We start from the raw sequence: 50255 nt of genomic DNA, 5'->3' as shown, positions 1-50255 counted from the left end.
CGGCGGCCTGATCGTCGCGATCCCCGCCGGGGTCTCCGAGCAGCTGCGCGACGCCGCCGAGGCACGCGGAGTGCGGGCCGGCGCCTTCCTGGTCGAACCCGATGGCACGGCCCTGACCCGGATCGCCGGACTCATCGACGCCGGATCGGTGGCGGTCGAGGTTCAGGAGGCATTCCCGCTCGAGCAGGCCGCCCGAGCCCACAGCCTCGGCGAGACCGGCCGTACCCGGGGCAAGCTCGTCCTGAGCGTTGCCTCCTGAGCCCTTTGCCCATCCGGCAACGCCGATCCCGCGACGAGGAGAGCCTGTCGTGTTCTACGAGATCCGCCGCTACCAGACCCGGCCCGGTCGCCGGGATGAATGGGTCCGTTACATGGAAGGGGTCGTCATCCCCTTTCAGACATCGAAGGGGATGACGGTCACCGCGTCCTTCATCGACGAGGAGGATCCGGACGGCTACGTCTGGATCCGGCGGTTCGACGACGAAGCGCAGCGCGTCGAACTGTATGCCGCCGTCTACGAGAGCGACCGCTGGAACAACGAGATCAGCCCGGCCGTGAAGGAGCTGCTGATCCCGGAGAAGTCCGTGGTCACCCGGGCCGTCCCGACACCCGGGTCCGCTCTGCGCTGACGCACCCCGCTCGCTCGGAGACCGCTGCCGGGCGACCGCACCCAACCGATCTGAGAAGAAGCCCTGATGAGCACCCAGCTGCAGACGAAGTCACTGTCCGCATCCACCATCACCAGCTCCGCCGCCTCGGCCCTGATCGACGCGGTACTCGCTGCCGCTGCCGAGACCGGCTTCGACGTCGCGGTGGCCGTCACCGACGCCGGTGGCCATCTCAAGGCGTTCCAGCGCACCGACGACACGCCCTTCCTCGCCGCGGAGGTGGCCGTCGACAAGGCCTGGACAGCCGTGTCCTACCGCGTCGCCACTCACGTGTGGAACTCCTACGTCGCCAACCCGAGCGTCGCCCCGCTCGCGCACCACCCCCGGCTGATGGCCGTGGGCGGCGGCTTCCCGATCACCGACAACGGCACCGTCATCGGCGGCCTGGGGATCTCCGGCGGCACCTACGAGCAGGACCAGCAGGCCGCAGAAGCCGCGCTCGGCGCGCTCGGCTTCGACATCCCCGCGTAAGAACCCGCATTCGCACGGGCTCAACGCGTCGATCGGACCGACTCGATCTCCTCAAGAGCTGATCTCGTCGCCTCCGGCGCCACCGGGGACCATGGCACGACGAAGGCCCCGGCCGCATTGGGGTCGGGGCCTTCGAGTTGCCCTGGCGGGCAGAGGCGGAGGGTACGAGATTCGAACCCGTGAGGGGTTGCCCCCAACACGCTTTCCAATTCTGCTCAGCACTGTCCGGCGGCGTTCACATGCATTCTGGCCTGGGGTTGCTGGCCGCTGGGGCGGTGACTGAACCCATCTGGACGGCGATGAATGAGACCGAAACTGAGACCAGGCCGGGGCTGTTGTTCGACACGCGTGGGCGACGCTGCCACCGAAACGGCCCGAGGAACGGCCCTTCCCGCAGAGTCCGACTTGGTACCCGGCGGGGAGCCGCTGTCGGTCCGGGCCGTCGCATCAAGCCGTCGGCCGTCAGCCGGAGCGGGTCACGACATGGGATGCCCCGATGACCTCCCCCTTCGCGTTCAGCGCCCTCACCTGGAAGTACGGTCCCGGGTTGTCCGTCGTGACGGCCGTCTCGAAGCCGGTGCGGTCGGCGTGGTCGACGACCACCGACAGGGAACGGGCGTCCGGTCCGGCAAGGCCGGCGTCCTCGGTACCTGTCGTCTGAGGGCGGGCGAACGAACTGCGGTGGTGGACCGGAGCGTGCCCGTGCTGCCCCAGGCAGGCCAGAGCTGGTTCCCGGGGCCGCCGTCATCACTGCCACCAACGGCGATGACTTTTCGAGCGACACAGGCTACCCCCGTTGTAACGCGCCGTGTTCAACCCGGTATTTCCGAATTTGACAGATTGCCGCTTGATGAGGATGGCCAAGCGCTACCAGCACGTCACCGACCCGATGCTGCACGATGTCGGCAAGAAGATCGGCGGCCTGCTCTGGGGCGGGGCTGCCAGCAAGCCAGAGGCTTCCGGTGAAGACGCCGCCTGAGCCCGAGAGTCCCCGCGGACCGACGGTGCCATGGAGGCCCCGATCGCCGAGGAGCGTTCGGGGCCTCCCGCTTGCCGGAACTTCCCTTGCCGGAACTTCAAGAGGCCAGCCGAGCCGGCTGCTCGACGGGCGGGCGCCACAGGCGGCTTCTAGCTTGGAGTAAGGAAGCTCAGGTGACAGGAGGGAGGGCAGGTTGATGGCGCAGGTCGATCACGGAGCGCGGTTCGCCGCTACTCCGAGCCCGTACCGGGTGATCGTGGACGGCGTCGACCGCAATGTCGGCGGGCGAGGGTGATCTCGCTACAGGTTCGGCGGTTGCCGCCGGACCCGCGCCCGTTGTCGGGCCTGTCCATGTGAGACAGGCTCCTGCGCCGGTGACGTCCGCGACGACAAAGACGGAGGACACGGGCGTGTGAACCTCGCTAGAACTGCCGACGAGGCGCTCCTGGAGCATCTGGTGGCGCCCTCGCGACGGATGCCGCTGCCAGAAGCTGAGCCGGAAGACGCGATCACTGACGAGGCATGCCGGGAGCCGAAGCTGCCGACCATCCGCGCCAGGTTCAGCAATTGGGACAAGACCTTCGCCGACCCTCGTCTGTGCGCGGTGATCGCCGACCGGCTCACCTTCAAAGGCACCTTGATCCAGACTGGCACCAGCTCCTGCCGGTTGAATGCCACCGAGAACGAGTACCGGTCCAGCAGGTGGTCGTGATGGCGGGCGGCAAGGAGGGGGAAGGAGCGGGCCAGCCGTGGCGCTCTGACGTGTTGGCGCGTTTGGACGCCGAGCTGGGCCGGATCGACGAGCGGCTGCGGTCCTTGGCGGCCGCCAAGGACCGGATTCAGGGCCTGTTGGACGCGGTATTGGCCATCACGCGGGAGCTGGAGTTGCCCGCAGTTTTGCACCGCATCGTGACCACCGCCATGGAGCTGGTCGGCGCCCGCTATGGGGCACTGGGAGTACTTGACGAGTCCGGCGAGTTCCTGGAGCAGTTCATCGCCGTCGGCCTGTCCGAGCAGGAACGCGCGGCCTTGGCGGGGGCGGGGTTTCCTCGCGGCCTGGGCGTGCTCGGGCACCTGATCCGCCACCCGGAGCCGCTGCGGGTCGAGAATATTTCCTTCCATCCGTCCTCGGTCGGCTTCCCGCCCGGCCACCCGCACATGTGCACCCTGCTGGGCGTCGCCGTCAGCGTCCGCGGTGAAATCTACGGCGACCTCTACCTCTCCGAGCGACGCGACGGACAGCCCTTCGACGTGCGCGATGAGAACATCGTCGTTGCCCTGGCCAGTGCCGCCGGTATCGCGATCGAAAACGTCCGCCTCTTCGAACAGGTTCGTGCCGGATCCGAACAGTTCCAGCGGCTCTTGCTGCCGACGCTGCCCGACCTGCGGCCCTTCGCCGCCGCCGCCATCTACCGGCCCGCCGCCGAGCCCAACCCTGTTGGCGGGGACTGGTACGACGCCATTCTGCTGCCCGACGGCGCGGTGGCGGTGGTCATCGGCGACGTAGTCGGCCACGATCTGCATGCCGCCGCCGCCATGGCCTCCACTCGCAACATGCTGCGCGCTCTGCTGTTCCACCTGCGTACTCCGCCCAGCGCGGTCCTCGCCCAGCTCGACCGCACTCTGGAGGCCATCACCGACGACCCCGTCACCACCACCTGCCTGGCGCGTATCGAACCCGCGGGGGCTGCCTGGAGGCTGCACTGGAGCATCGCAGGCCACGTCCCCCCTCTGCTGATCACCCCCAGCGGCCGGGCCGAGTACCTGTTCGCGGAGCCCGGACTACCACTGAACGTCGACAGCGGGCTGCCCCGTGCCGACCACACCCACCCCCTGCCCCCGAACGCCACCGTCGTCTTTTTCACCGACGGCCTCATCGAACACCCCGACCACCCCATCGACGAGAGCCTGAACGAACTCGCCGAACTCGCCACCACGCACGCAGCCCTGCCCCTGCAGGACTTCGTGCAGGCCCTGGCCGACCACCACCCCAGCGACGGGCACGACGACATGGCCATCCTCGCCCTGCGCACCCCGTGCTGAAGCCGCACAAGCACACCGCGATACGCCTGAGGTGGAACCGTCAGGAACATGGCGCGACACCGCCCCCGGGCGGTCACCTGAAGCAAGCGCGACGGAGCGCATTGCGAAAGGTCACACGGATGAGCGGCGGTGTGGTGGATCCGGCGAGGTCAGCGGACGATGGACGACGGGGCAAGGCTGAGCGGAAGACTTCCCGATGACTGCTGTGAGCCGCGGCAGGCTCCGGCGCGGTGGCATGACTGCCCTGCAGATCGGTGCCGTCGCCGCGCTGTATTACGCCACGGGCAAGCTAGGGCTGCTCCAGCAGCTCGTGCGCGGTCAAGTCACGCCGCTGTGGCCCTCGACCGGCATCGCCCTGGCCAGCCTGCTCCTCATCGGCCTGCGGACCTGGCCCGGGATCGCACTCGGCGCCTTCCTGATCAACATCTCACTCGGGCCATCGACCACCGCCGTGATCGCGATCACGGCAGGCAACACACTCGCGCCTCTCTGTTCCTACGCGCTCCTCCGCCGCACCGGGTTCCGTACCCAGATGAACCGTTTCCAGGACGCACTCGCACTGGTCTTCCTCGGCGCGTTCGCCGGCATGCTCGTCAGTGCGACGGTGGGCAGTTTCACCCTGCACCTCGCTCGTGCACTGCCCGCCGGCGGGTTCTGGCCCACGTGGTGGGTCTGGTGGACCGGCGACGCCATGGGCGTCCTGCTGGTCGCGCCAGTGCCGCTCGCCCTGTGCTCGGCGCACTGGCCGAAGGACGCGCCACCATCCCGATGGGCGGAGGGAGCGCTGCTGGTGGCTGCCACCATCGGCGTCGGTTTCCTCGAGACCACGCCCACACCGCTGATCTTCCTTGGCCTTCCGCTGCTGACCTGGGCGGCCTTCCGCTTCCAGCGCGCCGCAGCAGCACCCTGCGCGCTGGCCGTAACCATCTTTGCGATCCTCGCCGCCACCCGCAGATCAGGCCCGTTCGCCGGTCACAGCCTGCTCACCAACATGATTGCCCTGCAGGCGTTCAACGGCGCCGCCGCGCTGACCGCGCTTCTGCTCTCGGCGGCCATCACCGAGCGAAACCAGACCCAGGAAGAGATCGAACAGGCATGCCAGCGACTCTCCGAGATGGTCATGAGAGTCGCGCCGGACACCGGCGACGAACCAACGCCTCCTGAAGGCCGTGCCGACGAGGAGGACAACGGCGGGCAGACCCGACCATGATGGTCGGCAAGTGCAGGAGGGGCCGGGTCCGCCGAACCACGCCTGTCAGGGACGCCAAAAGTCGCAACTGAGACCAAAACTGAGACCACGAGACGACGAAGGCCCGGGCCGCTGAGCGGTCCGGGCCTTCGTTTGCCCTGGCAGGCGGAGGCGGAGGATACGAGAACCGGGACAAGGAGAGCGGCCGCAGGGCTCTGTCGCCAGGATGTCGGCTACTGATGACGAGGCTGTGGCTTGGGTGAACTCATTGTTCTGCTCCGCTCTCCAGATTGTGGGTCATCCGCTCCAGGACGGTGACGGCGATCCGGTACTCCTCGCCGGTGATTCCGGCCGTCGACAGCTCGCGGAAGGCGCCGACGCGTTCGGCAGCCTCGGCGAGGCGGGCGCGGCCGTCGTCGGTCAGGGCGAGGCGGCCCGGCTCCGGCCGGGCGACCCAGCCGTCAGCGACGATTGTCTCGATGGCGCCGGTCAGGGCGGCGGCATCGGCGTTGGCGGCCAGGACGGCCAGCACGTCGCTGTCGGTGGCCTGCGGATCGTCCTCGACGACGTTGAGGATCTGCCAGGCGATCCGCGTGAGACCGAACTCGGCCAGCATGGAGTTCATGTAGTCGGTGAGGGCCTGGTCGGTGCGGTTGAGCCAGTAACCGATGGGTTTCATGTCGCGCTCCTGGGTGGGTCAGTGATGCCGGGGCCGGGCGTTGCGGGGCAGCAGCCAGACGAGGGCGCAGCAGGCAAGGGTGGCCACGGCGACCACGGCGAGGCTGTGGACGGCTGCGGTCGCGGAGCCGCCGGGGTGCGGAAGTAGACAGTGGTGATGCCCGCGGCGCCGATGCTGTTGGCGAGTTGCGCGACGGCGGAGAGCGAACCGCTGGCGCTGCCCGACTCCTTCGCGCCGACACCGCCGAGGGTGACCTCGTAGACGGTGCCGAAGCAGGTACCGAGGCCGAGGCCGAGGCCGGTGACGAGGACCGGGGCGATGAGGGTCCATGATGTCGGGCTGCCGGCACGGACCAGGACAAGCAGCGACAGCGTGCCGGCCAGCGTGAGCAGCAGCCCGACGAGGATGAGCGTGCGGCCGAGGCGGGCCATCAGGTGGTGCGCGGCGATATGAGGACCCCGGCGAGGACCGGGCCGCTGATACCAGGACGGGCTGCACCGCACCCCGACTCAGGCCTCGCTCGGCCTCGCCCCGATCGCCGACAGGCCGAGACAGGGGGCGAAGACGCCGAACGCCTTGCCGAGCTCGTGCGGGGGGAAGACCTCGCCGAGGATGCCGAACCCCTGCGGGATCACGAGGGCACCGAAGGCTCCCTGGAGCAGGCGGAACCCGATGACGGAGGCGGGGCCGAAGGCCAGGCCGCAGGCGACGGACGCAAGCGTGAAGCCGGTGAGGCCGATCAGGAACAGGCGGCGCCGTCCGAACTTGTCGCCGAGCCTGCCACCGACCACCAGCAGGACGCCCATGGCCAGGGCGTAACCGGCGCCCAGCCACTGGACGAGGGCGTCGCCGCCGTTCAGGTCGGTGGCGATGGCCGGGGCGGCGATGTTGGTGATCGTCGCGTCGAGGAGGTCGAGGAGGTCGAAGACTGCGGCGAGGAGGACGACGGCGAGGACGGCCCATCGGCGGCGGTCGGTCGTGGTCTGCTGGGTGGCGGGGCCCGGGTCAAGGCCGTGGACATGGAATCCCTGGGTGGCGGGGCGGGCCTCTGTGGTGTGGGCCCGTGCGGATCAGTGCTGGGTGAAGGCGGAGGCGTTTTCGGCGGCCCACTGGCGGTAGGTGCGGGCGGGGCGGCCGAGGAGGGTCTGGGTGGTGTCGGCGATGGCCGCCGGACCGTGGTCGGCGGCCTCCCACAGGTCGAGCAGCGAGGAGACCATCGGCGCGGGCATGTAGTTGCCCATCTGCTGCTCGGCCTCGGCACGGGTGATCTGCTCGACCGGGATGTCACGGCCGAGGGTGTCGGCGAGGAGGGCGAGCTGCTCGCGGAAGGTGAGCGACTCGGGGCCGGTCAGGGTGACCGAGCGGCCGGTGAGGGAGGTGCCGGTCAGGGCTTCGACGGCGATGTCGGCGATGTCCTCGGGGTGGATCGGCGCGATGTGCGCGTCCGGGTAGGCCAGCTGGATCGGCATCGACCGGCCGATGAAGTAGGCCCAGCCGAGGGAGTTGCTGGCGAAGGCGTCCGGGCGCAGGAACGTGCAGGTGAGGCCGGAGTCGGTGAGGGCTCGCTCGACCTGGAGGCTGTGGCTCGCGAGCGGGTCGTGCTCGGCGTCGGGGCCGAGGACGGAGGACGAGGAGAGCAGGACGACGTGCTCGACGCCCGCGGCCTCGGCGGCCTTGACCAGCTCGTGGATGCCGGCGGGCTGGGGGTAGAGGAAGACCTGGCGGACGCCGCGCAGAGCGGCGTCGAAGGTCTCGGGCCGGTCGAGGGCGAGCTCGGCGACCTCGACGCCTGCGGGGGCGGTCAGTTCGGCGGGGTTGGCGCTGGCGGCGCGGACGGTGAGGCCGGCGGAGTGCAGGCGGCCGATGACGGCCTGGCCGACCTTGCCGCGGGCGCCGGTGATGAGGATGGTCATGGAATGCTCCGTTCGCTGTTCGACGACATATGCATGCTGTCATGCATCTAATTGGGGGTCAACACATTCCTTCGCAGTGTCATCCATGTCTGTACGATGGCGGGCATGACGAAGCGCGAGCCGAAGACGGCGGACGAGCTGCTGGACGCCGTGGGCCCGGCCTTCGGGAGGCTGCGGCGCTCCTCGCTCCTGGAGGTTGAGGACCCGATCTCCCAGAAGGACCTGAGCCGCACGCTGGTGCTCAGGATCGTCCTGGAGGCTGAGCAGGACGCGCCGGAGAACGAGCCAGCCGGGCAGTCCGGTACCGGCGAGATCACTGTCGGCGCGGTCGCCCAGCACCTGGGCGTGGACCCGTCGGTGGCCAGCCGCATGGTCTCCGACTGCATCTCGGCCGGCTATCTGATCCGTGCCGCCTCCCAGCAGGACGGCCGCCGCACCGTCCTCCACCTCAGCCCCGACGGCCGCGAGCTGATGGCCCGCTTCAGCCGCCACCAGCGCTCGGCCTTCGAGTACATCACCGCCGACTGGACCGAGCGCGAGCGCCTGGAGTTCGCCCGCCTCATGCTCAAGTACGTCGACTCCCAAGACTCCCTCCGCCACCGGCTCCCGGGTAAGGACGCTCCGCGCTGAGCCGCCCCGACGGGTTGTCCCGGACGGTGAAATCGCGGACATGACGAAGGTCCCGGCCGCGTGTTGCAGCGACCCCTGGAAACCGCCCTTGGGTGGTCGGGGCCCTCGCGAAGGCGGAGGACACGAGATTCGAACTCGCGAGGGTTTCATCCCAACACGCTTTCCAATTCTGCACGGGGGTCCGGAACTGTCCTGACCTGCGGCGGAGAGGTCGGTGGAGGGGCCTGTGGACGTCGCTGAACGTTGATGAATGAGCCCAAAACTGAGACCGAAACCGAGGCCGGGACGGGGTCAGGCCACGTGTGGTCCGAAGGCGACGGTGGAGGTGTCGCCGTCCAGGCCGATGTTCAGTGATGCGTCCAGTGCCTTGGCGAGGCGGGTCGGCAGGGGCAGTGTGGGGACGGTTGCGCCAACGGGCCGGCCGGCTGGACTCGCGGAGCCGACGGGAGCTTCTCGCCGTCGGAGCCGCAGGGATCCCCATCTTCAGGGCGGGTCGAATCCGGGGCCTGGAATCCGCGTAGCGGTGTGTCATCGTGGGGGTAGGGCGCGACGGCGCGGTCGGCTGATGCAGGAGAGGGCAGCTGTCATGTCCCTACAGCCTGATCACCTTGGCCCTGCCACGACACATCTCAGGTCCCCGCAGTGGCGGAGCAGGGAGTACGCGGACCTGTTCGGGCAGGCTCCGGTGATTTTCGCTGCGCTGAGCGGCCCGAGGCATGTGCTGGAGGCAGCGAATTCGGCGTTCTTCGAGGCCTGTGGAGGCGACCGCAGGCGCACCGGCGTGCCGATCGGAGAACTGATTCCGGAACTGGCTTCGCAGGGCGTCCTCGACCGGCTCGATGCGGTGTACCACACCGGCACCGCGTACCGGGCCCAAGGCAGGCGGCTCGTGCTCGGTGAGCCGGGGGCGGAGCGGGAGGGGTTCTTCGACTTCACCTACGAGCCCCGCCGAGACCTGGTCGGCCAGGTCGACGGAGTGGTGGTGATCGCGGTGGAGACCACCGCGTACCACCATGCCCAGCTCCTGGCCGCCGAGCAGCGCATCCTGCTGGAGCAGATCGCGCGCGACGCCCCGCTGGACGAGATCCTGAGCGGCATGGCCAGGGCCATCGAGGACCTGTCCCCGGAAATGATCGTCTCGGTGCTGCTTGTCGATGCCGACGGCCGACACCTGCGGCACGGCACCGGCCCGACCCTGCCCGCCTTCTACAACGAGGCGGTCGACGGGATCGCCATCGGCGACGGCGTCGGCTCGTGCGGCACGGCCGCCTTCCTGCGCGCGCCAGTGATCGTCACCGACATCGCCACCGATCCCCGGTGGGAGGGCTATCGCGACCTGGCAAAGCGGGCTGAGGTCGCGGCATGCTGGTCCACCCCGATCGAAGGACTGGACGGTCGGCTGCTGGGCACCTTCGCGATATACCACCGCACTCCCAAGGCCCCCGAGGACAAGGACGTGGCGCTCAGCGCCGCGTTCACCCGCATTGCCGCCCTGGCCATCGAACGCCACCGCGCGGTGGAGGCAGGCCATGCCGCCCAGCAGCGTGAGAAAGCGGCCCGTGAGGACTTGGCTTTCGTGTTGGACGCCAGCACCGCCATCACGCGCGAGCTGCACTATTTCGACTGCCTGCAGTGCCTGGCCCGGCTGACCGTGCCGACCTTGGCGCCACTGTGTGCCGTCCACGTGGTCGAGGGTGGCCAGACCCGGCGGATCGCCGTGGCCGCCTCCACCCGGGTCGAGGAAGGCCTCCTCGCCTCCCCCGAACTGAGCGACGAGGTCGACAACGCGGTTGCTCGTGTACTGGCCTCCGGCACCACCGAGACTGACCACTTCGGCGCCCGTACGGGCGGTCTCTTCGCGCAGCTCGGCGTCACCGGTTACGTGTGCGCGCCGCTGGCCACTCGCGGCGGCACCTTCGGCGTACTGACCCTGCTGGCTACTGACCAGCCGATGGACAGCCACATCGTCGCCCTAGCCGAGGAGCTCGCCCGCCGGGCCGCATCCAGCGCTGACAACGCCCACCAGTTCACCGACCGAGTCCAACTGGCCCGCGACCTGCAGGCAGGCCTGCTGCCTCCCGAGCTGCCCAGGATTCCCGGCACCACTCTGGCGGCCTCGTACCATCCCGCCGGCGAAGGACTCGACGTTGGTGGAGACTTCTACGATGTCTTCCCGCTGTCCGACGACTGCTGGGCGCTGATGATAGGTGACGTGTGCGGGCGCGGTGCTCTGGCCGCCACCACCACCGGCATGGTCCGCCACACCGCACGCGCCGCCGCCCGTCTCCTGAACGACCCGGCGGCGGTGGTCGCCGCCATCAACGACGCTCTGGCGGATAGCACCGCCGACGAGGACCGCTTCGTTTCACTCGTCTACGCCGAACTGCGGCAGACCGTATCCCACCTCGCACTGAACCTGATTCGTGCCGGCCACGTACCCCCACTCGTACGCCGCGCCGACGGTACGGTCGAAGAACTCGCCCAACCAGGCATGCTCCTGGGTATCGGCCCCGACCCCGACGGGTCTGCTTGCAGCATCGACCTGTATCCGGGCGACGCTCTGATCCTGGTCACCGACGGCATCACCGAGGCACGCTCAGCGGACGGCGAGTTCTTCGGTGAGGACCGCTTGGCTGAGGCCCTCGTCACGCTTGGGACCACGTCCCCCACCGCCACCGCCCTCATTGAGACCGTCACCGCCGCAGTCGCCGCCTTCGCAGCTGATTCCACCATCGACGACCAGGCCGTGCTGGTTCTCACCGCCACTTGACAGTGGCCGGCGCCGCAGAGGCCGTGAAAGAAGCGCTGTGAGCGGTCCGGGCCTTCGTCTTGCCTGCTCAGGCACTGCGGAGGATACGAGATTCGAACTCGTGAGGGTTGCCCCCCAACGCGCTTTCCAACTGTTCGTCCGGCTGTTCAGGGACGGGTGCGGGCGTCCCGACCTGCGATTGGGCGCTCTTGCTGCCCGAGCGCGATCGCCGCTCGGGGCCGGCCGTGCACAAGCCCGCCGGGTTGCTGAACTGAGGACCCAGAGAGCTTCCCCGTGACACCGGCGGAGATCACCCGCTACGCGGCGGCGGCTCGGGAACGGGAGGCTTCGATCTCGGCGTAGGCGCCGGCCTTGTTCTCCCAGTGGGAGCCTTCGACGGATTTTCCGGGTTCGAGGTCCTTGTAGACCTCGAAGAAGTGGGTGATCTCCTGCAGGTCGAACGGAGGCATGTCGTCGATGTCCTGCAGCCGTGCGAAGCGCGGGTCGTGAGCGGGCACGCAGAGCACTTTCTCGTCCGGCCCTTTCTCGTCGGACATGACGAACATGCCGATGGCGCGACATGTGATGCCGCATCCCGGAAAGGTGGGCTCGCCGACGAGGACGAGGGCGTCGAGAGGGTCTCCATCCCCACCGAGGGTGTCTTCGATGAACCCGTAGTCCGCTGGGTAGCGGGTGGCCGTGAACAGCATCCGGTCCAGGCGGATCCGCCCGGCTGCATGGTCCATCTCGTACTTGTTGCGCGAGCCTTGGGGGATCTCGACGATCACCTCGAAGTCCATGTCGGCCTCCTTCCGCGATCCCGGGCGTCCGGTGCCGCGACGACTCCAGGTCTTCATTCTCCGGCGGATCAGCCGAGGCCGCATCGCGGGCCACCCGGTTGCACTCTCTGGCTCTGCAGACCTTCAACGCCCCGGGTTAGCCTCGGTCTGAACAGGGCTTCGTCCGCTTTGTCCCCGGGCGGCGCGTTCGACAGAGCCACTCCGCAGGAGTCGACGCAGAGGGATTCTCCGGCAGCGATCCGGTCGAAGTAAGCCAGGCTATTCGCAGATCGCGCGACTCGCCCGCGCAGCCGAGCGGTTCAGTGCGCCCGGCGCACCAGCACGACGTCGAGGAGGACGGAATGGCTGGGTTCGTTCTCGCCGGCGCATCCGCTGTGCAGTACACCGCCGCGCTTGTCCCTGGGCGGAGCCGGCTCGGTGCTCCAGCCGCAGTGGCACCTGTGCTGACCGGGTCGGGCCGAACCCTGGTGGTGGTGGTCGCGCTGATCGCGGCCGGTGCACTGGTGGTGGCCTGGGTGTTTGTGAGGCAGGTGCTGGCCGCGGACGAGGGCACGCCGGCGATGCGGCGGATCGCCGCAGCGATCCAGGAGGGCGCGAACGCGTATCTGGCGCGCCAGTTCCGCACCCTGGGGGTGTTCGCCGGGGTGGTGCCTTTCGTGCTGCTGCTGCTCCCGGCGGACAACTGGGGGCAGCGGGTGGGGCGTTCGGTGTTCTTCCTGGTCGGGGCGGCGTTCTCGGCGACGACCGGGTACGTGGGGATGCAGTTGGCCGTACGCAGCAATGTGCGGGTAGCGGCAGCGGCGCGGGCGGCAACACCGCCGGTTCCTGCGGCAGGCGACCGGGAGGGGCCGACGGCGGCACCGCTGGTGCGTACGGTCTCGCATCGCGCGATGCGGATCGGCTTCCGCACCGGCGGGGTGGTGGGCATGTTCACCGTGGGGCTGGGATTGCTGGGGGCGGCCGCGGTGGTGCTGATTTACCAGACGAACGCGCCGAAGGTGCTGGAGGGGTTCGGTTTCGGTGCGGCGTTGCTGGCGATGTTCATGCGGGTGGGCGGAGGGATCTTCACCAAGGCCGCAGACGTCGGCGCGGACCTGGTGGGCAAGGTGGAGCAGGGAATCCCGGAGGACGATCCGCGCAACGCGGCGACGATCGCCGACAACGTGGGCGACAACGTGGGGGACTGCGCGGGGATGGCGGCCGACCTGTTCGAGTCCTACGCGGTGACCCTGGTCGCCGCGCTGATCCTGGGCAGGGCCGCCTTCGGTGACCTCGGACTGGCCTTCCCGCTGGTAGTACCCGGGATCGGGGTGCTCACCGCAGTGCTGGGCATCGTGGCGGTCTCCCCACGGCCCGGGGACCGCAGCGGTATGACCGCCATCAACCGTGGGTTCTTCGCCTCCGCGCTGGTCTCGCTCGCCCTGGTGGCCGGCGCGGTTTTCGCGTTCCTACCGGCCCACTTCTCCGGTCTGCACGGGGTACCGGCCGAGATCACCCGGCACGCGGGCAGCCCACGAATTTTCGCCCTGGCCGCAGTGGCCATCGGGATCGTGCTCGCCTCCGCCATCCAGCAACTGACGGGCTACTTCACCGAAACCACCCGCCGGCCGGTGCGGGACGTGGCTAAGACCTCACTCACCGGGCCGGCCACCGTGGTGCTCTCCGGTATCGCGCTCGGCCTGGAAGCGGCCGTGTACTCCGCCGTGGCCATCGGCGCCGCGGTCTACGGCGCCTACCTCCTCGGCGGCGGCTCCCTGATCCTGTCCCTGTTCGCGGTCGCGCTGGCCGGCACCGGGCTGCTGACCACCGTGGGCGTGATTGTGGCCATGGACACGTTCGGCCCCGTCTCCGACAACGCCCAGGGCATCGCCGAGATGTCCGGCGACGTCACCGGCGCCGGCGCGCAGGTGCTTACCGAGCTGGACGCGGTCGGCAACACCACCAAGGCGATCACCAAGGGCATCGCCATTGCCACGGCAGTGCTTGCCGCCACCGCGCTGTTCGGCTCCTACACCGACGCCATCAACACCACCGAGGCGCAGATCGGCCCGGCCGCCCACGGCTCGAGCCTGAGCCTGGCCATCGACCAGCCCAACGACCTGGTCGGCCTGCTGCTCGGCGCTGCCGTCGTCTTCCTCTTCTCCGGCCTGGCCATCAACGCCGTCTCACGCTCCGCCGGTGCAGTGGTCTATGAGGTCCGTCGACAGTTCCGCACCCGCCCCGGCATCATGGACGGCACCGAGCGGCCCGAGTACGGCCGGGTGGTGGACATCTGCACCCGCGATGCACTGCGCGAACTGGCCACCCCGGGTCTGCTCGCCGTGCTGGCCCCGATCGCCGTGGGCTTCCTCCTCGGCGTCGGCTCGCTTGGCTCCTACCTGGCCGGCGCCATCGGCACCGGCACCCTGATGGCCGTCTTCCTGGCCACCTCCGGTGGCGCCTGGGACAACGCCAAGAAACTGGTCGAGGACGGCCACCACGGAGGCAAGGGCAGCCCCGCCCACGCCGCCACCGTCATCGGTGACACCGTAGGGGATCCCTTCAAGGACACCGCAGGACCCGCCATCAACCCGCTGCTGAAGGTGATGAACCTGGTCTCCCTTCTGGTCGCCCCAGCCATCGTCAAACTCGGCTTCGGCTCGCACGCCAACCTCGGCCTCCGGCTGACTATCGCCCTGGTGGCCCTGGCCGTCGTCATCACCGCAGTGTGGATCTCCAAACGCCGCAGCATCACCGTCGGCCCCGACGAAACACCCACCGACACCCGAGCGCCGGAGGAGCCCGCCCCCGTCCCGTAGTCCGCATCCTGAGTGCGGGGAGCAAGCCTGCGGACTACTGAGACCAGGAAACGGCGAAGACCCCGGCCGCATCGCGATCGGGGTCTTCGTTTCGGCTGGTCAGCCGTGGCGGAGGATACGAGATTCGAACTCGTGAGGGGTTGCCCCCAACACGCTTTCCAACTGTTCGTCCAGTCGTTCGGGGGTGCTCGCAGGCGTCCCGACCTGTGGCGGGGCGGCTCGCTCACTGGGCTTCGGACGGCACTGGACGGGGGTGAATGCAACCAAGACTGCAACCGGGACAAGTGCGTATCGAGAACCAGAGGCCCGCATTCCTACTTCTTTGATAATCTGGACCCATGGCTGAGATGCCCTACAGCATCGGTGAGGGCCCGGCCACCAGGGTCAGCCTCTCCCTGCCTGAAGGTACGGCCGAGGCAATCCGCCAGCGAGTAGGCAAGCGCGAGTTCTCGGCCTTCATCGCCGCGGCGGTCGAGCGGGAGCTGCGTGGTCAGATCCTCGACGAGTACCTGGCTGACTATGAGCGTCGGAAGGGACCGGTCTCGTCGGCAGAGCAGGATCGGGCCCGCCAGGTCTTCGACGAGGTGTTCGCCGAGGAGGGCGGATGGCCCGTCGCAAGCTGAGCCACGAGGGCACCCTGGTGCTCGACTCAGAGGGTCTGTCCAAGCTGCTCAATGACCACGAGCCAGCCGTCGCGCTGGTCGCGGAGGCGCGCAAGCGGGGTATGGAGGTGGTGATCAGCGCTTTGACCATCATCGAAACCGCGCAAAGCCGGACCGACCAGGTCCGCCTCCGGTGGCTTCTGTCCGGGCTGCGGATCGTGCAGGTGGGGGACGAGGAGGCCCGTGCGGCTTCCGCGATGCTGATCGCCGCTGGGCTTCACGGTCACAAGTACGCGCTCGATGCGGCGGTGGCCGAGATGGCGCTGCGACAGCAGCGGCCGGTCGTTCTGCTGACGTCGGACATCGACGACATGACCAAGCTCTGCGGCGATCGCGTGCGGCTAGTGGCTGTCTGACCTCGCCGTGCGAAGGCCCCGATGCGTTTCCCGGCGGCGCCGCCGGTAGTAGGCGACCGTGACGATGGCGAGCAGGGGGCCCCAGAGCAGCAGGGGGGCGTAGCAGGCGGTCATCACCCGGGCGGCGGTGCCGGTGGGGGCGGTGGGGCTGCCCATGGTGGTCGGGCTGTTCCAGTGGAAGGCACCCGCCACGGCCAGGACGGTGACCGTCGCGGCGCCCAGGGCTGCCGGGATGACAGCGGCGAGGATGGGGACCCGTCGGCCGCCGAGCAGCGGGACCCAGCGCGGCACCACCTCGCCCCAGGGCTGGGCCAGTCCGAGGGTGAGCAGCCCCAGCCCCTCGGCGAAGAGGCTGAGCGCGATCATGTAGACGGAGAGCCCGAGCGGGACGTCGCCCTCGTGGAGCAGGTCCCCCGGGCCGAAGCCGGACGGGACGCCGAGGGCCACGGCGGTCCGCCACAGGCCGCTGGGCAGCAGCGTGAGGGTCGTGGCGACGGCCACCCGGCGGATGGCGGGCGAGGCGGGTGGGCCGGGCTGCGCGGCGCTCATCGGGCCTGCGGGGCGGCAGGGACCGCCGGGAGGGGCGCGAGGTCGGCCGAGTGGACGTGGAAGCCGCCCTCGCGAACGGTGGTGAACGGTGCGGGGGCCATGCAGGTGCCGACGTCGCCCTTGGCGGGGTCGGAGCTGCCGTGCTGGTCGTTGACCACCGCCCAGGAGAACCCCAGGCGGTCCGGACCGTCGCCGTGGCCGTCCAGCACGCTCAGGCCCACCCGCTTGCCGACCCACCCCGCGACCTGCGGATCGGCCCGGGTGATCACCGCCGTCAGGGAGGCGGTCGGGCCGCCGGTCACCAGGCAGTCCACCGCTCCCTCGGCCGTGACGGTGATGCCGAGGGCCTTGACGTGGTGCGAGATCTTGATCGTCCCGTTCGCATCGGTGGGCATGCCCCCGAAAGGCGAGTCGGGCACCGGCCGGGTCCAGGGCGCGGAGTGCGCGTCGATGGTGAAGTGGATGTCGTCGTCCGGCGAGTAGGCGAAGAAGATCCGCGCCGTGCCGGTCACGCTCGCGAGCCCGGGCTTGGCCTTCGCCTGCGCCTGGCCGGTCAGGCCGGCTCCGCAGAGGCCGGTCAGGGCGAGCGTGGCGGCGAGGGCTGTGGCGATCCTGCGGGCCATGGTGAACTCCTTTACCCGGCGGCCCCGGTGGCTGCCGTTCTGCTGCTCTCAGCCTGGTCTGCGGGCACCGGCCGGGCCCATCTGCTGTTCGGTAGAAACGTCGGCGGTCCGCCTCTGCCGTTCGGCGGAGCAGGGCAGTCCACGGCTCTTTCGTAGACTCCCCGCCATGGGGGTACTGACTAGTCGTCAAGGATCGATCGTGGCGGCCGCGCTGGGTGCGACCGTGGTCGGGCTGGCCGCTGTCGGACGGGCCGGTGGGCCGTTCGCCGTGGTCTCGGCGGCCGGCGCGGTCGGCGTGCTGCTGTGGGGGCTGCTGCGCTTGCCGCACTCGCGACGGCTGATCGGGCCGCCGACGGCGGTGGCCGGCGCGGTGTCGCTGGTGGCCACCGCGCTCTCCCCACGGCACCTGACCCCGCAGGCCGGCGGGGCCTGGAAGCTGCTGGAGATCGGCATCCTGCTCGTGCTGCTGGCCGCCGCCGTCCGCTGGGCGCCGCGCCGCCAGGCGGTGGCCGCCGTGGCGACGGCGGGCGCCGCAGGCGCGCTGTGGACGCTGCCGTACCTGGACGGTGGCCTGGTGATGCGGGTCGGCGCCTTCCTGTCCTGGCTCTTTATCGTCGCGATAGCGGCCGGCCTCGGGGGCTACCCGCGCTGGACGGCACAGCGCCAGCGCGAGGCGGTCGCGGCCGCGCGGCGCGAGCAGCAGTTGGCGCTCGCCCGCGACCTGCACGACTTCGTGGCCCATGACATCAGCGGCATCGTGGTGCAGGCACAGGCCGCCCGCTTCGTCGCCGCCGCGAACCCCGCGCAGGCGCTGGCCGCGCTGGAGCGGATCGAGGCGGCCGGGCTGCACGCGCTGGCCGCGATGGACCGCACGGTGCAGATGCTGCACGAGCCGGAGGAACAGCCTGCCCCGAACGGGCCGTTGGGGGCGGGCCGGTCCGCACCGCGTGCCCCGCTGGCCGGGGTCGCGCAGCTCGCCGAGCTGGTCGAGCGGTTCACCGCCGCCGGGGCCACCGTGGCCCGGCTGAGCCTCGACCCGGGCGTGGCCGAGGCGCTGCCCCGGGAGACCGGGGCGACGGCTTACCGGGTGGTGGTGGAGGCGCTGACCAACGTCCGGCGGCACGCGCCTGCAGCGGAGCAGGTGGAGGTCGAGCTGCGGGGGGTGAGTGGGGCGGCAGTGCGGGTGCGGGTCGTCAACGGCGCCGGTCCCGGGCCGGGCCTCGGCCATCGTGAGCGCGGCCGAGGCGGTCGCGGGCTGCGCGAACTGGGCGAGATGGTGCGGGCGAGCGGCGGGGTGTTCAGCGCCGGGCCCTGCGAGCAGGGGTGGCAGGTCGTCGCCGAGCTGAGAGGGCATCATGACTGAAATGACGACCCGCATCCTGCTTGCCGACGACCAGGACGACATCCGCAGCGGCTTCCGGCTGATCCTCGACTCGCAGCCGGACATGACGGTGGTCGGCGAGGCCGCCGACGGCGTCGAGGCCGTCGAGCAGACCCGGCTGCTGCGCCCGGACGTGCTGCTGGCAGACATCCGGATGCCGAGGATGGACGGGCTGGAGGTCACCCGGCTGCTGGCGGGCGGGTCGACCCGGGTGATCGTGGTGACCACTTTCGACGACGACGCGTACGTGCAGGCGGCCCTTCAGGGCGGCGCCTGCGGGTTCCTGCTGAAGCGCTCCGGGCCGAACCTGCTGATCGAGGCGGTCCGGGCGGCGATGGTCGGGGACACCCTGATCAGCCCTCAGATCACCGTCCGGCTGCTGCGAGGCCTGGGCCAGGGCCTCGCCGTCCCCGCGCCCCGGGCCGCCGCTCCCGACCCGCTGACCGAGCGCGAGTGGGAGATCGTCGAACTGGTCGCCCAGGGGCGGACCAACGCGGAGATCGGCGCCGAGCTGTTCATCTCGGCGGGGACGGCCAAGACACACGTCGCCAACGTCCAGGCCAAGCTGGGCGTGCGCAACCGGGTCGCGATCGCCGCCTGGGCTTGGCAGACCGGGAGGATCACCCCGGAGCCGTAGTTCTCATCTGTCCGCTCCAGGCGGACTGTGCCCGGTTCGGGCCACTCACGTGAGTGATTGCGAATCCGGGTTCGGGCTGCAGTGTCCATCACCCGCTGTCTGAGGATGGCGTCGAGTACGGCCATTGCCCGACAGCGGTCGCGGACGGTTGCCAGCTCGGGAGGCGGGGGAGCAGCCCGACCCGTCGACCTTGAACGCGATGGCACCGACAGCCGGTCGACTGGGCCGCGCCAACCGGTGCGATGGGCAACTGCAACCACGGAACGACGAAGGACCCGGCCGCAGTGCGGTCGGGTCCTTCGTCTGCCCTGGCGGGCGGGTGCGGAGGATACGAGATTCGAACTCGTGAGGGGTTGCCCCCAACACGCTTTCCAATTCTGCACGGGGCTGTTCGGCGAGGTCCGCACACGCCTTGACCTGCGGCGGAGCGATTTTCCACAGCGCCGGTTGAACGGTCCTGAACCCTGATGAATGAGACCAAAACTGAGACCGGGATGTGCTCAGGCAGCGTGCGGCGTGCCATATCGGGGCCGGTGGCGGTCAGGTTGAGCACTGCGCCGGTGGCGCCTTCGGGTGGGATGGATCGTTCACCGGTGGGATGTGATTGAGGTCGCTGTCGAGCTCGCCAGGCGCGCTGGGGTCGGCCGAGGCGATGGCCGGCGGACCCGGGGCCGGGGACGCGCCCCAGCCGGTCGGCTCGGGATCGGCCGAACTGTCGTGCCGGCCCTGGCCGGTGGCGCCACCGAACTCGGCCGGGCCAGGGTAGGCCGTGTCGGCCCAGTTGTAGCCGGCCCCGCCGGACGCCGGGTGGACGGTGTTGTAGTCCGCCCTGGTGCCGCTGACCGAGCCGGCCGGCACCGCCAGGTCCGTGTTTCCGTCACCGGACGCGACCGGCTTGCTCTGGCTGGAGCAAGTCGAGGCGGGGGAGAGTCCTGATGAAGAAGATCAGGGTGTTGTCGCGTCGAACAGGCCGGCGCGGGCGGCGAGCAGGGCGGCGGCGGCCGCGCGGTGGGCGGCTCGTTCGTCGAGGGGTTCGCCGGTGATGAAGAGGCGGTGGTAAAGCGGGGCGGTGGCGGCCCGGACCAGTTCCACCGGGTCGACGTGGGCGGGCAGTTGGCCGTGTGCCACGGCGCGGGTCACGACTTCGGCGGCTTGCCGGTGGCGGGCGGTGAAGAAGGCACTGAGTGCCGACGCGCCGAGGTCGGAGCGGAGGGCCGCGCCGATCAGGGCAGTGGGGGTGGTGCGCAGGTCGGGGTCGGTGAAGGTGTCGTACACCTCGCGGGCCAGCAGTTGGATGTCCTCGTCCACGCTCCCGGTGTCGGGGATCGGCCAGGGTTGGTCGGCGGAGAGCGCGAGTGCGTCGGCGATCAGGCCGTCGACGCCGCCCCAGCGCCGGTACACGGTGGCTTTGTGGACGCCGGCGCGGTGGCAGATCGCGTCGACCGTGAGCTGGTCGTACCCCTTCTCGGTCAGCTCGCTGAGGGTCGCGGCGACCACGTCGGTGCGGACCCGGGCACTTCGCCCGCCGGGCCTGGTGCCGGCCTTCGCGGCCTGCGCGGGCCCCGGATTCCCAGTCAAAGTCAACTCCAGTCGCTTTAAGGCTTGCATGTGAGCAGATGTGCCGCCAGGATACTAATGCGAGCCAGGTCGCGTTAGTTGTTTCTGTAACGGAGGACTCCATCATGACCGCGTCGATCCCGAGCCCCGAGGCGCTGCATCCGCTGCCCGGACATGACCGGGTGGTCCTGCTCCGCCCGCTGGTCGCCGACCCACGGATCGAGGTCGGCGAGTACACCTACTACGACGACCCCGACGGCGCGACGGAGTTCGAACGCCGCAACGTGCTTTACGGCTACGGGCCCGAGCGGCTGGTGATCGGCAAGTACTGCGCGATCGCTGCCGGAACCCGCTTCCTGATGGCGGGCGCCGCGCACCCCGCCATGGGCGTGTCCACCTTCCCGTTCACCATGTTCGGCGGCAGCTGGACGGAACGGACCCTCGACCTGGTCACCGGAATGCCCAGCCGGGGCGACACCGTGATCGGCAACGACGTCTGGATCGGTTACCAGGCGCTGATCATGCCGGGCGTGCGGATCGGCGACGGCGCGATCGTCGCAGCCGGTGCCGTGGTGACCGCCGACGTCGAGCCGTACACCGTGGTCGGCGGCAACCCCGCCCGCCCGATCCGCCGCCGCTACGAGGACGCCGACATCGAGCGGCTGCTCCGGGCGGCGTGGTGGGACTGGCCGGTGGAACTGGTCACTGAGCACCTGCGCACCATCATGGCGGGCACGCCCGCCGAGATCGAGTGGATCGCGAAGGAGGTCACTGCATGACGGTAGAGATGCAGATCGACGGCATCGCCGTCCTCGACCACGGCGGGGTGGGGCCCGATGTACTGCTGCTGCATGGCGCCAACCGCACCGCGCTCGACTGGGAGCCGGTCCGGCTCCACCTGACCGGTCTGCGGCTGGTCGCCATGGACCTGCGCGGACACGGGCGTTCGGCATCGGTGTGCTCGTACGAATGGGAAGACCACCTGGCCGACGTGGACGCCGTGATCCGCACGCTGGGGCTGCGTAGGCCCTGGCTGGTCGGGCACTCACTGGGTGGCATGATCGCCGTGCGGTACGCGGCGTCGAGGGGTTGTGCCGGCGTCGTGGACCTGGACGGCTTCGGTGGCGGGGTGCCCACGCTGTACCCCGGGCTGACACCCCAGGAAGTGCGAGAGCGTCGAGCCGAGCAGATCGCTCTCTATGCCGGCGCCCCTGCTGCTACGGACCCCGGGCAGGCCGAGGCGCGGGGGCGGGCGATGGCCGAGCGCTTCGGATGGGACGCGGAGAGCGAGGCGGCGCGTGCGCGGCGCTCCCAAGGGCGTCCTCTGCCGGGTGAACTGCCGGCGCTGATGAACCCGTTGGAGGGCTACGACCTGTTCGCCGAGGTTCGCGGACTGCGCGTACCTGCGTTACTGGTCGCAGGCGCGCGTAGGCCGGACCTCGGCCACCTCCCACAGCGCGTCAGGGAGTTGACCGGGGCGCTGGTGCGCGGCATCGAGCGGGAGCTCAAGGCGTTGCCGGATTGCGTCGGCGTGGTCCGGATGGAATCGGCCGGGCACATGGTCCACCTCGACGAGCCGGCCCGGGTCGGCGAGTTGATCCGGGAGTTTGTGAAGCGGTCCGGGAACTGACCGCGGTCCCGGACGGGGCAGCTCCTGCGGAATCGGAAACGGGTGCCTGCTCTGCCGCCACTCACCGTCGCCATGACACATACCCGTCCGCTTGACCACGCGACGTGTCGGCAGGCGCCGGAAGCCGCAGCCGGAAGCCCGGATCGGACAGTTCGCCGGGGCTGCGCCGTGACGGACCGGCCAGTCGATCCGGCCGACGGCGGAAAGCGCAACCACGGCATGACGAAGGCCCCGACCGCAAGAGCGGTCGGGGCCTTACGTTTGCCCTGGCGGGCAAGGGCGGAGGATACGAGATTCGAACTCGTGAGGGGTTGCACCCAACACGCTTTCCAAATGTTCGTCCAACTGTCCAGAGGTGTCCGTATGGGTCCTGATCTGCGCCGATGCATTTCGCAGGCCGGGCTCCGAACGGTGCTGGACGGGGGTGAATGCAACCAGAACTGCAACCAGCGGTCCTGCACGCCTGCGAGAGCAGGAGCGTATTGCGATGCGCCGGTGCGCGATCAGAGCAACCTCATCCGCTGTGCCCAGGCGAGGAACCCGCCTGGCCCGAACGGGTAGCGGGCACCGGTCTCGGCCAATGCATCAGCGAAGGCGTTCGCGGCGTACTCGGTAACCCGGCCTTCCTTCAAGGCCTCGGCAAGGACACGAAGTGATCCCTGGACTGGTAGGCCGTGGGTCTGGGCAGCACGGCGAGCATCGGCGTCATCGATCACCGCAGTGCCACCATGCACCTCGGCCCAGGCGAGCACCGTTGCCTCTCCCTGGTTGGAGCGTTCTCCTGAGACCACCGCCATCCAACGAACCAGCGCACCCAGTTCGTCGAGGCCGTCGACATGGACAAGCTCCAGCCAGCCGAGACCGGAGATGTCCAGGTTGGCGTGGGTGAGTTCGTGAATGACGGTCGCCGTCGTGATATTGCGACGCGGGACGCCCTGCCACTCTCGGGCGAGGTCCGCCAGGAGGTCGATGCGGTCGGCCTTGATCGCATGGAACAGGGGTGAGGTGTCCCAGACCAGAGTGGGGGTGCTCTGCATGGCGGCAGTCACGGCGCGGGCTCCTCCAGCGCGCGCAGCGGCAACTCGTCGATCCCGATGGCGCCGTGCAGCAACTCCACGGCTCGAGAGCCGGTCACGGCGCCCTTGTCCCAGGCATCGAGGACGGCCTTGCGCCACTGTGGCCCCGTGGTGCCGACAGTCAGGTCCTCGGCGGGCTCTCCCCCGTACACAGCCAGGAGATCGCCACGGGTAGGGGTGCTGGCACGCAGTTGGCGGGCCTCAGTTCCCGAGACAAGCCCAAGTCTGACGGCCTTTCGTACGACGACCCCCCAGGAGATCCGGTATCGCGCCGCAATCTCAATAAAGAAACTGCGCGGCACCGTTTCCTGCGCCCGCTGCGTCCATGCCTGTCGAAGGTCCGTGTCTGGCATCAGCAACTCATCAGCGAAGTGGTCGATGAGGTCTTCACGCTCATCTCGGCCGGCTGCCACTGAGAGGTCTGAGTGGTACTCGTCCTGGAGTAGATGATGGCCAAGTTCGTGGGCCCCGGTCCAGCGCCGCCGTCCGGGGGCGGCCCGGCCGCCCACCACAGCCACTCCGAATCCGTCGAGCAGCAGAGAGGCTCCCTCACCTTCGGCGTCGACGCTGAGGAGGTAGAGCCCGAACTGCTCTGCGACGCGGGCGAGACCACCCAGCGGTCCGCTGATCTTTCCAATCGTGCTACGTGCTCTTTGGGCGAGTGCGGTCGGATCGACTGGTCCTTCCTGCCGCACCGGACTCCGTGGGGGAACGAGGAATCCTTGCTCGATCAGCCACTGAGCATCCCGCGCATGTGCCTCGAGAAGGGCGTCGAATCGGAATCGGGTGCGAGTGGCGTCGTCTGAGTCCTCGTCCAGGCCATGTCGGCGAGAGACCAAGGGGGTGGGTGGGCGCATGATGAAGTGCGCCGCAGGAACGCCCAGTGCTTCTGCAAGCCGGAACAACTCCATGGCGGAGATCTTGCGCTCGCCGGACTCGATGCGCACGAGCGCCGTTCGGTCCAGGCCGAGCCGCATCGCCAGCTCGCCCTGGCTCACTCCGGCGGCCTGCCGTGCTTCCGCAACCCGCTCGCCGATCTCGTCCCAGCTCTCGGCCGTCTCCATGTGTGTGATTTTTGCACATCTGGCACGCGGTCGCCTGTGAACGTCGAGATGTCCACCAGATGATCAAGAAGTGTGGGGAAATGTGTATATATGTTCGATATGAGTGCAGCCGAAAATGCAGCCATGGCGTGCCGAAGAGCCGGACTGCATTGTGTGTCCGGCTCTTCGGTTTGGATTCGCCCTTGAACGAAGCCCTACACGAGCGGCTGCTCCGGCTCGCTCGGCATCTCGGTCGATCCCGTGACAACCATCAGCAGCACCTCCTGGGCCCACTCCACCCAGCGAAGCTCGGCATCTATTCGCTTCGTGATGGTGGTTGGCCTGAACGTCTCGCGCTCTGGGGCGTCGATGTCGCCGGCTCGCACCCAGCACAGCGTGATCATCCCGTCCATCAGGGATTCGAGCCAGCCCCTCTGAGGCTCCGGGGTTGCCGCGACCCCCCGACGGAAGACCGCAAAGAACCGGCCCGTGAACTGGGCCACCGTCGATTGCGCCGCATTCACGGCTGCGATCTCGGCTGGCCCGTCTCCCCAACGCCCCGCGTCGGCCATCGCCTCGTACGTGACTCTGAGTTCCTCGAGCTGAGCGTGGAAGTCGAGCGCGGCCTTCTGTGCCATAGCCTGTCTGTTGTACTCCCCAAGGGCTTGCTCCAGCTGTTGCATCGGGCCCGCGGATCGGACGTCGCGGACCTGCTCCTCGAGTTCGGAGATGCGCCGCCGGTCTGCGCGGCGCTGTTCACGAAGCGCGTGCAGTTCCGCGTCGACCTGCGCCCGACCGTTCCGCTCCGCTTCCAAGACCTGGCGAAGCTCCCGAACCTGCTCTCGCGCTTCGTCGAGCTCGGGTGACAACACGGGCTCCGGCGAAGACCCGTGCTCCCGGGCCGCGTAGATCAGCAAGCGAGTTCTCGCCACATCCTCCGGCCGAGCCTCCGTGCCCTCGCACTCCGCGAGGACCTGGTGCAGCAAGGAGGCCAGCTCCAGGCGTGGAACTTCGCGACCGTTCAGGAACTTGGACAGCCTCGTTCGGTCTACGCGCAGTCCGCCGTCGCTCAGCCTGTCCGCGAGCCTCTCGGACGAGAGACCGGTCCGGCTTCGGAGATCCCGCAGATGATCGGCCAACTTGCGCTGGGAAGGCGTTAGTTGTCGACCGAGTGGAGCCAGCCCACGCTGTGTCTCTACCTGCTGGCGCTCCATTCCGCCCCCACGATCCCCGGTTGCCGTTTCCATGCAAGGTGCGGTGCCCCCACGCAAGGTGATGTTGCGAACTGGCGCAACCGGCGTCCGACTTGCTGTGATCGGACCATACCGAAACAGGGATCACACGGAGACTTACATGCCCCGTTTGCGCACCGCACGCCCGTTCATCGACATCCGAATCGGCGACCTGAGGCTGACCGCTCAACGCCGCCCGTTCCGTTCGATCGTCGCCCTCTGCTCGCTCACCGGGGCCCTCGCCGGATTCCTCGCACTGCACCGGTAGCGGATCGGCTGGGATGGCATAGGCGAAAGGCAAGTGGCGCGACTGCCAGTGCCGCAGCAGATCCGTTCCGGCGATCCAGCCGTGCCGGGGCTCACAAGACCGACTGAGGCCACCGAAGGACGAAGGCCCCGATCGCTGGGCGGTCGGGGCCTTCGGTAAAGCTGGCGGAGGATACGAGATTCGAACTCGTGAGGGGTTGCCCCCAACACGCTTTCCAACTGTTCGTCCGGGCGTTCGGCGGCGGTCGTGAGCGTCCTGACCTGCGGCGGAGCGGCTCGCTGGATGGGCTCCGAACGGTGCTGGACGGGGGTGAATGCAACCAAGACTGCAACCAGGACGTAGCTGGGATCGCGTTGTGGCCGTCTCGGTCGGGTGCCGTTCGCAATGGTCAGCCGGTGAAGCCCGGGACCACCAGGCCGGACTCGTACGCGATCACCACGGCATGGGTCCGGTTCTGCGCGCCGAGCTTGGTCAGCACGTTTCCGACGTGAGTCTTGACCGTCTCCAGGCTCACCGTGAGGGACTCCGCGATCTCCGGATTGGAGAGCCCGGTGGCCATCAGGCGGAGCACCTCCTCCTCCCGGCCAGTCAGGGCGGCCTGCGGCAGGGCCTCGGCGGAGCCCAGCGGGCGGGCGGCGACCATGCGGCCCAGGGCGGCCGGGAAGAGGACCGCTTCGCCCGCAGCCACCACCCGGACCGCCTCGGCGATCTGGCGGACCGGGAGGCGCTTGAGGACGAAGCCGCTGGCGCCCGCGCTGAGGGCGGCGGTGACGTAGCCGTCGTTCTCGAAGGTGGTGATCACCACGACCTTCGGCGGGTCGGCCGCTTCGGCCAGCAGTTGGCGGGTGGCCTCGATCCCGTTGCGACGCGGCATCCGGACGTCCATCAGGACCACGTCCGGCCGCAGGCCCTGCGCCAGTTCGACCGCCTCGACGCCGTCGGCGGCCTCGCCGACCACCGTGATCCCGGGCTGGGCCGCGAGCAGCGTGCGCAGACCGCTACGGGTGACCTCGTCGTCGTCCGCGATCAGCAGCGTGATGGGGGTGCCGACGGACGTCGGGTCGGAGCCGGTCACGCCGAGACCCGTACCGGCAGCCGGACGGCCAGCCGCCAGTGCTGCGTCCCGTCCGGGCCGGCCTGGAACTCACCGTGCAGCAGCCGTACGCGCTCGGCCAGTCCGGGCAGACCGTGGCCGGAGGTCGGGAAGGCACCCGGGCCCGGGCCCGTCCGTTCCCCGGTCCGGTTGACCACCGTGAGATCCAGCCCGTCCGGCCCGGCCGCCACCCGGACTTCGATCGGGCCGCCCGCCCCGTGGCGCAGCGCGTTCGTCAGCCCCTCCTGGAGGATTCGGTACGCCGCCCGGGAAAGCGTCCCCTGCACCTGCGTCAGTTCGCCCGACAGGGTTGGTTCCACCACCGCCCCCGCGTGCCGCAGACGGTCCAGCAGCTCGGGGAGGTCGGCCAGGGTCCGGGTCGGCGCTGTTCCTGACTGTTCCTCGCGCAGCACTCCGAGCACGTAGTCCAGGTCCTCCAGCGCGGCCCGGGTCGACTCCTCGATGCTGCGCAGGGCGGCCCGCGCCGCCGCCGGGTCGGCGGAGAGCACCTCGCCCGCCACCGCCGCCTGGATGGTGGCCGCCGTCAGCGTGTGCCCGATCGAGTCGTGCAACTCGTGAGCGATCCGGTTGCGTTCGGCCAGCAGCAGCTCCCGCTCGGCCGCCAGTGCGAGCCGCTCGGCCGCCGACGGGCCCAACAGCCGTGGCGCCGACCACCGCAGGGCCTTCGTCACCAGTACGCAGACGGCCACCGCCAGCAGGATGCACACGGCCGCCACCACCCAGCTCCACCCGCCCGACACCCGGACCGACGTGCCGAACAGGCTCGCCCGCGCCTCGCCGCCGAGCCAGTTCCCCGGCAGGGAGAGGCCCATGATGAACAGCACCCCGCTGGCCAGCGCCCCCGTCCACCCGACGGCCACGTGCAGCACCAGCCAGATCGGGGTCCGCCAGCGGTCGAGGCCGAGTGAACCAGAGGTCCGGCGACCGGCCATCGGATTCGGCAGCGGCACCTGCAGCAGCTGGCGGGCGGACACGACCAGCGCCCGCCGTACAGGGCGCGCCAGTCCGACCACGCCGACCAGCACGGCCCAGACCAGCAGGACCAGGACGATCTGCACGCCTTCCGGAGCGGATCGCCACGACAGCGCTGGCAACAGGGCGAGAGGCAGCAGCGGAAGGCTCGCCAGCGCGCCGCAATAGGCGAACAGCACACCCGAATACGTGGAGCCGCGCAGCAGCGGCCGGATTCCCCTGATCATGGTCGCCAGTATCGCCGGGCAGCCCACCGGCAGCCTCCCCCGATCGGGGGAGCGATTTCTCCCGCCTTCCCGCGATGCGGTTGAAGGGCCCTGGAAACCAGGATCGTGCCCAGACCAAACGATCCCCAGGAGTTGACTGATGCGTACTCAGATCCGGCAGGGCCTTCGTTCCTCGACCCGGCAGCAGGGCGGCAGGCGGCGACGAGCCGTGTCGGCCGCCGCTGCGGTGGCCATCGGCGTCATGACGCTGGGTGCCCTCGCCCCGCCCGCTGCCTCCGCCTCCGATTCCGCAGCCGTCTCCGCTGCTGCTGCCGCCAGGCCGGACGCCGTCCAGCAGGCCCTGAACACGCTGGTGCGCGACGACGGGATGCCCGCCGCCCTGGCGAGCGTCCAGGACCGGAACGGCCGCACCCACACCTACACCGCAGGAGTCGGCGACCTGACCACCGGCTCGAAGGTGCCCAGGGACGGCCAGGTACGGATCGGCAGCAACACCAAGGCGTTCACGGCGGTCGTGGTCCTGCAACTGGTCGGCGAAGGGAAGATCGGCTTGGACGCCTCGGTCGACACCTACCTGCCCGGCCTCGTCCGCGGGGAGGGGATCGACGGGCGTCGCATCACCGTCCGCCAGCTCCTCCAACACACCAGCGGACTCCCCGACTACGGCATCCACCTCGACGACGACGAGATCAGGAACCGGTACTTCGAGCCCCGCGAGCTGCTCGACATCGCCCTCCGGTACAAGGCCGACGCGGCTCCGGGGACGACGTGGGGGTACAGCAACACCAATTACGTCGTGGCCGGCCTGATCGTCCAGAAGGTCACCGGCCGCCCCCTCGCCGAGGAGATGGACCGGCGCATCATCAAGCGCATCGGGCTGCGCCACACCTACTTCCCCGCTCCTGGCGAGATGACCATCCGAGAGCCGCACCCCCAGGGTTACCACCGCAACCCGGCGGACGGACCGCTGCGCGACTTCACGGAGTTGGACCCCTCCGCAGGCTGGGCCGCAGGCCAGTTGATCTCCACCAACTCCGACCTCAACCGCTTCTTCACCGCGCTCCTCGCCGGCCACCTCCTCCCGGCGGCCCAGCTCGCCGAGATGCGCACGACCGTCCCCACCGGCCACCCCGGCCTCCGCTACGGGCTGGGGCTCACGAGCAGGCCGCTGTCGTGCGGCGGCGTCTACTGGGGCCACGGCGGCGACATCGCGGGGTACGAGACCCGGGGCGGTGTCACCGACGACGGCCGCGCCGCCAACGTCGCGGTCACCACCATCCCGACGGACGAGGCGGCCACGCAGCACGTGAAGGACGCCGTGGACAGGGCCCTGTGCGGCTGAGGCACGCCACCCCGCCCGGGCCCGGCTCGCCGGGCCCGGGCGACCCGAACCAAGATCCGGCAATTTCCCAGGAGTTGACTCATGCGTGGACAGACACGGCAAGGACTTCGGCGGCGACGGGCCCTGTCGGCCGCAGCCGCGCTGACGATCGGCGTTATGACGCCGGGCATCCTGTCGGCGCCCCAGGCCTCCGCCGCCAGGCAGGATTCCGTCCAGCGGAGCCTGAACGCGCTGGTGCGCGACGACGGGATGCCCGCCGCGCTGGCGAGCGTCCAGGACCGGAACGGCCGCGCCCGGACCTACACCGCAGGAGTCGGAGACCTGGCCACCGGCGCACCGGTACCCGTCGACGGGCAGGTGCGGATCGGCAGCAACACCAAGACCTTCGTCGCGGTCGTCGTCCTCCAGCTCGTCGCGGAGCGGAGGGTGGACCTAGACGCCTCCGTGGACACCTACCTGCCCGGCCTCGTCCGCGGGGAGGGGATCGACGGGCGCCGCATCACCGTCCGCCAGCTCCTCCAGCAGACCAGCGGACTCCCCAACTACAGCGATTACCTCGGGGACGACGTCCGGTACTACGCCCCCCGCGAACTGCTCGCCACAGCCCTCCAGCACCCGGCCGACTTCGCCCCCGGGACGAGTTGGAAGTACAGCAACACCAACTACGTGCTCGCCGGCCTGATCGTCCAGAAGGTCACCGGCCGCCCCCTGGCCGAGGAGATCGACCGGCGCGTCGTCCGACCCGCCGGGCTGCGCCACACCTACTTCCCAGCTCCCGGTGACGCGAGCATCCGGGAGCCCCACCCCCACGGCTACTACCGGGAATCGGCGGACGCGCCGCTGCGCGACATCACGGAGATCGACCCCTCCTGGGGCTGGGCGGCAGGCCAGATGGTCTCCACCGGCTCCGACCTCGACCGCTTCCTCAGCGCACTCCTGGCCGGCCGCCTCCTGCCCTCGGCCCAGCTCGCCCAGATGCGCTCCACCGTCCCCGCCGAAGCGACCTTCGGCCCCGGCGCCCGCTACGGACTTGGACTCGTCAGCCGGCCGCTGCCGTGCGGCGGCCTCTCCTGGGGCCACGGCGGCAGCTTCCCGGGGTACGAGACCCGGGGCGGCGCCACCGACGACGGCCGCGCCGCCAACGTCGCGGTCACCATGCAGCTCACCGACGAGGCGGGCCGGAGGAATCTCGACCGCGCCGTGGACACCGCCCTGTGCCGCTGAACCTCGCCGAGGGCGTGCCGTGAAGCAGAACGACCGATGGGCCCGACATTACGTCGGGCCCATCGGCCTCAGGTGTGCGTACAGCCGCCACATCGTCACCGTCCACGACGTCGGCCGTCGTGGACGCCCGCCTACGAAACTGCAACCACGGAACGACGAAGGACCCGACTGCAATGCAGTCGGGTCCTTCGTCTGCCCTGGCGGGCAAGGGCGGAGGATACGAGATTCGAACTCGTGAGGGGTTGCCCCCAACACGCTTTCCAACTGTTCGTCCGGGTGTCCGGGGACGGTCGTAGGTTTCCTGACCTGCGGTGCAATGTCTCGCCGGCTGGGCGCCGAACGCCCCCGGACGGGGGTGAATGCAACCAGAACTGCAACTAGACCGGGTTGCCTCCTCACCTGGGCACTCAGGCCTATTGGATGACTTGGCCCTGCTTTACCGTGAACTCCTCGTGCGTAGTGACGCCGTACGGTGAGGCGGAGACGCTGTCTGGCCAGGAATATAGACAGTGCCGTCGGTCCGAGTTGAAGAGCTGGCTGCCAGTTCCTCTGAGGCGTCGCCCAAGTGGCTGGCAGGCGTGGTCTGCGATTTCCCGCCATCGCACTGACTGGCGGCGATCTTCAGTTGTCGTTAGTCAGTCGTGAAATAGGAATGATCCGCTCCTCAGGCCCCTGAATCCTCCCGCGTGCTACGTTGTACGCCCAGGCATGAGTAGAGATTTTCTTCTCGATTGAAAAATGCTTTCCTGTGGCGGCATCCATAACCTTGTGGAACTCGTCCATGAGGGCCTGCCAGTCTGCGACTTTGAAATCTGAATCGGCCCAACTGTAAATAGATTTCAACTCGCGTTTGACAGCGGAGAAGAAAGAGGTGGGCTCACGATTCCCCACGCCTATTTTTATGCCATGCTCCGTTAGCCAACGCTTGTGCTCCTCTGGCGCGCCGAGCCACTTGTCTGGACTGTCGCGGAGTTCCGCATAGTCAACCCACGCCCAGAAGCTCTCAGCATCGGCCACGTCTGGAGACTCTGCATGATGACTCTTGCAAAGCAGGGCAAAATTGCGCACATCCATAGATCCACCAAGCGATGTGGGAACTACGTGGGCGCGCTCAACGGGCTTTCGCCAGCAGACGAGGCATGCAGGCTCGTCCATGCCTAGGTAGTCCACGATGGCCTGAATAGGGGGGCGGGTTTTTCGCTGGTCTGGCTGTGCTTCGCGAGGCTTTAGAGGAAGTTTCGCCGTGTCGTAACCGTAGTCGCTGCCATCCTCCGGATATTGAATCCGGAGGATATCTGGAATATTGTCGTCCTGTTTGCCGAACTTTATGTCGGCCAGTGGCGTGTGAATCTCTGACACATAGTTGCTCAGAAATCCCAAGGCAAAGTCGCTAATCAATTCGAATGCATCGTGATCAAATGCGCCATTTTCGTTCTTGTGCCCTTGGATGTCTATGTAGACGTATCGAGGTGCTCCGGGTCTAATCGCCTGTGCATGCTTGACACTTTCGAAAATTCTCCCGGCTGCCCGTTCGAAGTTCTCGTAGACCGCCATGTCGTGATAGATCGCGAGACCTTTTCCCTGCCGCTCGGGTGTGACCTTGGCTTTGATCTTTCGCTTGCCCATATGCCCCTCCCCCTGTGGATACCGCGCACTCAAGAGGGTTGCATGTCGTGCTGACAGTTGCCATCCCGTATTGCAAATGGATAGATCGTGCGCACGGATGAGAGAAACTGAACGAATCTGATCAAGCGTCAAGATAGTGCGTAGCGATGATCTCCATGGATTTCACGATGATGATCGCGTTAGCATCGCCACTACCCACCGGGCGCACCACACCCTCCGGGTGGCTCTGGGGAAGATGGTTCGCCGTTGGCACCTCGCCATCAATGTTGCCAAGGACGCCAAGGTGCCCCGCATCGACGAAGAGGAGATCGAGTCCTACTCGGTCGTGGAGGTGCAGAAGATCCTGCTGGGGATTGGGCGCCGACGGCACGCCGCCCGATGGGTCATTGCCCTCGCTCTCGGCCCGCGCCAGGGTGAGGTGCCCGGCATGAAGTGAGCGGACGTGGACTTGGAGGCGGGCATCATCCGACTACGCCGTAACCGGCTCCGTCCCAGGTTCGAGCACGGGTGCGGCGGTGACTGTGGTCGGAAGGCCGGTTACTGCCCTCAGTGTGTGCAGGTGCAACGAGAGACCAAGGATGCAAAGTCTCGCGCCGGCCGCCGCCCGCTTCCGCTCCAGGACGAGCTGATCAAGTTGTTCCGCAAGCAACAGGAGGAGCAGGGCCAGGAGTGGTCGCTCGCCGGACAGCTGTGGGAGAAGAAGGGCTACCGCTTCACCTTGCCCCGACTGGTGGGCCGCTGAACCCGAACACCGACGATCACGAGTGGAAGGACATCCTGCGGGCGGCTGGCGTCAGTGACGCCCAGGCGCACGACGCGCATCAACACCGCCGGCACCGCGCTGCTGATCCTCAAGGTCCCCGAACGGATCGTGATGGTCAACATGGGGTGGTCGTCCGCCTCCATGGCGAAGCGCTTCCAGCACGCGACCGATCCGCTGTTGCTGGGGACGGCCGAGAAGATCGGCGAACTGTTCTGGGGCCGCCCGGCCAGCGCGGTGGGAGAGAACTCCGAGAAGGCCGACTGGGACGGACAACGCCGAAGGCCCCCGACCGCAGCGCGGTCGGGGGCCTTCGAGCTGCCCTGGCGGGCAGAGGCGGAGGATACGAGATTCGAACTCGTGAGGGGTTGCCCCCAACACGCTTTCCAAGCGTGCGCCCTAGGCCTCTAGGCGAATCCTCCGTGGGAGAGCTTAGTACATGTTGAGGGGTGCTCGCGAACCGCTGTCTCGTAGGTGGTCGCGGGTGGCTGCCTGCGGATCGGAGATGGGGGTGGAGTGCAGGGAGTGGGGCCGGGATCCGCTACTCTTGGGGCAGCCCCTCGTGTGGCGTTATCTCTCTGAACCCCCCCAGGGCCGGAAGGCAGCAAGGGTAGGAGGGCTCTGGCGGGTGCACGGGGGGTCCTTGCGTTTCCGGGGAGCCCGGGGGGAGAAGTGCGGGGCCGAGTTCGGTGGGGCGACGCGTTTGTCCTTGCGTCCCGATATCGTCGGTGGCGTGTCCCTAGCCCTGTACCGCCGCTACCGCCCCGAGACCTTCGCGGAGGTCATCGGGCAGGAGCACGTGACCGCTCCGCTCCAGCAGGCCCTGCGCAACAACAGGGTCAACCACGCGTACCTCTTCAGCGGCCCGCGCGGCTGCGGCAAGACGACGAGTGCCCGAATCCTGGCCCGCTGCCTCAACTGTGAGCAGGGCCCGACGCCGACGCCGTGTGGTGAGTGCCAGTCCTGCCGGGATCTGGCGACGGGTGGCCCCGGTTCGATCGACGTGATCGAGATCGACGCCGCCTCGCACGGTGGTGTGGACGACGCGCGCGAACTGCGCGAGCGGGCGTTCTTCGCGCCGGTGCACAGCCGGTACAAGATCTTCATCCTGGACGAGGCGCACATGGTGACCTCGGCCGGCTTCAACGCGCTGCTGAAGGTGGTGGAGGAGCCGCCGGAGCACCTCAAGTTCATCTTCGCGACCACCGAGCCGGAGAAGGTGATCGGGACGATCCGGTCCCGTACGCACCACTATCCGTTCCGGCTGGTGCCGCCCGGCACGCTGCGGGACTACCTGGCGGAGGTCTGCGGCCGGGAGGGCATCCAGGTCGAGGACTCCGTCTTCCCGCTGGTGGTCCGGGCCGGCGCCGGGTCGGTGCGTGACTCGATGTCGGTGATGGACCAGCTGCTCGCGGGTGCGGGCGAGGCCGGTGTGACGTACCAGATGGCGACGTCGCTGCTCGGGTACACGGACTCGGCACTGCTGGACGAGGTGGTCGACGCCTTCGCCGAGCACGACGGGGCCACGGTCTTCCAGGTCATCGACCGGGTGGTCGAGGGCGGGCACGACCCGCGCCGTTTCGTGACGGACCTGCTGGAGCGGCTGCGCGACCTGGTGATCCTCGCCACAGTGCCGGACGCCGGGGAGAAGGGGCTGATCGATGCCCCGGCCGACCGGGTCGCGGTGATGCAGGCGCAGGCCGACCGGTTCGGAGCGGCCGAACTGAGCCGGGCCGCCGACATCGTCAACACCGGGCTGACCGAGATGCGGGGGACCGCGGCGCCCCGGCTGCAGCTGGAGCTGATCTGCGCCCGGGTGATGCTGCCCGGCGCGTACGACGACGAGCTGTCGCTGCAGGCGCGGCTGGACAAGCTGGAGCGGCGGGCCGCGGCCGGAGCACTGGCCGCACCGATGGCGGGTATGGCCCAGCCCGGCGGCTTCGCTGCGGCTCCGCCGGGCGCGGCTCCTTCGGGCGCGGTCCCCCCGAGCACGGTGGCGGCGCCGGCGCCGATGGCAGCTGCACCGCAGCAGCCCGCAGCCGTAGCCGCCCCGGCGCCGCCCGCCCCTGTGCAGCCTCCCGTGCCCGCACCGGCGGGTCCCGCGCCCGGCGCGTGGCCGATCGCGCGCAGCTTCTCCCCCGGCGGGGGAGCGCCCGAGCCCGCTCCCGCGCCCCCGGCAGCCACGTCCGCGCCTGTGCCCGCACCGGCGTACGCCCAGGCCCAGCCGGCCCCCGTCGCTCCCGCTCCCGCTCCCGCAGCGCAGCCGTCGGGCGCCCAGCCGTCCGCCGCCGCGCAGCAGGGCGCCGGGCAGGTCCGCCAGCTCTGGCCGCAGATCCTGGAAGCGGTGAAGAACCGCCGCCGGTTCACCTGGATCCTGCTGAGCCAGAACGGCCAGGTCGCGGGCTTCGACGGCAGCGTGCTCCAGGTCTCGTTCATCAACGCCGGCGCCCGGGACAGCTTCGTCAGCAGCAACAGCGACGACGTGCTGCGCCAGGCCCTGGCCGACTCCCTCGGTGTGGACTGGCGGATCGAGTGCATCGTCGATCCGTCCGGTGGCAGTATCGGCGGTGGCGGCGGGGCCGGGTACGCGCCGCCGGCTCCGCAGGCCGGTGGTGGCGGCGGTGGCTGGGGCGGCGGTGCGCCGCAGGTGTCCAGGCCGGCCGCGCCGGTGGCGGTTCCGGTCTCGGCGCCCGCCCCGGCACCCGTCCAGCCCGCGCCGAGCCCGGTGCCGCCGCCGACCGCCGCGTTCGCCGCGCCGTCGGTGCAGCAGCAGCCGTCCGTGGCACCGCCGCAGGCACCGCCCGCCCCGATGGTCGCCCCCGAGGACGACATCCCCGAGGACGACGACCCGGAGCTCAAGGAGGACGCGTACTCCGGCCAGGAGCTGATCATCCGTGAGCTCGGGGCGACGGTCCTGGAGGAGATCCACCACAACAAGTGACCGGAGACGCCTACGCGTCGGATGGCGGCGCGTAGGCTCGGATCGACGTTTCCGTGCACAGGCAGGAGTGAGCCGTGTTCCCTGGTGGTGGCCAGCCCAATATGCAGCAGCTGCTCAAGCAGGCGCAGAAGATGCAGGAGGAGCTCGGCAAGGCACAGAAGGAGCTGGCCGAGACGAAGGTGAGCGGTACGGCGGGCGGCGGCCTGGTCGAGGCGACGGTGACGGGTGCCGGTGAGCTGGTGGCGCTGACCATCGCGCCCGCCGCGGTCGACCCGGAGGACACCGAGACGCTGGCCGACCTCGTGCTGGCGGCGGTCCGGGACGCCAACGCGGCGGCCCAGAAGCTCCAGGCGGACCGGATGGGCCCGCTGACCCAGGGCCTCGGCGGCGGCGGTATCCCCGGCCTGCCGTTCTAGGCGGGTACGGGCCGTCGTCGGCCCGCGTGGACGTGGCCGACTGGTAGCAGAACCGCAGCCACGCTGTGTGATTTATGGGTAAGTCGGGCGTCGGACGGTGTGTCCGGCGCCCGATCCGTTGGATGATGGCACCGCAAGAGCAGGCACGAGAGCACGACGGAAGGCGCGAAGTGTACGAGGGCGTGGTTCAGGACCTGATCGACGAACTGGGCAGGCTGCCTGGCGTCGGGCCCAAGAGCGCGCAGCGGATCGCCTTCCATGTCCTGCAGGCCGACCCGACGGACGTCCGCCGCCTGGCGCACGCGCTGCTGGAGGTCAAGGAGAAGGTCCGGTTCTGCGCGGTCTGCGGCAATGTCGCGGAGTCCGAGCAGTGCCGGGTCTGCCTGGACCCGCGGCGCGACCTGGCGGTGATCTGCGTGGTCGAGGAGCCCAAGGACGTCGTCGCGATCGAGCGCACCCGGGAGTTCCGCGGCCGCTACCACGTGCTGGGCGGAGCGATCAGCCCGATCGAAGGCGTCGGCCCGGACGACCTGCGGATCCGCGAGCTGCTCGGGCGGCTCGCCGACGGCACGGTCACCGAGCTGATCCTGGCGACCGACCCCAATCTGGAGGGGGAGGCAACCGCCACCTACCTGGCCCGGCTCTGCAAGCCGATGGGTCTGAAGGTGACCCGACTGGCGAGCGGACTGCCCGTCGGTGGGGATCTGGAGTACGCCGACGAGGTCACCCTCGGCCGGGCCTTCGAAGGGAGACGACTGCTCGATGTCTGACCACACCCGCGCGGATGCGCACTCGCACACCCAGGCCGAGGCGCCGGACGATTTCGCGGTGCAGATCGCGGACTCGGTCGAGAGCTTCGTCCTCGCCGTGACCGAGGTAGCCAAGGGGGACGAGCCCGGCAGCGCGATCTCGCTGCTCCTGCTGGAGGTCTCCCAGCTGCTGCTGGCGGGCGGCAGGCTCGGTGCGATCGAGGATGTCCTCCCGGAGGACCGGTTCGAGCCGGACGCCGGGCCCGAGCCGGACGGCGTCGAGCTGCGCGAGCGGCTCGCCGAGCTGCTGGCGCCGATCGACGTCTACCACGAGGTCTTCGACCCGTACGGTCCGCCCACGCGCCCGAACGCCTTCCGGATCTCGGACGACCTGGCCGGGGTGGTGAGCGAGCTGGAGCACGGTCTGACCCACTACCGCGAGGGACGGGTCAGCGAGGCGTTGTGGTGGTGGCAGTTCTCGTACCTGTCCAACTGGGGTTCGACCTGCTCGGCGGTGCTGCGGGCGCTGCAGTCGCTGGTCGCGCACGTCCGGCTGGACAGCCCGATCGGTGCGGCGGTGGACGGTGCCGACACCGACGACGACGGGTTGACGGACGAGCAGCTGGAACAGCAGGCCGGCGATCTGATGGCCGCCGAGCTGGGCCTCTGAGACCGGGACCCGGGACTGGTCCTGCGACTGGCCCCGGCAGCGGTCCTGGAAATGGTCCCCGAGCCGGGCTCCGGGATCGGTCGCCGAGCCGCCGAGGGGCACAGCGGACACGAACGACGGGCCCCGAAGCGACTGTGACGAAGAATTCACTCATCGTCCGGCCGGAGAAATTCGGAGCCGATCGGCCGTGGATCCGGCAATTCTTGTCGGCTGCCGGGAGCGGCCCCGAAGACCTGTCGAAAGCCCCTGACCACCAGTCGATACCGGTGTCTCATCATATGGAATGCGGCTGAGGTGCCGAAACCGCTGGATAGACTGGCTCGGACCGCAGATGGGGCCACCCAGTCCCCCTGAACGACACAAGTCGAGGAGCGCACGTGGGCCTTGTCGTGCAGAAGTACGGCGGCTCATCCGTTGCGGATGCCGAGGGCATCAAGCGCGTAGCCCGCCGAATCGTTGACGCCAGGAAGGCCGGCCATGAGGTCGTCGTCGTGGTGTCCGCGATGGGCGACACGACGGACGAGCTCATCGAACTCGCGGAACAGGTAACCCCGATTCCGTCCGGCCGCGAGTTCGACATGCTGCTGACCGCTGGAGAGCGGATCTCCATGGCACTGCTGGCCATGGCGATCAAGACGCTGGGCTTCGACGCCCAGTCCTTCACGGGCAGCCAGGCCGGTGTCATCACGGACTCCACGCACAACAAGGCGCGCATCATCGATGTCACGCCGGGCCGGATCCGTGCCGCCCTGGACGAGGGCAACGTCGCGATCGTGGCGGGTTTCCAGGGCGTCTCCCAGGTCAGCAAGGACATCACCACCCTCGGCCGGGGTGGCTCGGACACCACGGCGGTCGCCCTCGCGGCGGCCCTGAACGCCGAGGTCTGCGAGATCTACACCGATGTGGACGGCGTGTTCACCGCCGATCCGCGGGTGGTGAAGAAGGCCCGCAAGATCGACTGGATCGGGTTCGAGGACATGCTGGAGCTGGCCTCGTCCGGCTCCAAGGTGCTGCTCGACCGGTGTGTCGAGTACGCCCGGCGCTATAACATCCCGATTCACGTACGCTCGTCCTTCTCCGGACTTCCGGGGACGATTGTGAGCGGAAGCAACCCGACCAAGCCCGAAGGGGGCGAAATGGAGCAGGCGATCATCTCCGGAGTCGCCCATGACACGTCCGAGGCCAAGGTCACGGTCGTGGGTGTGCCGGACAAGCCGGGCGAGGCGGCCCGCATCTTCCGCGCCATCGCGGATGCCGAGGTCAACATCGACATGGTGGTGCAGAACGTCTCCGCCGCGTCCACCGGCCTCACCGACATCTCCTTCACCTGCCCGAAGTCCGAGGGCCAGAAGGCGATCGACGCGCTCAACCGGGTCCGCGAGGGCATCGGCTTCGAGTCGCTCCGCTACGACGACGCGATCGGCAAGATCTCGCTGGTCGGCGCGGGCATGCGCTCCAACCCCGGCGTCACCGCGACCTTCTTCGAGGCGCTCTCAGAGGCCGGGGTCAACATCGAGCTGATCTCCACCTCCGAGATCCGCATCTCGGTGGTCACCCGTGCCGACGACGTGAACGAGGCCGTCCGGGCCGTGCACAGCGCCTTCGGCCTGGACAGCAGCACCGACGAGGCAGTGGTCTACGGCGGGACCGGTCGATGAGTCGTAAGCCCAACCTCGCGGTCGTCGGCGCCACCGGCGCCGTCGGGACCGTGATGCTGGGCCTCCTCTCCGCGCGGGAGGACGTCTGGGGCGAGATCCGGCTGATCGCTTCGCCGCGATCGGCCGGCCGCCGACTGACCGTACGCGGTGAGGAGGTCGAGGTCGTCACCCTCTGCGAGGAGGCGTTCGACGGCATCGACGTGGCGATGTTCGACGTCCCCGACGAGGTCTCCGCCCAGTGGGCGCCGATCGCGGCGGCCAAGGGCGTCGTCGTGGTGGACAACTCCGGCGCGTTCCGGATGGACGAGGACGTCCCGCTGGTCGTCCCCGAGGTGAACGCGGTGGCGGCCAGGCTCCGCCCGCGCGGCATCATCGCCAACCCGAACTGCACCACGCTCACCATGATGTGCGGCCTCGCCGCGCTGCACGCCGAGTACGGGCTCACGGAGCTGGTGGTGGCCTCGTACCAGGCCGCCTCCGGTGCCGGACAGCCCGGCGTGGACGCGCTGCGCGACCAGCTCAAGCAGGTCGCGGGCACCGGCGTCGGCGAGCAGACCGGTGACCTGCGTGCCGTGATCACCGACAACGGCCCGTTCCCGGCGCCGCTGGTGCTGAACGCGGTGCCGTGGGCGGGCTCGCCGATGGAGGGCGGCTGGTCCTCCGAGGAGCTCAAGGTCCGCAACGAGTCCCGCAAGATCCTCGGCCTGCCGGACCTCAAGGTCTCCGCGACCTGCGTCCGGATCCCCGTGGTCACCACGCACTCGCTGGTCGTGCACGCGGTCTTCGAGCGGGAGGTCAGCCAGGAGCACGCGCAGGACATCCTGCGGGAGGCGCCGGGCGTGGTCCTCTACGACAACCCGGCGGCCGGTGAGTTCCCGACCCCCAACGACGTGGTGGGCACGGACCCCACCTGGGTCGGGCGGGTCCGGAGAGCGCTGGACGACCCCAACGCGCTGGACCTCTTCCTCTGCGGGGACAACCTGCGCAAGGGGGCCGCGCTGAACACTGCTCAGATCGCGGAACTGGTCGCGGCCGAGTTCAGCGCCTGAGGCAGCCCGTTCGGGGGCTCTGGGGGCTCTGGGGGCTCCGGGGGTTCCGGGTCAGGGGCCGTGGGCTCCACCGCTGGTCCGACTGTTGGCCGCGCCGGTACCGCAGGCCCTTGCAGGCGCTGGTGCCACTGCTGACGTGGTGGGTATGAGTGCTTTCGCTGCCGTTGTTGTGATCGCTGTCCGGAAACGGACGGTCCGGATCCCCCTCCAGGGTGCTGGAGGGGGATTCTGCGTGTGCGGGAGAATATGCCTTCGGCCGGGCAACCATGACAGGGGAGCGAGTGTCCAACAGGCGTGGCGAACGTAATGGGGGCGGTCTCCGTGGTGCCCATGGCACCTGTGATGGTGGTGCCGGCAGCGCCTGTGATGCCTTTGGCACCCCTGGTGCCGGTGGGGTCCATGCCGGTGGGGTCCGCTCCGTTGGGGTCCGTGCCGGTGGTGGTCCTGCCGCCCCGAGCAGGGCTGCTGGTCGATAGCCGCATGGGCACGGCCGCAGAGGACGCGGCAGGAGCCAGCGTCGATCACCTCACCGAGACCTACCAGGCGCACTACCGTTCCCTGCTGCGCCTGGCCGCCCTGCTCCTTGACGACCTGTCGACCTGCGAGGACGTCGTGCAGGAGGCGTTCATCCGGGTGCACGCCGCGCGTCGCCGAGTCCGCGAACCCGAGAAGACCCTCGCCTATCTCCGGCAGACCGTCGTCAACCTGTCCCGTTCGACGCTGCGTCGGCGCATCCTCGGCCTGCGACTGCTGCCCAAGCCGATGCCTGACATGGCCAGTGCAGAAGAAGGCGCTTACGATGCGCTGGAGCGCGACCAGCTGAAGACCGCGCTACGGGGGTTGCAACGCCGTCAGCGGGAGGTGCTCGTCCTGCGCTACTACGCGGACATGACGGAGGCGCAGGTCGCCGACGCGCTGGGGATCTCCCTCGGCTCGGTGAAGGCGTACGGATCGCGCGGCCTGGCCGCCCTGCGAGTCCTGATGGAGGCCGAGGATGACTGACGAGAGGATGGCCGGCGGCGAGCAGGACCCGCAGGGCGCGCAGGGCGCGGACGGGTCGGAGAGGCTGGAGGGGTCGGAGCGGCCGGAGCGGCCGTGGCTGGTTGAGCGGCAGTCAGGGCCGCTGGAGCCTTGCTGCGAGCTGCCGGTGACCGGTGTTCGGCGCGATCCGCGTGGAGGGGGCGTCGGGTTTTCCGGCCTCGGCGCGTCCGGTCCGAGGAGTGACGGGGCCGGGTACGGCGCGTCCGGCCCGGGGCAGGGTGCGGTTGGGGCGGGGCGGATTTCGGCCGAATCGGACGAGGAGCTGATGGAGCGACGGCTCCGCGAGCTGATCCACCAGTCCGTCACCGAGGTTCAGCCGGACCCGGCCGCGCTGCTGCGCATCCGGCAGGCGGTCCCGCGACGCCGGGCCCGGCACCGCAACGTCTGGACCGGTACGGTGGCCGCCGCGCTGCTCGTCGCCGCCGCCGTGCCGACCATCAAGGGCGTCCAGCACTTCGACCTCTCCGACGGCCCTACCACCGGCCGCACCCTCGCGGACACCGACGGCCGGAGCCCGGCCTCACCGTCCGAGGACAGCAAGGCGGGCCGTTCCCACCGGCCGAGCCCGACCGGCTCGGCCGACCGGCCTGGCTCGGCTGCGCCCGGTGTCGAGGCCAGCTCCGAGGCCGCCAGCCCCACGCCCGGGGCGGACGGCAGCCCGGCCGGAACCGTGCCGCTCCCCGACTGCGTGCGGGCCGACCTCGGCGCGGGCAGCTCCTATCTCGCCGCCGCGGACGCGAACGGCAAGGTGTACGGCTGGTTCACCGTGCTCAACACCTCCGGGCGCAGCTGTGCGCTGACCGGCCCCGGAACGGTGACGGTCAGCTCGGTGGAGGGGGGCGACCCGGCGAAGGTCAAGGTCGTCGACCACCTGGCCGGTGACCCGGCGGTCGGGCTGCCCGACCCGGCCCCGGCGTCCGGACCGTTGGTACTGCCGCCGAAGGCGGGGTACCAGGTCCGGTTCGGCTGGGTGCCGGACAAGCCGTGCCCGAACACCGGGGGTGGCAGCAGCCCGGCCGCGCCCGCCCCGCAGACCGCTGCCGCAGCCGCGCCCGCCGCCGATGCCTCGCCCGGCGCCCCGTCCTCCCCCGGCACCGGGCCGAGCCCCAGCAGCTCCCCGCCGCCCAGCACGCCCGCGAGCATCACACTGGAGCACACTCCGCAGTCCGGCGGCCCGGCTGCTGCGACGGCCCAGGTCAGCGGCGCCTGCGCCGGTACGGTCTACCACTCCGCCCCCGAGGCGGTCCCGGCGGCAACTCCGGCGCTTCCTTCCGGCACTCCGACGACGGTGGCCAGCGGGCAGTAGGCGGTCGGACGGGGCGGTGGTGCAGCGGACGTGGGGAGGCTGCGGTTCGTCATCTCGTCGGCAGTGCGGTGCCCGCGTGGTGGAGTGGTCGCGATGCTCGGGGTGGGTGCTGAGCCGGGCGCGGCGACCCCCGGGGGCACCGGTGGGTGTGAGGAATGGTTACCGTGGTGGGCGTGTACCGGTTTCTCCTGACTTCGCGCTGGCTGGGCGGCACCGTGGTGGCCCTGGTAGCCATCGCGGTCTGCCTCTGGCTCGGCTCCTGGCAGCTCGGGCGCTTCGAGGACCGGGCCTCCTCCCACAAGAACACCGGCAGCTCGGCGAAGGCCCCGGACACGGCTGCCCCGCTGGCCTCCGTACTGAAGGGCGGTACGGCCGAGGTCGGTACCGACACGGTCGGCCGCGAGATCACCGTCACCGGCAGCTACGACTCCGCGCACCAGCTGCTGGTCCCCAACCGCACGGTGGACGGCCGGAACGGCTACTACGTGCTCACCCCGCTGCGGACCGCCGACGGACCGGCCGCGGCCGTGGTCCGCGGCTGGGTACCCGGTGCACCGGCGGCGACGGGCGCGGGAGGCACAGCGGGTGCGGGCACAGGTAGCGGTGCGGCGGCCCAGGTGCCTGCTGCGCCGTCCGGTCAGGTGACCGTCACCGGTCGGCTCCAGGCACCGGAGAGCAGCGGCAGTGGCGGCGCGGTGGCCGGCGGACTGCCGTCCGGCCAGCTGGGCACGATCAGCTCGGCGACTCTGGTCAACGTGCTGCCGTACCGCTCGTACGACGGCTGGGTGGCCGCCGACGCCGCGCCGGACGGGCTCACCGCCGTTCCCACCGTGCAGCCGCAGGGCGGGGACGGGCTCAGCCTGCGGGCCTTCCAGAACCTCGGTTACACGTTGGAGTGGTTCGTCTTCGCGGGGTTCGTCGTCTTCATGTGGTTCCGCCTGGTGCGCCGGGAGGCGGAGATGCTCCAGGACCGGGCCCTCGGCCTCGACCCGGCCCTGGACTGAGCGACGCCCGGGAACGACTGATCGATCCCGGGGGACTACTTGAGCAGCCCCCGGGGAGTGCTGTTCCGTTCCCGGGGAGTGCCGGGCGTTCGCCGGCCCCCCGGGGCCGAAGAACGCCCGGGGGACCGAACAGTGGCTACTGGCCTGACCCGTCCTGGCCCGGCAGGTGCCGCCGGACGAAGTCGATCTCCAGTCGGAGCTGCTTGATCCGCTCCTCGACCACCAGCGAGCCGTGCCCGGCGTCGTAGCGGTAGACCTCGTGCACCTTGCCGAGAGCCTCCAGCCGCTCGACGTAGTTCTCGATCTGGCGGATCGGGCAGCGCGGGTCGTTGACCCCGGCGCTGATGTACACGGGCGCCTTGACCTGCTCGACGTACGTCAGCGGGGAGGAGGCGTGCCAGCGGTCCGGGACCTCCTCCGGGGTGCCGCCGAAGAGCGTCCGGTCCAGTGACTTGAGCGCTTCCATCTCGTCGGCGTAGGCGACCAGGTAGTCGGCGACCGGGACGACGGCCAGGCCGAGCGTCCAGCTGTCCGGCTGGGTGCCGAGCCCGAGCAGGGTCAGGTAGCCGCCCCAGGAGCCGCCGGAGAGCACCAGCTTCGACGGGTCGGCGAGTCCGGACTCCACGGCCCAGTCGCGGACGGCGCCGATGTCCTCCAGCTCGATCAGGCCGACCCGCTCGCGCAGTGCGTCCGTCCAGGCCTGGCCGTAGCCGGTGGAGCCGCGGTAGTTGACCCGGACGACCGCGAAGCCGTGGTCCAGCCAGGCGGCCGGGCCGGCGGCGAAGGAGTCGCTGTCGTGGTGGGTCGGGCCGCCGTGGATCTCGAAGACGGTCGGGAACGGGCCCTCCCCGTCCGGCCGCTGGACCAGTGCGTGCACCCGCCCGCCGGGCCCCTCGACCCAGACGTCCTCGACCGGGACCGACCCCGGCGGTACCGGTCCGGCCGCGCGCAGCACCACCGTCCCGGCGGTGGATCGCACGGCGGACGGCTCGGCGGCGGAGGACCAGAGGAACTCGACGGTCCCGTCCGGCCGCGCCGTCGCACCGGCCACCGTGCCACGCGGGGTGTCCAGGCGGACCAGCTCGCCCTTCTCCAGGTCGTACGAGAACAGCTCGCTGCGCGCCTCGTACTCGTGCTCGACCAGCAGCGCGCGGGCCTCCGGACGCCACTGCGCGGAGAGGTCGCCGGGGAACTCGCGGCCCTGCTCGTCGCGGAGCAGCAGCTCGGTCTCCGTGCCCGTGGCGACGTCCCAGATCATCGGCTCCCAGCGGCCCCGCCGCTGGTGGGCGACGAGCAGCCGGGTGTCGCCGTCGGCCGGAGCGAAGCCCAGACAGGCCACTCCGCACGGGTTCTGGCGGCCGGTCACCTCGTCCAGCTCGGCGACGGTGGAGCCGTCGGAGACACGGACCACCCGGATCGCCGAGTGCATCGCGTCACCGTGCTCGGTGTGGTCGATGGCCAGCAGTGCGGAGTCGTACGAGAGATCGCCGACACCGCCGTACTCGGCGTGGTGGTAGAGGGTTTCGACCGTCGTGCTGCCGGGGCGGCGCAGGTGGAGGGTGGTGCCGTCGTCGTCCGTGGAGGTGCCGACCACCACTGTGCCGTCGCGGCCGATCGCCAGGCCGGCCGAGTACGCGGCGGGCACGCCCGGGACGGCCTCCTCGTCGCGGCCGACTGCGCCCTCGGCGCTCCCGGTGCTCTGGGCGGACTCGGTGTGCTGGGCGTTCTGGGTGTTCTCGGCGGACTCGGTCGCCACGGTGCTGTCGGTCGGGTGCGCCGTCGGACCGGCGGTGGTGAAGGGCTGGCGTCGCCAGATGCCGAACTCGTCACCGTCGGTGTCGTCGAACCACCAGATCCACTCGCCGTCCGGGCTCAGCTCGGCGTCCGTGGTCCCGTTCGGGCGGTTGGTGACCTGCCGGTGCCCGCCGGTCGACCGGTCCCAGGCGTAGACCTCGTAGGTGCCGGTGGCGTTGGACACGTACAGGGCCCGCTCGGGGGCGTCCTCGGCCCACTCCGGAAGCGTGACCCGCGCTGCCCGGAATCGCTGCTCCCACGCCGGTACCGCGCTCTGCTGCTCACTCATCCCCCTATCCAACCCGATGTCGGGCGTCGAGCGGAACGGTGCGGCTTCCTCCCTTGAGCGTTCCCTGGGTGCTGTCCCGGCTGCCGCCCTGCCGGAAGTCCGACAGGGCGGTGGCACGGGCCGCACGCGTGGGGGCGAAGGAGGCGGGGGATGCAGGGACTGTGGGGCCGGCCCGGGATGCGCGGACCGGGTCAGGCGGCCGGAACCTTGTCGAGGAAGCCGAGGACCGAGGTGAGCCGGCCGTCCTCGTCCACGGCGACGACGTCGAAGCCGACCACCAGCGCCTCGCCCCCGGCCGGGCCGAGGTCCCAGGTGAAACGGGCCAGGTGGTGGTGGGCGTCCACCGGGCCGAGGGTGAAGACCAGCCCCGGGAACTGTGCCTGGGCCGCGCCGATGGTCGCGTCGATCGCCTCGCGGCCCTGGGCGTCCACCAGCGGGTCGGTGTAGCGGCCGCCCTCGGCCCACAGCTCGTCGATGAGCTTGCGGCGGGCGGGCTGGTCGTTCTCGTTCCAGACGGCGATGTAGCGCTCGGCAACCTGCTGGAGGTCGGTCATGTCCCTGCTCCTTCGGAGAGTTCGTCGGTGTCTTGGAGACGTTCTCGGTGGTGCTTCTGCCGGTGCTTTCGGCGGTGTTCTCGGCGGTGTGTTTCCGTCGATGGCATGAAGTTACGGTGGGGCACGGTGGTGGCGAATCAGTCAGCCATAGGTCACTGCGGCGGCCGGTGTCGGCGGGGGCGTAGGTAGGGTGCACGTCATGCTGTACGGGAGGGCGGAGGAGCAGGCGGCTATCGACCGGCTGCTCGACGAGGCGAGGGTGGGCCGCAGCGGGGTTCTGGTGCTGCGGGGTGAACCGGGCATCGGCAAGAGCGCGTTGCTGGACTACGCGGAACGCGCGGCGCTGACGGGTGCGGGTGCGGGCGCTGGTGTGGCTGCGGTGGCGGTCGAGTCGGTGCCGTTCCGGGTGATCCGGGCCACCGGGGTCGAGTACGAGGCGGATCTGCCGTTCGCCGGGCTCAGCCTGCTGCTGGCACCGGGACTCGACCGGCTCTCGGCGCTCACCGCTCCACAACGCCGGTCGCTGGAGGCGGCGTTCGGGTTGGTCGACGATACGGCCGAGGCCGTGGTCGACCCCGTCACGGTCTCGGCCGAGCGGGCCGTCCGCACGGTCGACCGGCTCCTCGCGGGTCTTGCGACCCTCGCCCTGCTCTCCGAACTTGCCACGGACGGGCCGCTGTTGTGTCTGATCGACGATGCCCAGTGGTTGGACCGCGCCTCGGCCGAGGCGCTGCTGCTCGCCGCCCGGCGTCTGCGGACCGAAGGCGTTGTCCTGCTCTTCGCTGCTCGCGACGGTGAAGGCTCCTTCCCTGCAACCGGGTTGCCCGAGCTTCCGCTCGCCGCGCTGTCTCCCGCCGCCGCGTCTGCGCTGCTCGCCGCGCTGCCGTCGAGCCTGATCCCGGGAGCCGGTACCGGTACCGGGGAGGCCAGGGGCGGCAGCAACGTCGCCGGTGGTGGTGCCGGTAGTACCAGTGGTGCTGGTGGTTCCGGTGGTGTGGGGGAGGCCGGGGAGAGCAGGGAGGCCGTCCGGATCGCTGCCGTGCACCGACGCGTCCTTGCCGAGGCGCACGGTAATCCGCTGGCGCTCACCGAATTGCCTGCCGCGCTTGCCGGTGAACAGCCCGGTGCCGTCGGCGTGGTGCCGCTCACCAGCCGTCTGCAACTCGCCTTCCACGGACAGGTGTCCAGGCTTCCGGCCGCCACCCAGACGCTGCTGCTGGTCGCCGCCGCCGAAGAGACCGGGGACCTTCGTACCGTGCTGTCGGCCGCAGCCGCGCTCGGTGCCGGCCCCGACAGTCTTCCTCCGGCCGAGCAGCGAGGTCTGATCCGGCTCTCGGCCGGCGAACGGCTGGCTTTCCGGCATCCGTTGATCCGCGCCGCGATTCTGCAACGTGCCCCGTTGATGCAGCGGTTGGCCGCGCACCGGGCCGTCGGTGAAGCCCTGGGCGAGGGCGATCGCCGCACCTGGCACCTCGCGCTCGCTGCCACGGGACCCGATGCCGACCTGGCCGACGCGCTGGAGCGTACGGCTGTACGGTCCGGTGCCCGGGGCGGGCCGAGTGGCGCAGCCTCGGCGTACGAGCGGGCCGCCCGGCTGACGCCGGACAGGTTCGGGGCCACCCGTCGTCTCGTTCTGGCTGCCGAATCCGCCACTGATGCAGGTGAGTTGGACCGGGCTACGGCGCTGGCCGAGCGTGCGCTGGCCCGGGCGGACGACCTTCCCCACCTCTCCGGCCGGGGGCGGCCGCTTGCGGTGGCGCTGCTGGAGCACGTCCGGGCGACCGCGCAGTTCTGGCGCGGTGCCTACCCGGCCGCCTACGAGCTTCTGATGGGGGCTGCCACCTCCGAGATCGAGGCGCCGCACGCCGCCCGGATGCTGTTCCAGGCGTTCCATGCCGCCTGGTACCTGGGGGAGCAGCAACTGGGCGCCGTACTCGACCGTCTGGGGGCCTTGGAGTTGCCGCCCGAGGACCCGGCCGGACCGGTGGCCCACTACCTGCTCGCCGCCGCGCTGCCGGTGATCGGTCGACCGGCCCCGGATCTCCCGCCGGTCGGTGAGACCGTGGCCGCAGCCCGTGGCGCGGGCGCCGACGCCGTCCGGGACCTGGTGCAGGTCTGCGGTGCCACCCTGATTCTCGGACGGGACGCGGAGACGTACCGACTCGCTGCCGATCTGGTGGCCGAGGCCCGGGCCGAGGGCGCGGTAGGCCAGCTGCCGACCCTGTTGTACTTCCTTGCGGAGGCCGAGCTCTTCCACGGCCGCCACCGGGATGCCGAGGTCGCCGCCACCGAGGCCCTGGAGCTGGCGATCGATACGGCACAGCGCCAGTGGGTGAGCCAACTGCAGAGCCTGCTGTCCTACTTGGCGGCGCTCACCGGCGCCGAAGGGGCCTGTGCCGAACTGGCTGCGGCCGCCCTGGACGGCCCCGGCGCCGCACCGGCGGCCGGACACCCCTGGGCGCAGTGGGCGCTGGGGCTGCTCGACCTGGGGCAGGGACGAGCCGGGCTGGCCGCCGACCGGTTGGAGCGGCTCACCAGCGGGCAGTGCCGACACCATGTCTCCGCCACCCGGGCGGTGCCCGATCTGGTCGAGGCGGCGGTCCGGCTGGGCGAACCGGAGCGTGCGACCGAGTCGTACGAGCGCTTCGCGCGCTGGGCCGCCGTCGCCGGACAGCCCTGGGCGTCGGCGCTGCTGTTGCGCTGCCAAGCGCTGCTCGGGCCGCAGGAGTTGGCGGAGTCGGCGTACCGGGCGGCACTTGATCTGCACCAGCGGGACCACCGCCCGTTCGAGCAGGCGCGGACCGCTCTGCTGTTCGGTGAGTGGCTGCGCCGGGACCGGCGGCGAACCGAAGCCCGGTCCCAACTCGCCACGGCGTTGGAGACCTTCGAACAGCTCGGCGCCGCCCCCTGGGCGGACCGCGCCCGTACGGAGCTGACCGCCACTGGGTCCGCCGCACCCGCAGGGCCGGTCGCCGGACCACTCGCCGCCCTCACCCCGCAGGAGTTGCAGATCGTCCGCCTTGCCGCTCAGGGCCTCACCAACCGGGACATCGCCGCGCAGCTCTTCCTCAGCCCGCGCACGGTCGGGCACCACCTCTACAAGGCGTACCCGAAGCTCGGGGTCGCCTCGCGCTCCGAACTCGGCGGCCTGGCAGGTGTTGTGGCGGGAAGGTGAGCCGGCCGACGCCGACGCCGCCGCGGTGGCTGTGTCGGTGGATGTGCGTCGGTTGGAGTCGGGCGCGCTGAGCAGGCCTGGGCCCGACGCCGGCTGGACCGCGCTCGCCGCGCCCGGCGTGGGTGCTTCCCGCGCCGTGGCGCGGTCAGTTGCGGGTCGCGCGCTCGTGGTCCGCCAAGCTGGACTCCAGCAGGGCGAAGGCTTGGTCCGCAGCAGTGCTGACGGAGTGTCGGACAGTCTCGACATCCTTGCCGGCCAGGATCTGCTGCAGGATCTCCGCGACCGTTGCCCGGTACGTTCCGTTGATTGCACCGGCCAGCAGCCTGGGTAGCGGATCCTCGTCACCCAGGCCCCACCGGTCGGCCAGCGCGGCGGCGAGGGCGGCCTCGGTGTTTTCGCTGATCTCTCTCG

At 70.0% G+C, this 50255-nt stretch carries 47 protein-coding genes, 1 tRNA gene, 1 other RNA gene and 2 pseudogenes; 32 read left to right on the top strand and 19 right to left on the bottom strand.

The features are described from left to right. The 7 genes from UK12_RS16485 to UK12_RS16460 form a co-directional block, all read left to right on the top strand. The coding region (locus UK12_RS16485) for a zinc-binding dehydrogenase (protein WP_045303733.1) at nt 1-259 on the top strand (259 nt) is incomplete at its 5' end. A gap of 49 nt (nt 260-308) precedes the next feature. Next, entirely contained in the window at nt 309-629 is a 321-nt protein-coding gene (locus UK12_RS16480; protein ID WP_045303732.1) for an NIPSNAP family protein, read from the top strand. Nucleotides 630-695: 66 nt separating this feature from the next. Continuing rightward, nucleotides 696-1139, top strand: coding sequence for a GlcG/HbpS family heme-binding protein (locus UK12_RS16475; RefSeq protein WP_045303731.1), 444 nt, complete (start codon nt 696-698; stop codon nt 1137-1139). Between the two features lie 850 nt (nt 1140-1989). Next, the gene (locus tag UK12_RS44445; protein ID WP_269432023.1) at nt 1990-2118 is read left to right on the top strand and encodes a hypothetical protein; all 129 of its coding nucleotides are present in this window, start codon (nt 1990-1992) and stop codon (nt 2116-2118) included. Nucleotides 2119-2530: 412 nt separating this feature from the next. Then, nucleotides 2531-2830: a hypothetical protein gene (locus UK12_RS44440; RefSeq protein WP_045303730.1), complete on the top strand. Its 300-nt coding sequence runs from the start codon at nt 2531-2533 to the stop codon at nt 2828-2830. After that, entirely contained in the window at nt 2830-4161 is a 1332-nt protein-coding gene (locus tag UK12_RS16465) for a PP2C family protein-serine/threonine phosphatase (protein WP_045303743.1), read from the top strand. The genes UK12_RS44440 and UK12_RS16465 overlap by 1 nt, the downstream gene beginning before the upstream one ends. A gap of 235 nt (nt 4162-4396) precedes the next feature. Further along, nucleotides 4397-5371, top strand: coding sequence for an MASE1 domain-containing protein (locus UK12_RS16460; protein WP_197084913.1), 975 nt, complete (start codon nt 4397-4399; stop codon nt 5369-5371). A gap of 244 nt (nt 5372-5615) precedes the next feature. Here the strand turns inward: UK12_RS16460 and UK12_RS16455 are convergent, their stop codons facing one another. The 4 genes and pseudogenes from UK12_RS16455 to UK12_RS16445 all read right to left on the bottom strand — a co-directional run bounded on the left by UK12_RS16455 (nt 5616) and on the right by UK12_RS16445 (nt 7942). Continuing rightward, nucleotides 5616-6029 (bottom strand): MarR family winged helix-turn-helix transcriptional regulator, encoded by a 414-nt coding sequence (locus tag UK12_RS16455; protein WP_045303728.1) that lies wholly within the window; start codon nt 6027-6029, stop codon nt 5616-5618. Next, nucleotides 6026-6460, bottom strand: a complete 435-nt coding sequence (locus UK12_RS41330) for a hypothetical protein (RefSeq protein ID WP_052681929.1) — start codon at nt 6458-6460, stop codon at nt 6026-6028. The genes UK12_RS16455 and UK12_RS41330 overlap by 4 nt, the downstream gene beginning before the upstream one ends. Before the next feature lie 78 nt (nt 6461-6538). Then, nucleotides 6539-6934 (bottom strand): annotated as a pseudogene (locus UK12_RS41325) (MFS transporter); the annotation flags it as partial. Nucleotides 6935-7099: 165 nt separating this feature from the next. Beyond that, nucleotides 7100-7942: an NAD(P)H-binding protein gene (locus UK12_RS16445; RefSeq protein ID WP_045303727.1), complete on the bottom strand. Its 843-nt coding sequence runs from the start codon at nt 7940-7942 to the stop codon at nt 7100-7102. 105 nt (nt 7943-8047) lie between these two features. Between UK12_RS16445 and UK12_RS16440 the strand changes: the two genes are divergently transcribed. Both UK12_RS16440 and UK12_RS16435 read left to right on the top strand, forming a co-directional pair. Then, nucleotides 8048-8572, top strand: a complete 525-nt coding sequence (locus tag UK12_RS16440) for a MarR family winged helix-turn-helix transcriptional regulator (RefSeq protein WP_045303726.1) — start codon at nt 8048-8050, stop codon at nt 8570-8572. 685 nt (nt 8573-9257) lie between these two features. Continuing rightward, entirely contained in the window at nt 9258-11342 is a 2085-nt protein-coding gene (locus UK12_RS16435) for a SpoIIE family protein phosphatase (RefSeq protein ID WP_231591243.1), read from the top strand. Between the two features lie 296 nt (nt 11343-11638). Here UK12_RS16435 and UK12_RS16430 read toward each other — a convergent pair whose 3' ends face one another. Continuing rightward, the gene (locus UK12_RS16430) at nt 11639-12121 is read right to left on the bottom strand and encodes an inorganic diphosphatase (protein WP_045303724.1); all 483 of its coding nucleotides are present in this window, start codon (nt 12119-12121) and stop codon (nt 11639-11641) included. A 431-nt stretch (nt 12122-12552) separates the two neighbouring features. Between UK12_RS16430 and UK12_RS16425 the strand changes: the two genes are divergently transcribed. From UK12_RS16425 to UK12_RS16415, 3 genes are all read left to right on the top strand, one after another. Next, a complete protein-coding gene (locus tag UK12_RS16425; RefSeq protein WP_231591242.1) occupies nt 12553-14919 on the top strand; it encodes a sodium-translocating pyrophosphatase in 2367 nt (788 codons plus the stop codon). Nucleotides 14920-15257: 338 nt separating this feature from the next. Further along, entirely contained in the window at nt 15258-15542 is a 285-nt protein-coding gene (locus tag UK12_RS16420) for a hypothetical protein (protein WP_045303723.1), read from the top strand. Next, complete coding sequence (locus tag UK12_RS16415) at nt 15524-15937, top strand: PIN domain-containing protein (protein ID WP_045303722.1); 414 nt, start codon at nt 15524-15526, stop codon at nt 15935-15937. Before UK12_RS16420 ends, UK12_RS16415 begins: the two co-directional genes overlap by 19 nt. Here UK12_RS16415 and UK12_RS16410 read toward each other — a convergent pair. Together UK12_RS16410 and UK12_RS16405 are read right to left on the bottom strand one after the other, a co-directional pair. Next, entirely contained in the window at nt 15923-16486 is a 564-nt protein-coding gene (locus UK12_RS16410) for a hypothetical protein (RefSeq protein WP_045303721.1), read from the bottom strand. The genes UK12_RS16415 and UK12_RS16410 overlap by 15 nt on opposite strands. Continuing rightward, nucleotides 16483-17109, bottom strand: coding sequence for a hypothetical protein (locus tag UK12_RS16405; protein WP_052681927.1), 627 nt, complete (start codon nt 17107-17109; stop codon nt 16483-16485). Before UK12_RS16405 ends, UK12_RS16410 begins: the two co-directional genes overlap by 4 nt. A gap of 166 nt (nt 17110-17275) precedes the next feature. Between UK12_RS16405 and UK12_RS16400 the strand changes: the two genes are divergently transcribed. Further along, nucleotides 17276-18472 carry a sensor histidine kinase gene (locus UK12_RS16400; RefSeq protein WP_082119672.1) on the top strand — a complete coding sequence of 399 codons (1197 nt, stop codon included), beginning with the start codon at nt 17276-17278 and terminating at the stop codon, nt 18470-18472. A gap of 1 nt (nt 18473) precedes the next feature. Next, nucleotides 18474-19127: a response regulator gene (locus tag UK12_RS16395; protein WP_082119671.1), complete on the top strand. Its 654-nt coding sequence runs from the start codon at nt 18474-18476 to the stop codon at nt 19125-19127. Nucleotides 19128-19667: 540 nt separating this feature from the next. Here UK12_RS16395 and UK12_RS16390 read toward each other — a convergent pair. Together UK12_RS16390 and UK12_RS16385 are read right to left on the bottom strand one after the other, a co-directional pair. Beyond that, entirely contained in the window at nt 19668-19985 is a 318-nt protein-coding gene (locus UK12_RS16390; protein ID WP_045303719.1) for a hypothetical protein, read from the bottom strand. An 87-nt stretch (nt 19986-20072) separates the two neighbouring features. Then, complete coding sequence (locus UK12_RS16385) at nt 20073-20705, bottom strand: TetR/AcrR family transcriptional regulator (RefSeq protein ID WP_045303718.1); 633 nt, start codon at nt 20703-20705, stop codon at nt 20073-20075. A 104-nt stretch (nt 20706-20809) separates the two neighbouring features. Here UK12_RS16385 and UK12_RS16380 point away from each other — a divergent pair, with 104 nt between their 5' ends. Both UK12_RS16380 and UK12_RS16375 read left to right on the top strand, forming a co-directional pair. Further along, nucleotides 20810-21463 (top strand): CatB-related O-acetyltransferase, encoded by a 654-nt coding sequence (locus UK12_RS16380; protein ID WP_045303717.1) that lies wholly within the window; start codon nt 20810-20812, stop codon nt 21461-21463. Between the two features lie 8 nt (nt 21464-21471). After that, on the top strand, nt 21472-22314 hold the full coding sequence (locus UK12_RS16375; RefSeq protein ID WP_197084912.1) for an alpha/beta fold hydrolase: 843 nt from the start codon (nt 21472-21474) through the stop codon (nt 22312-22314). 503 nt (nt 22315-22817) lie between these two features. Here the strand turns inward: UK12_RS16375 and UK12_RS36640 are convergent. The 3 genes from UK12_RS36640 to UK12_RS16360 form a co-directional block, all read right to left on the bottom strand. Continuing rightward, complete coding sequence (locus tag UK12_RS36640; RefSeq protein WP_052681925.1) at nt 22818-23363, bottom strand: hypothetical protein; 546 nt, start codon at nt 23361-23363, stop codon at nt 22818-22820. Continuing rightward, nucleotides 23360-24454: a helix-turn-helix domain-containing protein gene (locus UK12_RS16365; RefSeq protein ID WP_045303716.1), complete on the bottom strand. Its 1095-nt coding sequence runs from the start codon at nt 24452-24454 to the stop codon at nt 23360-23362. Before UK12_RS16365 ends, UK12_RS36640 begins: the two co-directional genes overlap by 4 nt. A 194-nt stretch (nt 24455-24648) precedes the next feature. Continuing rightward, nucleotides 24649-25647 (bottom strand): helix-turn-helix domain-containing protein, encoded by a 999-nt coding sequence (locus UK12_RS16360; RefSeq protein ID WP_045303715.1) that lies wholly within the window; start codon nt 25645-25647, stop codon nt 24649-24651. A 139-nt stretch (nt 25648-25786) separates the two neighbouring features. Here UK12_RS16360 and UK12_RS39760 point away from each other — a divergent pair, with 139 nt between their 5' ends. Then, the gene (locus UK12_RS39760; protein ID WP_156178764.1) at nt 25787-25933 is read left to right on the top strand and encodes a hypothetical protein; all 147 of its coding nucleotides are present in this window, start codon (nt 25787-25789) and stop codon (nt 25931-25933) included. Between the two features lie 388 nt (nt 25934-26321). Here the strand turns inward: UK12_RS39760 and UK12_RS16355 are convergent, their stop codons facing one another. Both UK12_RS16355 and UK12_RS16350 read right to left on the bottom strand, forming a co-directional pair. After that, on the bottom strand, nt 26322-27008 hold the full coding sequence (locus UK12_RS16355; protein WP_045303714.1) for a response regulator transcription factor: 687 nt from the start codon (nt 27006-27008) through the stop codon (nt 26322-26324). Further along, entirely contained in the window at nt 27005-28246 is a 1242-nt protein-coding gene (locus UK12_RS16350; protein ID WP_045303737.1) for a sensor histidine kinase, read from the bottom strand. Before UK12_RS16350 ends, UK12_RS16355 begins: the two co-directional genes overlap by 4 nt. Before the next feature lie 241 nt (nt 28247-28487). Between UK12_RS16350 and UK12_RS16345 the strand changes: the two genes are divergently transcribed. Together UK12_RS16345 and UK12_RS16340 are read left to right on the top strand one after the other, a co-directional pair. Further along, nucleotides 28488-29588, top strand: a complete 1101-nt coding sequence (locus tag UK12_RS16345; protein ID WP_197084914.1) for a serine hydrolase domain-containing protein — start codon at nt 28488-28490, stop codon at nt 29586-29588. A gap of 156 nt (nt 29589-29744) precedes the next feature. After that, nucleotides 29745-30812, top strand: a complete 1068-nt coding sequence (locus UK12_RS16340; protein ID WP_197084911.1) for a serine hydrolase domain-containing protein — start codon at nt 29745-29747, stop codon at nt 30810-30812. Between the two features lie 621 nt (nt 30813-31433). Here UK12_RS16340 and UK12_RS41320 read toward each other — a convergent pair. Further along, nucleotides 31434-32438, bottom strand: coding sequence for an HNH endonuclease (locus UK12_RS41320; RefSeq protein WP_197084910.1), 1005 nt, complete (start codon nt 32436-32438; stop codon nt 31434-31436). 220 nt (nt 32439-32658) lie between these two features. Between UK12_RS41320 and UK12_RS36635 the strand changes: the two genes are divergently transcribed. Then, the gene (locus UK12_RS36635; protein WP_156178763.1) at nt 32659-32874 is read left to right on the top strand and encodes a hypothetical protein; all 216 of its coding nucleotides are present in this window, start codon (nt 32659-32661) and stop codon (nt 32872-32874) included. 117 nt (nt 32875-32991) lie between these two features. Continuing rightward, entirely contained in the window at nt 32992-33180 is a 189-nt protein-coding gene (locus UK12_RS39755; protein ID WP_156178762.1) for a hypothetical protein, read from the top strand. Nucleotides 33181-33535: 355 nt separating this feature from the next. On the opposite strand, the gene UK12_RS16330 is transcribed toward UK12_RS39755, so the two are convergent. Further along, a tRNA-Ser gene (locus tag UK12_RS16330) sits at nt 33536-33620 on the bottom strand. Between the two features lie 129 nt (nt 33621-33749). Here UK12_RS16330 and ffs point away from each other — a divergent pair. The 10 genes from ffs to UK12_RS16285 all read left to right on the top strand — a co-directional run bounded on the left by ffs (nt 33750) and on the right by UK12_RS16285 (nt 44032). Continuing rightward, nucleotides 33750-33846, top strand: an RNA gene (gene ffs / locus UK12_RS37315) — signal recognition particle sRNA small type. Nucleotides 33847-33931: 85 nt separating this feature from the next. Beyond that, complete coding sequence (locus tag UK12_RS16325; RefSeq protein ID WP_045303711.1) at nt 33932-36139, top strand: DNA polymerase III subunit gamma and tau; 2208 nt, start codon at nt 33932-33934, stop codon at nt 36137-36139. Nucleotides 36140-36240: 101 nt separating this feature from the next. After that, nucleotides 36241-36555 (top strand): YbaB/EbfC family nucleoid-associated protein, encoded by a 315-nt coding sequence (locus UK12_RS16320; RefSeq protein WP_045303710.1) that lies wholly within the window; start codon nt 36241-36243, stop codon nt 36553-36555. Nucleotides 36556-36725: 170 nt separating this feature from the next. Beyond that, nucleotides 36726-37325 carry a recombination mediator RecR gene (gene recR, locus UK12_RS16315; protein WP_045303709.1) on the top strand — a complete coding sequence of 200 codons (600 nt, stop codon included), beginning with the start codon at nt 36726-36728 and terminating at the stop codon, nt 37323-37325. Then, nucleotides 37318-37974, top strand: a complete 657-nt coding sequence (locus UK12_RS16310) for a DUF5063 domain-containing protein (protein WP_045303708.1) — start codon at nt 37318-37320, stop codon at nt 37972-37974. The genes recR and UK12_RS16310 overlap by 8 nt, the downstream gene beginning before the upstream one ends. A gap of 377 nt (nt 37975-38351) precedes the next feature. Then, on the top strand, nt 38352-39632 hold the full coding sequence (locus tag UK12_RS16305; RefSeq protein ID WP_045303707.1) for an aspartate kinase: 1281 nt from the start codon (nt 38352-38354) through the stop codon (nt 39630-39632). Continuing rightward, nucleotides 39629-40681, top strand: a complete 1053-nt coding sequence (locus tag UK12_RS16300) for an aspartate-semialdehyde dehydrogenase (protein WP_045303706.1) — start codon at nt 39629-39631, stop codon at nt 40679-40681. The genes UK12_RS16305 and UK12_RS16300 overlap by 4 nt, the downstream gene beginning before the upstream one ends. 429 nt (nt 40682-41110) lie before the next feature. Next, nucleotides 41111-41683, top strand: coding sequence for a SigE family RNA polymerase sigma factor (locus UK12_RS16295; protein WP_231591240.1), 573 nt, complete (start codon nt 41111-41113; stop codon nt 41681-41683). A 304-nt stretch (nt 41684-41987) separates the two neighbouring features. Continuing rightward, on the top strand, nt 41988-43028 hold the full coding sequence (locus UK12_RS16290; RefSeq protein ID WP_045303705.1) for a hypothetical protein: 1041 nt from the start codon (nt 41988-41990) through the stop codon (nt 43026-43028). A 173-nt stretch (nt 43029-43201) separates the two neighbouring features. Continuing rightward, nucleotides 43202-44032, top strand: coding sequence for an SURF1 family protein (locus tag UK12_RS16285; protein WP_045303735.1), 831 nt, complete (start codon nt 43202-43204; stop codon nt 44030-44032). A 136-nt stretch (nt 44033-44168) separates the two neighbouring features. Here the strand turns inward: UK12_RS16285 and UK12_RS16280 are convergent, their stop codons facing one another. Both UK12_RS16280 and UK12_RS16275 read right to left on the bottom strand, forming a co-directional pair. Beyond that, entirely contained in the window at nt 44169-46115 is a 1947-nt protein-coding gene (locus tag UK12_RS16280; protein WP_052681922.1) for a prolyl oligopeptidase family serine peptidase, read from the bottom strand. A gap of 191 nt (nt 46116-46306) precedes the next feature. Next, nucleotides 46307-46669 carry a nuclear transport factor 2 family protein gene (locus tag UK12_RS16275; RefSeq protein WP_045303704.1) on the bottom strand — a complete coding sequence of 121 codons (363 nt, stop codon included), beginning with the start codon at nt 46667-46669 and terminating at the stop codon, nt 46307-46309. Nucleotides 46670-46868: 199 nt separating this feature from the next. Between UK12_RS16275 and UK12_RS16270 the strand changes: the two genes are divergently transcribed. Beyond that, a complete protein-coding gene (locus UK12_RS16270) occupies nt 46869-49844 on the top strand; it encodes an AAA family ATPase (RefSeq protein WP_045303703.1) in 2976 nt (991 codons plus the stop codon). 145 nt (nt 49845-49989) lie between these two features. Here the strand turns inward: UK12_RS16270 and UK12_RS41315 are convergent. Further along, a pseudogene (locus UK12_RS41315) lies at nt 49990-50255 on the bottom strand (TetR family transcriptional regulator); the annotation flags it as partial.

The organism is Saccharothrix sp. ST-888 (assembly GCF_000955975.1).
In the GTDB taxonomy this organism is placed as follows: domain Bacteria; phylum Actinomycetota; class Actinomycetes; order Streptomycetales; family Streptomycetaceae; genus Kitasatospora.
The sequence above is the reverse complement of the archived record's forward strand: the minus strand, read 5'-3'. Positions and strand labels throughout refer to the sequence as shown.

Bases quoted from the DNA above. Each gene is read 5' to 3' on its own strand.
- UK12_RS41320 (WP_197084910.1), bottom strand. From the start codon at position 32,438: ATGGGCAAGCGAAAGATCAAAGCCAAGGTCACACCCGAGCGGCAGGGA.
- UK12_RS16310 (WP_045303708.1), top strand. From the start codon at position 37,318: ATGTCTGACCACACCCGCGCGGATGCGCACTCGCACACCCAGGCCGAG.
- UK12_RS16445 (WP_045303727.1), bottom strand. From the start codon at position 7,942: ATGACCATCCTCATCACCGGCGCCCGCGGCAAGGTCGGCCAGGCCGTC.
- UK12_RS16340 (WP_197084911.1), top strand. From the start codon at position 29,745: ATGACGCCGGGCATCCTGTCGGCGCCCCAGGCCTCCGCCGCCAGGCAG.
- UK12_RS16375 (WP_197084912.1), top strand. From the start codon at position 21,472: ATGCAGATCGACGGCATCGCCGTCCTCGACCACGGCGGGGTGGGGCCC.
- UK12_RS16300 (WP_045303706.1), top strand. From the start codon at position 39,629: ATGAGTCGTAAGCCCAACCTCGCGGTCGTCGGCGCCACCGGCGCCGTC.
- UK12_RS16395 (WP_082119671.1), top strand. From the start codon at position 18,474: ATGACGACCCGCATCCTGCTTGCCGACGACCAGGACGACATCCGCAGC.
- UK12_RS16460 (WP_197084913.1), top strand. From the start codon at position 4,397: ATGACTGCCCTGCAGATCGGTGCCGTCGCCGCGCTGTATTACGCCACG.
- UK12_RS16410 (WP_045303721.1), bottom strand. From the start codon at position 16,486: ATGAGCGCCGCGCAGCCCGGCCCACCCGCCTCGCCCGCCATCCGCCGG.
- UK12_RS16475 (WP_045303731.1), top strand. From the start codon at position 696: ATGAGCACCCAGCTGCAGACGAAGTCACTGTCCGCATCCACCATCACC.
- UK12_RS16320 (WP_045303710.1), top strand. From the start codon at position 36,241: ATGCAGCAGCTGCTCAAGCAGGCGCAGAAGATGCAGGAGGAGCTCGGC.
- UK12_RS16400 (WP_082119672.1), top strand. From the start codon at position 17,276: ATGGGGGTACTGACTAGTCGTCAAGGATCGATCGTGGCGGCCGCGCTG.
- UK12_RS16465 (WP_045303743.1), top strand. From the start codon at position 2,830: ATGGCGGGCGGCAAGGAGGGGGAAGGAGCGGGCCAGCCGTGGCGCTCT.
- UK12_RS16365 (WP_045303716.1), bottom strand. From the start codon at position 24,454: ATGGAGACGGCCGAGAGCTGGGACGAGATCGGCGAGCGGGTTGCGGAA.
- UK12_RS16380 (WP_045303717.1), top strand. From the start codon at position 20,810: ATGACCGCGTCGATCCCGAGCCCCGAGGCGCTGCATCCGCTGCCCGGA.
- UK12_RS16430 (WP_045303724.1), bottom strand. From the start codon at position 12,121: ATGGACTTCGAGGTGATCGTCGAGATCCCCCAAGGCTCGCGCAACAAG.
- UK12_RS16350 (WP_045303737.1), bottom strand. From the start codon at position 28,246: ATGATCAGGGGAATCCGGCCGCTGCTGCGCGGCTCCACGTATTCGGGT.
- UK12_RS16415 (WP_045303722.1), top strand. From the start codon at position 15,524: ATGGCCCGTCGCAAGCTGAGCCACGAGGGCACCCTGGTGCTCGACTCA.
- UK12_RS16440 (WP_045303726.1), top strand. From the start codon at position 8,048: ATGACGAAGCGCGAGCCGAAGACGGCGGACGAGCTGCTGGACGCCGTG.
- UK12_RS16405 (WP_052681927.1), bottom strand. From the start codon at position 17,109: ATGGCCCGCAGGATCGCCACAGCCCTCGCCGCCACGCTCGCCCTGACC.
- UK12_RS16420 (WP_045303723.1), top strand. From the start codon at position 15,258: ATGGCTGAGATGCCCTACAGCATCGGTGAGGGCCCGGCCACCAGGGTC.
- UK12_RS39760 (WP_156178764.1), top strand. From the start codon at position 25,787: ATGCCCCGTTTGCGCACCGCACGCCCGTTCATCGACATCCGAATCGGC.
- UK12_RS16275 (WP_045303704.1), bottom strand. From the start codon at position 46,669: ATGACCGACCTCCAGCAGGTTGCCGAGCGCTACATCGCCGTCTGGAAC.
- UK12_RS16270 (WP_045303703.1), top strand. From the start codon at position 46,869: ATGCTGTACGGGAGGGCGGAGGAGCAGGCGGCTATCGACCGGCTGCTC.
- UK12_RS16280 (WP_052681922.1), bottom strand. From the start codon at position 46,115: ATGAGTGAGCAGCAGAGCGCGGTACCGGCGTGGGAGCAGCGATTCCGG.
- UK12_RS44445 (WP_269432023.1), top strand. From the start codon at position 1,990: ATGAGGATGGCCAAGCGCTACCAGCACGTCACCGACCCGATGCTGCAC.
- UK12_RS16290 (WP_045303705.1), top strand. From the start codon at position 41,988: ATGGAGCGACGGCTCCGCGAGCTGATCCACCAGTCCGTCACCGAGGTT.
- UK12_RS16345 (WP_197084914.1), top strand. From the start codon at position 28,488: ATGACGCTGGGTGCCCTCGCCCCGCCCGCTGCCTCCGCCTCCGATTCC.
- UK12_RS16455 (WP_045303728.1), bottom strand. From the start codon at position 6,029: ATGAAACCCATCGGTTACTGGCTCAACCGCACCGACCAGGCCCTCACC.
- UK12_RS16360 (WP_045303715.1), bottom strand. From the start codon at position 25,647: ATGGAGCGCCAGCAGGTAGAGACACAGCGTGGGCTGGCTCCACTCGGT.
- UK12_RS41330 (WP_052681929.1), bottom strand. From the start codon at position 6,460: ATGGCCCGCCTCGGCCGCACGCTCATCCTCGTCGGGCTGCTGCTCACG.